Source organism: Plebeiibacterium marinum, from assembly GCF_026013615.1.
Taxonomy (GTDB): domain Bacteria; phylum Bacteroidota; class Bacteroidia; order Bacteroidales; family Marinilabiliaceae; genus Saccharicrinis; species Saccharicrinis marinus_A.
This window is the reverse complement of record NZ_JAPDPI010000018.1, coordinates 57,672-107,251: the sequence shown is the minus strand read 5'-3', so window position 1 is coordinate 107,251 and position 49,580 is coordinate 57,672. Positions and strand designations below refer to the sequence as shown.

Below are 49,580 nucleotides of genomic sequence, written 5' to 3'. Positions count from 1 at the left end.
ACATTGAAATACATTTGGGTCACCCAAGTTAAAAAAGAAACTCAGTAATAGCAAGGGATACAGAGGGTGACCCGAAAAAGTGCGGAAGTCAAGAAAAAAGCCGTCGTAACAGACGGCTTTTTCGTATTTCTTATTCTTCGCTTTTGCTGTATTTAAAAAACTGAAGATCATGTCCCATGCGTTCTTTTTTAGTGTGCATATAGAATTCGTTGAATTCGTTTGGCTCTACTTCAATGGGAATATTTTCAACAACCTCCAGCCCATAGCCTTCTAATCCGATCCTTTTAACAGGATTATTACTCATCAGTCGCATTTTACAAACACCGAGCTCTCTTAGTATTTGAGCACCTACTCCATAATCGCGTTCATCGGCATCAAAGCCTAATTCAATATTTGCATCAACTGTATCCAATCCTTCTTCCTGAAGTTTGTAGGCTTTGATTTTGTTCATAAGGCCAATGCCACGGCCTTCCTGATTCATATAAACAATAACGCCCTTGCCCTCTTTTTCAACTGCTTGCATGGCTTTATGCAGTTGTTCGCCACATTCGCATCTTTTTGAGCCAAAAATGTCTCCGGTGGCACATGATGAATGAACTCGTACCAATATGGGTTCATCAGCCTCCCATTCTCCTTTAATAAGGGCAACGTGTTCCAGTCCGTTTGATTTTTGCTTGAAAGGGATTAATTGAAAATTACCATGTTTGGTTGGCATGTTTACTTTTACCCCTTTTATTACAAGGCTTTCGTTTTTAAGCCTGTATGCAATTAAGTCCTTAATGGTAATAAGTTTCAGGTCGAATTTTTCAGCAATTTTTATCAGTTCTGGCAAACGGGCCATTGTTCCGTCTTCGTTCATTATCTCAACAAGGACTCCAACGGGAGATAATCCAGCCAGGCGTGCCAGGTCAACTGCTGCTTCTGTGTGTCCCGACCTGCGTAAAACACCCTTGTCTTTTGCTTTTAAAGGAAAAATATGTCCGGGGCGCCCAAGATCTTCAGGTTGTGTTTTGGGGTTGCAAAGGGACAAGATCGTCTTAGCCCTGTCGGAAGCGGAAATTCCGGTTGTACAACCCTGTCCGATTAAGTCTACCGAAACGGTAAACGGGGTTGCATGAAGAGCCGTGTTTTTCCCAACCATCAGTTCCAGGTCGAGCTCTTCACACCTTTTTTCTGTGATAGGTGTACAGATTAACCCACGTCCATGAGTAGCCATAAAATTCACCTTTTCAGGTGTTATAAGTTCTCCTGCTGCAATAAAATCACCCTCGTTCTCTCTGTCTTCATCGTCTATTACAATGATAAGCTCTCCATTTTTGATCGCTTCAATAGCCTCATCAATGGTATTTAATTTATATGATTGATCACTCATGACGTAAAACAATAATAATATGTGTGCAAATGAATAATTGGGTGGCAAAGGTAACTAAATATTTTGCCACCAACAATCAAAAGTGTTAACATGCTCGTATATGGTATGTTCCTTTACTGTTTGCTTTTCTTTTTTAATCGTTTAAAAAACTTTTGGAATGCTATTATATAGGCATCTGCGTTGAGTATAGCTGCATCAGTGGCAGCTTTATATGTTAAAAATACTCCAACAGGGAATAGTACCAAAGAAGACAGCCAAATTCCGAAATGGGGAGGCCACACTTCTTTTTTGCTCACATTTAATCCAAAAGTATCTATGATATAGTAGATGATAAAAAATAATACCGATATAACAACTGGCATTCCCAAACCTCCTTTTCTGATGATGGCTCCCAGTGGTGCTCCGATAAAAAAGAAAATCAGGCAAGCAAAGGAAAGGGTGAATTTGCGGTGCCATTCTATTTTATGTCGGACAATATGGTAATTTACCCTGTTCATAGAATTCATCTGGTCGTCAATCTTGGTTTTGGTATCCCGGGCCCTGCGCAAGGCGCTGCTTAGGATCATTACCTTTTTTTCTGCGTTAAACTCATTAAAGGTGCTGTCGATATCAACGCTTTTAAAGGATTCTATTTGTTTTACAGGCTCCTCTTTTTCTCCCGTTTGCAAGGTGGTTTCCCTGTTTTTGTGTCTTGGTTTATAAACAAAGTAGGAGTTTTCGATACGGGGTTTTAGTTTTTCAATGTGTTTTGCCCTTAGGTCTATTAACGAATCGGTATCGTGAGAAATTTGTTGCAGGTTTTTCATTTTGCCATGGCTGGAAAACAACCCTTCGTCCATACGGCTGAATTCCATGCCCTGCAATGAAATCATGGCAGTTTGTCTTTTGAAATGGTCTTCTCGGAATTGTAATTTTTCGTTGCGTTTTTTTCTTTGGTTGTTTACGTTTTCAGTATACTGAACACCGTTAAAAAGAGTTAGTTTTAAATAGGCATTATCCTTTGTGAACTGAAGTCTCCCGGAATCAGCAAGGGTAACGTTTGTATTCCCGGCCATTTCGTCTCTATGGTCGTAAATCATGATGTCATAAAGCATTTCACCATTTTTTGATTTGTGGTCAATCTTTATGCTAAAGTTCTCAAGCCCGTCGTAAAATACTTTTTCCTTGATGTCAAACTCCGGCCTGGATTGGCGTACCGACCACATTAAACTGGTGAACTTTAAATTGGCAACCGGAAGCACATTGTTCGAAAAAATAAATGCTCCTACCGAAACAAGGATTGAAAATATAATTAAGGGAGCCATTATGCGGGGCAAGGAGATGCCTGCAGATTTAAGTGCCGTTAATTCGTAATTCTCACCAAGGTTTCCGAATGACATGAGTGACGCCAAAAGGATTGCTAATGGTAGTGCCATTGGAATTACCTGAAGGGAGGCATAAAATAATAATTCAACAAGTACGGATACTTCCAGTCCTTTTCCAACCAGGTCGTCAACGTATCTCCATAAAATTTGCATCACCAGGATGAACAATGAGATAAAAAAAGTCATTACCAAAGGCCCTAAGTAGCTCTTTAATATGAATGTATGAAGTTTCTTCATTGTTGTTTTTGTAAGAATTTGCGTTTTGATAGAAAAAACTATGCCAAAAAAAATGCACTCAAAGTACATTTTTGTACTATCAGAGTGCAAAGTTATATTAATATTTTATTTGAGAAATAACTAAATCGAACCTAATCCATGTTTTAGTTGGTCGACTTGTTGATTCCATAGCTCTACTGAATCTTCTTTTTCGTCTTCTTCAGCAAAGTCAACAATCATCAAAGCTGTTTCACCAGTTAGCTCATCAACGTTAATGTTGAATTCAAAATAACTATCCTCATCCTCGTCATCGAGCCAATGAAATTTTACAGACTTGTTTTCTTTTTTGCTAAGAAGTTCAGCCTCTTGTTCAGCACCCTCCCAAATAAATGTAAATTTATTCCCTTTTACATTCACATCATCTGCAAACCATTCAGATAGCCCACTGGGAGTTGAAAGTCTGTTGTATAAAATTGAAGGTGAAGTTTTGATGATAAATTCAAGTTCAATTTTTTCTTTAAGATCTGACATTGTTTAAACTTATTAAGTTTTTATTCATAGATGTGCACAAGATAGCATTTTTTTAATAATTGAAAAATCCTATCAAGTGGACTTGTTTAGTATAATTAAATAATAAATTATGAATATGTCAAGTTTTCTATAACTACTTTTTTAGTGGCTTTGAAATAAATGTAATTTTGCAATGTTTTAAAAACTACTTTATGCAAAAAAATAAGTGGATTTGGATATGGGCTGTTGTAGCTGTTTTAATCGTGTTGTTCACCAATTTATATTCAGTGTATATGTTGGCAAATGCGGGCTCTTTTGTGTCGGGTTTGCTTTTGCTGATTACGCATTCCGGAGATGCTTTAAGTGTTGCGTTTCTGGTACTTTTGTTTGTGTTTTTTGTATCTAAAAGGGTTAAGAGTTATAAAAATAGGTTGTTTACCATTGTGGTTCTGTGGCTATTTTTGTTGATTGTTTTGGGTGGAGTTGCGCTGCTTAACGAACATCTGTTTAAAACAACATTTCATGTACACCGACCAAGTATTGAAATAATGAAGCAACAGGTTGGTTTTGATTCGGATAAAATGTATCAGTTAGATTCTAAGGAGTTAAGAAGGGGCTATTTGAAAGATTTTTTTGAGTCAAGAGATGATGTTAGACTTGAGTATGATGGTAAGCACGTGACAGAATCTGTGTTGAAATTGTGGAAATATGAAGTGGGTTATTCTTTTCCTTCGGGGCATGCTACAAATGCTTTTTTGCTGGCTATTGTTATATGTTATTTGTTAAGCTATTTATACAAGGGAAGTGGTGCTGTATTGTATGGGTGTATTTATTTGTGGGCTGTGTGGGTTGCCATGTCACGTGTAATGCTTGGTGTGCATAGTGCCCTGGATATTTCATTTGGTGCCCTGTGGGGAACCTTGCTCGGAGTTGCTTTTGTAAAGTCAGGTTCAATAAAAAGTGTTTTTTTAAACAAAACGCATAATTAATGAAAAAAGGACAGATAAAATATCTGTCCTTCCCCCTTAATTCAGCTAACTAAATCCAAGTTTTATGAAAAATCCCTGTTGCAAATATGATAATTAAATGCATAAATACTTAATTGAGCCAGTTAATAAATCCTAAATAGTGTTTTCTTTCTAAAAAAGCAAGAGGGGTTGCCATTTTTTATAATTGTATCAAGAGTGGAAGGTTAAGAGATTATTAATGTCAAAACATAAAAGATTATTAACATTTGTCTTATTTTTACAAGCCTGTATTGTCTGTTTTTCTGTATTAAACAGCTAATTAAGAATTATAAAGTAACGATATATTTAATGGAAAAAATGAGAATTGTATTAGGTTTAGTGGTGTTTGTTGCCCTTATGGGAAGTGTAACTGCACAAGAAAATTATAAAACAGTTGATACCAAGGAAGAATTTTACAATAATAATTTTCATGAAGTGAAATCCTATGATCTGGATGCTTCTTACTTTGCAGATAAGCCAAAGAATATTGTGTTGTTGATAGGAGATGGAATGGGAGTGGATCAGGTATTTTCCGGGTTTACAGCTAACAAAGGCAAGTTAAATATTCAGAATTTTAAGTGTATTGGCTTCTCGAAAACGCAAAGTGCCGATAATTACGTTACAGATTCTGCAGCAGGAGGAACAGCTTTGGCGTGCGGAAAAAAAACCTGTAATGGAGCTATTGGTGTGGATGAACAAGGTAAGGAGATTATAAGCATTTTGAAGGTGGCTGAAAACAATAAGCTCGCAACAGGTTTGGTGAGTACGTCTGCTATAACTCATGCAACGCCAGCATCTTTTATTGCTAACCAACCGCAAAGGAGTATGTATGAGGAAATAGCGGCAGATTTTTTAGATACAGATATTGATGTGTTTATTGGAGGGGGATCTGATTTTTTTACCAAAAGAAAAGATAAAAGGAATTTGGTTGAAGAGTTAAAGGGTAAAGGTTATAAGATGTTTACTTCGTTAGATGCTGCGGCCAAAGTAAAGAGAGGGAAAGTGGGGGTTTTAACAGCCCCGGCCCATAATCCTGCATATAAAGAAAGGGGAGATATGCTGGTAAAAGCTACAGATAAGGCACTTGAGATATTATCAAAGGATAAAGATGGCTTTTTTCTGATGGTTGAGGGATCTCAGATTGATTGGGCAGGTCATCAGAATAATACTGCATTTTTAGCAGGAGAGATGCTTGACTTTGACAGGGCAATAGGAAAAGTGTTGGACTTTGCTATTAAAGATAAAGAAACTTTGGTTATAGTTACTGCCGATCATGAAACCGGTGGATTGGCTGTTGTAGGTGGGGATATTCAAAAGGGCTACGTTAAAGGAGGATTTGTTACAGGTGGTCATACCGGAGTAATGGTTCCGGTTTTTGCCATTGGCCCGGGCGCAAAGGAATTTATGGGTATTTATGAAAATACAGCAATATTTGATAAAATGATGAAGCTTTTTGAGTTTTCAGAATAAATTACTCATGAGATAAGAGACCATCCATATAAGGATCTTTATAATCAGGAGTCTCTTATCTCATAACTTTCATTTCTTTTCTGATGGCTATTCCCTTTCAATTTTGCGTTGAAGCAAATAGTAGGCAAGTAATGCAGTTCCGGCAAATATAAAAATCATAGAAAGGTAGGCGGCCGGGTCTGCCAGGTCTGTTGATTTTGCAACAAAGTCCCCCACTACGATCCCTAAGCCAACCCCAATACTCAACATGCCAAATTTTAAAGCTTGTTGAATTGTTGATTTTTTTTCTCCTGTATTAAAAATACCTGCGTCTTTTCCTGAAGCAATCAGTGCGGTCCGTTCTATCCTTCTATTTTTAAAATAGATGAGTGCTACAATCATTCCCGGTATGGTTCCAAATACGATAGCAACTACAAAAATGGGTACTAAAATTTCTTCCATGATATCTTATTTTATTTGTTATTCGTTTCTGTTTATATGACAACAAGAGCTGAGTTTTGGTTACAGCATTCATGAAAAAAATAAGATGGAACACGAAAAAAAACATACTTTTGCACCATGATGTTGAATCGTGCAAAACAAACCTTAAAAGATGTTTTTGGTTATAGTAGTTTCAGACCGCTACAAGAAAAAGTGATAGCTTCGGTTTTGGAGGGTGATGATTGTTTGGTGTTGATGCCAACGGGAGGGGGGAAGTCCATTTGTTTTCAAGTTCCTGCATTAACAATAGAGGGAATAACAGTAGTTGTTTCCCCTTTGATTGCTTTAATGAAAGATCAGGTGGAATCATTAAAGCAAAACGGCGTAAATGCTGAGTTTTTAAATAGTTCAATATCGGAAGAGGATCAGGCGTACGTTGTAAAAAGAGCTTTGGCAGGAGATGTGAAGCTTTTATATGTTTCGCCTGAAAAAATGAATTCAGAGAGCTTTTATTATACATTGTTGCAGCTAAATGTTAATCTGATTGCAATTGATGAGGCACATTGTATTTCAAGCTGGGGACATGATTTCAGGCCTGATTATAAGCGTTTGGGATATTTAAAAAAACAGTTCCCAAAAATTCCGATAATGGCCCTTACGGCCACAGCAGACCCTTTAACGCAAAAAGATATTCTGGTACAGCTTAAGCTTGCCAGGGCAAAGGTTTTCAAAGATTCTTTTTCCCGTCCAAATATTTACATAGAAGCAAGGCCTGCGTACAAACGCAAGGAGGTGATCCTGGATTTTATTCAGAAACGGGGTGAGGAGTCCGGGATAATATATTGCTTAAGCAAAAAGAATACCGAGGATCTGTCCCGTTACCTTCGGAATAATGGGGTGCAGTCTGGTTTTTATCATGCAGGTATGAATAGTGACATCCGGAATAGGATTCAGAATGATTTTATCAATGACCGGATTAAAGTAGTGTGTGCCACTATAGCTTTTGGGATGGGGATTGATAAGTCTAATGTTCGATGGGTGATTCACCATAACCTTCCCAAAAATATAGAAGGCTATTACCAGGAAATAGGCAGGAGTGGAAGAGATGGTTTGCCAGCCCATGCCTTGTTGTTTTATGGGCAGCAGGACTATGGAATTCTGGAGTCCTTTAATGAAGAGTCGGAGAGGAAAGTTATTCTGAATGCCAGGCTGGAAAGGATGCTGCTTTTTGCCCAGTCGAACCATTGCAGGAGAAAGTTGTTGTTGAATTACTTTGGGGAGTGGAGTGTTGAGGATTGTGGGGAGTGCGATAATTGCAGGGGTAAGCAGCAGTTGTTTGATGGGACGGTAATGGCTCAAAAAGCACTGTCGGCAGTGGCCCGATTGCAGGGGAAGTTGCCTAAGGAATTATTGCCTAAAGTGATGGCAGGACATCGGTCGCCGGAGATATTGGCTGGCAGGTTTCATGAAATAAAAACATTTGGAGCAGGTAAGGATGTGAGTATTGCTGATTGGGAATTGATTGTTAGTCAATTAATAAACCTTGGGTATTTAAAAATTGAATATGAACAGGGAACCATTCTTGCCTTAACCCCGTTGAGCAATAAGGTTCTTTTTGAAGGAGAAGGAGTGCAGTTGCATCATCTTCATCAAAAAATTAAAAGAGAAAAACAAGTTGAGATTAAAAAGGCCAGGCCGGTTGTGTCTTTTACTCATGAGCAAGGATTGTTTGAGCGTTTGCGCAAATTGAGGCGGGATATGGCTGTTGAAAAAGGTGTTCCTCCGTATATATTGTTTTCGGATGCTACGCTGATGGAAATGGTGGCCCATCGACCAACAAACGAATGGGATATGAAAGAAATATCGGGTGTGGGAAATAAAAAGTGGGAACTGTACGGGCAGGCATTTGTTGATGAGATCTTAGCTTTTTTGAATGATAAAAAAAACAAAGCAAAACCGGCGTATCATAAAACATTTGAATTGTATAAAAAGAATTTGTCGCCAGAGGTTATCGCAGCTCGTACGGGCTTAAATATTATCACTGTTTACTCCCATTTAGCTACTCTTTTTGAAAAAGGTGAAAGTGTAGATATTGAGCAATATGTGTTACCATATGAAAAAAGGAGGGTGCAGGTAATACTTGATAAAAACCCGGGGATGCAATTGCAACAAGTGTATGAAGCTGCCAATAAACAGATTCCTCATCATATTATCCGGTTAGCCATGAGTTTGTTGAAGAATTAGCACAAGCATTAAGTATTGTCAGGTTAGTATATTGTAGGTGGGGTTTTTATTCCTGGAGGGTTTTAAAGTGTGACGATAAAAACTTATCAAGTAAAAAGACTAAGCCCACACCTAGTATAATCATGTACACTAAATCAGGTACGTACGTGAAGCTGTTAAAAATAGAATCAAATGCCTGGGTAAAAACCTGTCCGTTGTTTTTAAGGTTAAATGTTTCAGAGATAGTTCTGGTACCGGATGTGTTTTTTAAATCGATCTGATATACCAGAAGTAAGGAGCATGCAACTCCCAGGGCAATCCATATTTTATGCGAAAGTTTTACAGGAGCGGTTTGTCCCAATGGTTTTTGCGACCATTCATGAAGCACTTCGCTCATAGTATTTTTTACAAGGTTATTACCAGGTTGATCTAAGTCGTAATCATTAAAAAAATCACCTAATAGCTTATCCTCTGGTTCAATATGATGTTTTTTTTGTTTCATAATTCTAGTTTTGAATTAAAGTTCTAGCTTCCCCTTCCATAATAATCTGAAGCTTTTCATATAAGTTCTTTCTGGCCCGGAATAGTTTTACTTTAACATTGCTTTCTGAATATCCTGTTGCTATAGCTATTTCTTCAATATTCAACTCCTGATAATAGTATAGTATAATAATAAATCCCTCGTCTTCGTTAAGCTTTTTTATGGCCTCTTTTAAAATTCTTTTTTTATCTAAACGTTCTAAATTCCTGTTTTCCGATTCGCTTAATTTAATATTTCGGTCTTCTAAGAGGTTGTCGATTGGATGGGTGTGGTGCTTTTTAATTCTTATTTTACTTAAAGCTGTGTTGTGCACGATCTGGTATAACCAGGTGCTAAACTTTGATTTGCCTTTAAATGAAGCCAGATTTTTATAGGCTTTTACAAATGCATCCTGGGCAACCTCTTCAGCATCTTCACGGTTTTTTGTTATACTCAAAGCCAGAGTAAATGCCATGTTTTGGTATTTACTTACCAATGTTGCATATGCTGCAACATCGCCACCTTTAATCTGCTTTATTATTTTATTATCCGACTGACTCATCTACACGGTTTGACGCCTAAGGCAGCCTACAAGTTACAGATGAATTAAAAAAAAGACAAGGGGTAGTATTCGATATGTAATTGGGGTTGTTGTGTTCTGAAATTTTTTCTCTTCTTTTTTTGAAATGTAATTGAAAGATATTTAGGAGGTTGTGTTTATTTGGGTGATTTATTGTGAAAAATATTACAAAAATACTTGGTACTTCAAATGAAATGACATACATTTGCATCCGCAAAAACGAAATAAATGTTTTAAAGAAAACATCGTTTAGCAAAGAAATGGCGAGGTAGCTCAGCTGGTTAGAGCGCATGATTCATAATCATGAGGTCGGCGGTTCAAGCCCGCCTCTCGCTACTGAAAACAAAAGCCACTTACAATTTTGTAAGTGGCTTTTGTTTTTTATTGACTACACAAATGGCTGCAGAAAAAAATGAGATCAGTGACAAAAGTTGGGTCTGAAGAAAGAAAATGGATGGGGATCTGGAACGTAACTGCTAGGGGATTTCTCCATACCAAATATGCGATTACAGCACAAATTCTACACTATTCCTTCACTATTCCTTCACTATTCCTTCACTGATTGGTGTTTTATAGTGTAGGAATACTGCAGAATATATGAAGGATGTATGTGGGAATTACGAATCTGATAAGAAGAAGTCACATATAAGGTGCAAAGATAGTGTAGGCTATTTATGAGAACTAGTTAAGGTGACTGTATAATCAATTGGCAAGTATTCTATAGTTTTGTAATGGTAATTCAACTAAAAAAGTAGAGCCTTTTCCTTCTTCTGAAAGAAATGAAATATTACCATCCATCAGGTTTAGGAGTCCTTTGCATATGGATAAGCCTAGTCCTGTTCCTGAATATTTTGGATTGTTATGGGAGTAACCCTGGCTAAAACGATCAAAAATACTGTTTTTGTATTCATCAGGGATGCCGATGCCTGTATCAGAAATAGAAAAACATACCGTATCTTTTTCAAGAGAGCATGTGATTTTCACTTCACCCCTGTCGGTAAATTTAATAGCGTTGCTTATCAGGTTGCTAATAATTTGATAAAGCTTGGTAGCATCTTGATAATAAAGGAAGTTGTCGTTGTTGATCAGGAAATCTGCAGTGAAGCCTAGGTTTTTCTCTGATGCCTGTGGTTTATAAAAATCAGATATTTTGTTTAAAAGGGTTTTTAGGTTCACTTCCCTTTTGTTGAGGGTTACTTCACCAGATTCAATTTTTGAAATATCAATAATGTCATTTACAATGTCAAGCAGTTGCTGGCTGCTATCTGAAATAATTTTGATATAATGGTTTTTGTCCGATTCGGAGATGGAAGTTTCTTTAAGTAATTGGCTAAAACCAATGATGCCATTCATCGGGGTTCTTATTTCATGGCTCATATTGGCCAGGAAGGCACTTTTTAACCGGTCTGATTCTTCCGCTTTTTCTTTGGCGTAAATGAGTTCCTTTTCTTTTTCTGTTAATATTAAGTTGGTTTCGTTAATGTTTTCCAAGCTGACTGAAAGTTCCTCGTTTGTGGCCATCAGTTCCTCGTTTTGGGCCTGGATTTCATCATTTTGGTCACGGAACCTGTTTTGGTAGTAAATTTTTTTGCTTACATCCAATATTAAACAAGCAATGGTGTTGTCTTCTCCAGGGATGGTTTTTATATCATAATAAATATCGGTGCCAGTAATATGGACGTTGCTGTTTTGCTCCGTTTGTTCCTTGTTTGTTATATCAAGTTGCTTAATTAGCTTGCTTGCCAGTTGGGGAAGGATCTTTTTTGTTGTTTGACCGATAACAGTTCCTGAGCATTCAAACATCTTAAGGAAATATGGATTTGTATCTACGATCAAATAGTCTGAAGAGTAGCCTGTTGGAGAGATCAGGAGTAGTCCTGTGTGTAAGGCGTCGAGCAAAAAGTACTGTTGTTTTAGCATGGTTTGTATGAGTTTTGGGATAGCGAAAATACTATAATTATTTTATTTAAGAAACAAATAATAAAGCAATACAGTGCGTTAATTACTGCAAAAGGAGGGTGATTTATGGATTGTGTTATTTAAAGGAAATATGTATTTTATTATTTAATGGTTTATTTATCTACTTTTTTCTTCAAAAAATATAATTTTAGGAAGAATTTGAGGCAATGTTTTAAAATGTGTTTTGGTTTGAGGATGGGTGATTGTGTGAGAATTTACACATGTTTAACCCGGGCCTTTTTTATCTGTCAGCTCAAGTAACCGACAGTTCATTATAATAGAATTATTTTAAACTAAAACTACATTATAACAATGGATGTAACAATTCAACTTAGAGCCATTAAAAAAGGCGATGATGTGATTCTTCATTTAAAAGATAGTGAAGGGCACGAACATGACAAAACAATTACTACTCTTGTAAATCCCGGAAGTAAAGTAACCTGGACTTTAATGGAAAATAGTGACATTATTGAAATTACAGGTATTAGTCCTAAAAATGGCAGTGCTAATATTTTTTCTACGCCACCGCAGCCAGTAGATGGATCTAAGGATTGGCAAGCCATAGTTTGTGATGAGCAATCAGGTAAGGAATCTTATAACATAGATTTTAAATACAAGGATGGAAAGGATTACAGAGACGATCCGGATGCTGAAATAAATCCACCCGGGAAATAAACGTCATTAACTTATATAACAATCCATAAGCACGCTGTTATGTGGTATGGATTGTTTTTTATTGCAGAAATATGGTAAAGGTCTGTTTAATATTGATGATAGTAGCAATGTCTTCAGGAATATGTGCTGAAGAATTGGTTGCCGATAGTTTGAGGGCTTTATATAAGAATAAGTTAAGCACAGAGGATGATTCTTTACTGTATGAATTGTGTCATCAGATTTCATATACATCAAAAACTCCTGATGTTAAACTAAAGTATTCAAATTTAGCATATGCACATGCATTGAGCTATGGTGGAAAAACACAACAAGCCGCTGCAAAGTTTTTATCTGTAGCTCCCTATCTGAAGAAAATGGAACTGGATAGTGCCATTAATGCACTTTTTGTTGCAGAAGGGATATATCGGGAATGTGATAAAATGCAGGGGGTGGCATCATGTTATGTGGGTCTTGCAGATATTTACAAAAGAAATAATGAAATTGATAAGGCCGAATTGTATTATAAAAAATCAATTCATATTTTAAAAGAGTTCGAATTGGGAAGCAGAATAGCTGCAACTTATATGAATCTGGGAGAACTATACAGAAAAACAGAGCGGTATAGTCTTGCCGTTGAATATCTGAAAAAATCAGATTCCATATACCGGGGATTAAAAAATGAATGTTATAGCTCCTACTGTATTGGAAATATTGGTTTGGTCTACACTGCTCAAAACAAACTCGATAGTGCAGAAATCTTCCTTTATAATTCAATAGGGGTACTTGAGCCCTTAGGAGATAATTATGCCGTATCGTCATACCTTGACGGACTCGCAGAAGTTTACTTTAAAAGAAAGCAATGTGGTAAAGCAGAACAAACTTCCCTTAAAAGCCTTCGCCTGGCGCAGGATTACAAGTTGAAAGAACAGGTGCGGGATGCCAGTCTTCGATTATCAACCATCTATAACCAATCAAAAGAGTATGATAAAGCTTTTTTTTACCACAAGCAATATGTTGCATATCGCGATAGCATTAATAACGAAGAAATTATACGTAAAATTGCCAACCTGCGAACTAAGTACGAAGTAGCCCGGAAACAGGCTGAGGTTGATGAGGAAAAGGAACAAAAGGAAAGGTATTTAATTGTCGCCATAGCTGCCGTTTCGGTATTGATTGTATTAAGTGTTTTGGTGTTTATTGTATTGAAAATAAGTCGTTATCGTAAAAAAGTAAACCAAAAACTCAATGAACAACGACAAGAGTTGGCCAATGCAAACGCTACAAAAAACAAGTTTTTTTCAATACTGTCGCACGATTTACGCAGTCCTTTAGCAACTTTCCACAGCTATTCTGAGGTGATGGATTTATGTGCCAACCATGAGGATTTGGATAAGCTGAAAGAGATATCCCGTGAGATGAAATCTTCTTCAGCCAATATGCTCGACTTGTTGGATAACCTGTTGCAATGGGGAGTGAACCAGATGGGAACAAAAAAGTCAGTTCCTGCCAATGTTAGTCTGAGGGATGTGGTGTTAATGGAGGTCAGGCATCTCCAGCATGTTTCCGATAAAAAGAAGATTGAGGTTTGTTACAGCATCGAGAAGGATACTACATTATTTGTTGATAGGGTGAAACTGGCCATGACAATCCGAAACCTCCTGAATAATGCGATTAAGTTTACCCCTTCTGGAGGAAAGGTTACGTTATCTTCCCATCATGAAGGTGCAAGAACCATACTTAAAATATCAGATACCGGAGTGGGAATGACCCCCGAGCAGAGAGACCAGCTTTTTGATTTCTCAAAAATAAACAGCACCTATGGCACCCAAAACGAAAAAGGTGTTGGCCTGGGTATGCAGTTGGTTTGTGAGTTTGTAAAACAAAGCAAAGCCAGCATTAAAGTAGAAAGTGAATTGGGTGTTGGAACTACGTTTATATTGTTATTTGAAGACCAGGGTGGAGAAGGTGCCTGTGGGTAATTTGCAGGATTAGGATTTGTATTTATCTTAAAATAAAGACTTACCTAATATCTCGGGCATATTATAGATAAGTCTCATATTTTTAATAATTCATTACTAAATTGTTTATTCCGAAAACATAAATGCCAATTCTTCATAACCCTTTAAATGTTTGATTTTTGCAAAGAAAGCAGGTTCCATGTCAATGCCTCCTAAATCTTTTAACCTCATCCAATCCTGGCGGGCAGCATTTGTATTTCCAAGTTCATAATGACAAAGTCCTCGTAATAATAAAAGGCTTTTTTCATAAGGGGCGTATGTAATACCTTGGTTATAGGAGCGAAGTGCTCGTTTGGCATTGTTTTTAACAAATAGTTTTTATCATACCTTCCATTTAAACAAAAAGCAAGACCTGGGGTTTAAGTAATAAAAATTGTATTATGAGAACATTAGGATTAATTATTCTTGTTATTGTACTGGGTGGAACTTATAATAAAGCAACTGCTCACTGTGAAATTCCTTGCGGTATTTATGGCGATTCGGTTAGGATAGCTCTGATTTATGAGCACATAGCCACTATTGAGAAATCTATTGATCAAATTAGGGAACTGTCATCAAAAGATCCTGTGGATTATAATCAGCTGGTAAGGTGGGTAATGAATAAAGAAGAACATGCTGTAAAAATACAGGATATTGCGGCAAAATATTTTTTGCACCAAAGAATAAAAATTATAGATCCTTCAGATACTGAAGCTTATGGTGAGTACATAAAACAGTTGACCCTGATGCACAAAATTCAGGTTTATGCCATGAAGTTAAAGCAGGGGACTGAAGTTGGATTGGTTAGTGTAATACGTGATACGGTGCATGAGTTTGAGCATGCTTACTTTGGTAAGCATTGAAAATACTTTTATAAAGTAGATTTTAATATTGGTAACATACAACGAACTACATTTTTGTAGTTCGTTTTCTTTTGACACTACAAAAATGTAGTGTTTTCTCATTGTGATATAAATCATCACATCCCTCAACATGCTCTTTGTGACTAAGTTTTAAGTTTATCTCGTCTTTTTGTTTTTTATGTGGCACGTTATCTGTTTTTAGTACAACGGAATAACCTTCGATGGTTAGTTACTACATAAAAGAAGAAAATGATTACAGGTAAAGAAAACTTAGTTCAGATAGCGGAAATGGATGACCCGATCATGGAGTTTTTAAATAAAAACGGATTGGGGAAATATTTTATGCCTGACCACCTTAAAAAGATAGGCCGTTTTACCAGGCTTGAAACAGTATTGAAATCAAACAAGATTGATGTGGATTCGTTTGTAGAATCGTTAAACAGGTTTGAACAGGCCGGCAAGTCAGATCCGGAATTGTTACCTGCCGAAAGCCTTCATTTTGTTGCCATGTTGCCCTGTGGGTTAAGGAATCCATTTAAGGAACATTCAGAGTCTTTCTTTGAGCAAAAAGAGGATGAGTTTGGTTATCTGAATTATCTGATTGAGGGAAATGTAAATCATGAATTATCCTATTATCCATTGCTCGAAAGCATTAACGATGTCAGTGAGTTGCCGGATATCATTATGGCATCGGATATAAATAATTTTTTTCACCGTCCTTTTGTCGATAAGTTTATTTCTACTAATCATTTTGAGGCCTGCACACCATATATTTTCAATAGTTATTTAGAAAAGGAAGGATATTCAGATCCTGATAATAACTATACCATGTATACCGCTAATATGCTTGTAATGGTTGTGGATAAAGAGAAGTTGGGTGATAGAAAAGTGCCGGAGGTATGGAGTGATCTGCTAAAACCCGAGTTTGAGAATGATATCATCATGAGGGGCGAAGATGACTTTTTTTGCAATGCGGTAATGTTACCCTTTTATAAAGATAAAGGCATGGATGCCATTAAAATATTAGCCCGGAATATAAAAAGCGGAATGCACCCTGCCGAGATGGTAAAGTTGGTTGGGAGTGGCAAAAAAGAAGGTGCAGCGATATATATTATGCCCTGGTTTTTTTCAAAGCGGATTAAAGGTGATAAGGCTGATGTGGTTTGGCCACAGGATGGAGCAATTGCCAGTCCTGTGTTTTTGCTGATAAAAAGAGGAAAGGCCATGCAACATATGGCTTTGTTGGAGTATTTGTTTTCGAAGGAAACAGGCCAGTTGATTAATAGCAGGTTTTTCCCGGGAGTTCATCCTGACGTGGCGAATGATAGTTTTCCGGATATGGTTAAGTGGCTGGGATGGGACTTTTTAAAGAGCCATGATATCGGGAAGCTAAAAGACGAAATCAGAGAAGCGTTTTTAAAAGTGTGGGAAACAAAATCCCTTAATATATGATAAAGCTAATTACTGTTGCAGGACCGCCATCTTCTGGGAAAACTTCCGTAATTATCAAAACTATTGAAAGTATGGAAGGCCTCAATGAGGGCTGTGGTGTGATAAAGTTTGATTGCCTGAGTTCGTTAGATGAGGAGCAATATAAAAAGAATGGAATAATGGCTAATACCGGTTTGGCCGGAAACCTTTGTCCTGACCATTATTTTGTTTCAAATATTGAAGCTTGTTTTTCATGGGCCAACGAAAATCGGTTGTCAACACTTGTTACAGAGAGTGCTGGTTTGTGCAACCGTTGTGCTCCTCATTTGAAGGAGGTTTTTGCTGTTTGTGTCCTGGATAATTTGAGCGGGATAAACACACCTTTGAAAACCGGCCCCATGGTAAAGATGGCAGATGTGGTTGTAGTAACAAAGAGTGATCTCGTTTCCCAGGCTGAGCGCGAAGTGTTTCGATTTAAAATTCAGATGGTTAATCCCGGGTGTACGGTGTTGTTTGTTAATGGAATTACCGGTCAGGGAGCAGACAGGCTGGCTATGATGTGGCAAGGGGCAAAGGTGTTAAATACAACAGAAAACTTGAAGTTACGGTTTTCTATGCCAGCAGCACTATGTTCGTATTGTCTTGGAGAAACAAGGGTTGGAGAAGATTTTCAGATTGGACTGAACAGAAAGATAAAATTATAAGCATAATTGGTTTAGTACTCAAAATAAGGACTTATGGATGTAGATGTTTTGTTGAAGAAACCATTAAAAATATTGTTGTGCGATAATCCGGTAATAGAGGATTTCTTTTCTTCTTTTCAAATTGAAGCAGGTCGTGAGGAAAAATCTTTTGAAGGTTTGGTAAGGGAACTTACAGATGGGTTTTGGGAAGAGAATACAACCAATCCCCGGGAGTTTGTGTCAATGTTCAAGGATTTTGTTACAGGAGTCTATGCACTTGAAAATACTTTGAAGATAGAAAGCCTTGATGTGCTTTCTGGTTACGATAAATATAAGAAACAGGAAGTGTGTAATCTTCACCTGAAGCCGGGCGAAATTACTTGTGTTGTGGGACCAACGGGTTCCGGGAAAAGCAGGTTGCTGGAAGATATAGAATGGTTGGCCAATGAAGATACTCCAACAAAAAGAAAGGTTTTGATAAACGGGCAACAATGCGATAATAACATGTTGGCTCAATACGGGGGGAAGTTGATCGCCCAGATTACCCAGAATATGAACTTTGTATTGGATATGGATGTGGAAGGTTTCCTGATGTTGCATGCGCAAAGTCGTTTTTTGCCTAACGCAGAGCTTGTTGTGAAAGAGGTGATTGACCTTGCCAATGACCTTTCAGGCGAGTCATTTACAGCTGATACCCCGGTCACATTTTTGAGCGGAGGGCAGTCAAGGGCATTGATGATTGCAGATGTTGCCTGTATTGGTCAGGCCCCGGTTGTTTTGATTGATGAAATAGAGAATGCTGGTGTGAATAAGAAAAAAGCCTTGGATTTATTGGTGAGCAAAGAAAAGATTGTGCTGATGGCCACCCATGATCCTTTGTTAATTCTTTTAGCCCATAAGCGTGTGGTGATAAAAAATGGGGGTATGCATAAAATAATAAATACCAATGAGCATGAGCAAAAATTGTACTGTGAGTTGGAGCGGCTTGATCACATGCTTCAAACAGCAAAAGATTTTTTTAGGAATGGGAATGGATTAAAAGCAGGTGATTCACTTTTAAAATTTAATTATGATTGAACTTGTAATAAAAGGTGCATTTACAATGGAAACCCTGGATGGTTTTATTATTCATCCTAAAGTAATACGCATATTAAAAGAGGTGGAAGACACCGGTTCATTAAATGCTGCCGTTGAGAATATTGGTATGTCTTATTCTTATGCCTGGAACCTGATTAAAAGAACAAATTGCCAGCTGGATGTTCCTTTGGTCATAACAAAACGAGGCGGGAATGGTGGGGGAATAGCAAAACTGACCGATGCAGGAAAAGTGCTTCTAAACCATTATAATAAACTGCAAAAAGATTTTGTAAGCCTGATGGGTACGCATATTATTAAGCTGAAGTCATGAGCAGATTGCCTTATTCTTTAGCCAAAACTAATGTCAGAATTCTTCCTGCCAGGCATTAAAGACGATTTTGTTTTACAAAGTAGCCATTGCTCTGTCGGTTATGAACCTTTTGTTATCAATATTGGTTATTCTCTTAAAAACGAATGTTCGATAACATTAGTACATATGGCCTTAATAGTGATGGTGGAGTAACAAACGGTTTTGTTATAAAGAAAATTGAGGATATTTATGATTTTCTTAAAGGAATAGATGATAAACCGCATCGTCATGATTATTATACATTAATATTAGTTTCCAAGGGTACTGGTAAGCATATTATTGATTTCAATGAATTTGATGTTAAGGACAAGACTGTTCATTTTGTTTATCCAGGTCAGGTTCATCAAATATCTACTCCCGAGAGGCCACAGGGCTGGGTGATGAATTTTAGCCGAGAGTTCCTCGTTCAAAATGCAATTACGGATAAGCTTGTTAACCGGGTGTATTTATATAATACAACAGGGTATTCGCCTCCTTTGATGCTATCGGATGATGAATATGTAAATTTATTAGGTATAGTAAATCAGGTCATGCAATATTCGTCGAAAGATTTTTTATATAAATATGAAGCCTTGGGAGCTCTTCTAAAACTATTTTTTATTAATATAAACTCTTCTTGTATGGTACAGCATTCGCATGATATGGAGCAGGCTATAGGTAGGGATAGGCTATTTGTTTCATTTAAAAAAATGCTCGACCAAAAATTTCAGGAGTATCATAAAGTAACTCAGTATGCCGATGATTTAGCTGTGAGTAGCGATTATTTAAACAAGTTTGTAAAAACTCAATCCGGTAAATCTGCAAAAGAGTTTATACAAGATAAACTGCTTGTGGAGGCAAAGAGGTTGTTGTTATTTACTTCTCAAACAAATAAAGAACTGGCTTCTAATATTGGATTTGAAGAACCTTCGCATTTTAGTAATTTCTTTAAAAAGATGACTAGTCAAACACCTGGTCAATTTCGTAAAGAAAATATTGTTAGATAGATACATGGTGTTTTTGCGATAAAAGACTCTTTTGTCTGATTTTTACAACTTTCTTCCTGATTTTAGTAATCAAATACTTATTTAGCTATTCTATTTTTGTATTGTTGCAAATTTAGTAATACAAAAATGGAAAAGATATTATACAGAGCAGAGGAAAGGGGGCGCGCCGATCATGGCTGGTTAAGAGCTTGGCATTCTTTTAGTTTTGCCAACTATTATCACCCTGAGAAAATCAATTTTGGCGTTTTGAGGGTGCTCAATGATGATTTTATTGCTCCCGGAGGAGGTTTTGGTGAACATCCGCACGACAATATGGAAATTGTTACCATTCCACTTAGTGGTTCAATAAACCACAAAGATAGTATGGGTAATGACATATTGATCAGGGAAGGTGAGATACAGGTCATGAGTGCCGGTTCCGGAATATTTCATAGTGAGTTTAATCCCAGTCCAACTAAGGAGTTAAATCTTTTTCAAATATGGATAATTCCAGATAAAAGAAATGTCACGCCGCGGTACAGTCAGGTTTCAATTAAGCAATTGGAATGTAAAAATGATTTTTTTCAAATCGTTAGTCCTGAAGAACATGACCAGGGCGCCTGGATCCACCAAAATGCCTGGGTAAGCATGGGCGTTTTTGATGAAAATGTAACAGTTAACTATTCGGTTAAAGACAAGTGTAATGGAGTGTATTTAATGGTAGTTGAAGGAGAAATTGAATTGGATGGTGTAGTGCTGAAACGCCGGGATGCCATTGGGTTAAAGGGGAGTCAACGAATTAATCTGAAAAGTTTAGCAACATCGAAAGTTTTGTTATTGGATGTTCCAATGAATATTTAAGGTTTAATATTAATAAATAGAAAAGTTATGAAATCAATTAGAATTATTATCGTGGCCATGATAGCCATTTTAACCGCCGGGTTAAACGCTCAGGAAGTAAAAGTAGATGTAGTAAAATCAACACTTAAATGGGAAGGGAAAAAAGTAGGCGGAGCCCATGATGGGTACATTAAATTAAAGAAGGGACAATTGTCAATAAGTGGGGATAAGATTGTGTCGGGTTTATTTGTGATAGATATGACTACTATTACAAATGAAGATATTGAAAGCAAGGAGTATAAGGATAAATTAGTAGGGCATTTAAAGTCAGATGATTTTTTCGGAGTAGAAAAATATCCTACTTCAACCTTAAAAGTAAATTCAAGTACAAAGTTTGTGGATAATAAAGCAAAGGTGGTTGGTGAGCTTACCATAAAAGGGAAGTCGAATCCGATAGAGTTTGATGTTGTAAGAAAAGGGAAAGTATATACAGCAATATTAACTGTTGACAGATCTAAATACAACGTGAGGTACGGGTCCAAGTCTTTCTTTGATAATCTGGGAGATAAAGTGATTTATGATGAATTTACCTTAGAAGTTTCGTTGGTGTCGCTATAAGGATTTCTTCAAATATATTATTCATAACAGCAGGTTATCTATGGGTAGTCTGCTGTGTTGTGCTGATACAAATTGGAGATGCACTTGGTGTTTTATTTTGTTGAAAAACAGGGGAGTTAGTTCTTTGGATTTATTGAGATGTTGTATAAGTTGTTGAATTACATTAATGTATATTCTTTGCTGGCTTAAAAAAGTGGATAAATACTGTAATTCTTATTATATATTTAATAACTTTGTTTATCATCGTGATTAATCACTGTCTATCCCATATTTTAACCAGTTCCATAGACATATAATTATCTATTTAAATCACATCAACATGAAGTACAAAAAAATAAAGTACCCAGGAGTTAAAGAAGACATACTTGTGAGTGAAGATGGATCTGTAATTAAGTATAATGATGAAGAATTGCATCAATCTCTAATAAAATCACCAAAGAGTAGGCATGGTTATTATCAGGTATCTGTCAAAGGTGTGGTAATGTATGTACATAGGTTAGTAGCATTGGCTTATGTTGTAAATCCTAAACCAGTATCCTATAAAATGGTGCTGCACAAAAACTGTGTTAGTACGGATAACAGGCCTGATAACCTGGAGTGGGGAAACCAAAGTGGATTAACCAAAAACCGGATAAAGAATGGATTGGCAGGTGCAAAATCCTTGCATGTAAGGGGTAGTTCCACCATATCCTATGAAGAGGCAATTAAAATTGCAGATAGACTTGACAAAGGAGAATTGGCAAAAGTTATAGCCAAAGAATATAATGTTTCTGAAATGAGCATTGTTCGTATACGGAAACGTTATTGTAAGGCAAAAACAAAGGCCATTAGGTATCCTAAAGAGATAAAAGAGAACATTCTGAAGCTCTGTCAGCACCATGAACCTGTTAACATCGCAAAAATAACCAATATACCTTATCATACCGTTTGGAGGTGGTATAGGGAAAGTCAGCTTGATAAAAAATAAAAAAACATTTGTCGTTTATGTTTATTTGGTGAAATTTTTTTGTTGAACATGTTGGTAATATGAAAAGACGTGTGGGCGCACACAAAATTAAGTGTCTTTGGAGTATTTTAATTCGTTAGCTGATTAAAAGTAACTACTAACTACTTAACTATAAAAATTATATGTTTTGATTCGAGTTTGTATTTAATAAAATCAATAAGTATTTTTAAAAGAGGGTGGCAATACGTTATCCTCTTTTTTACTTTTTAATTAAATACTTACACACTATGAGATTAAGAAATTTTTCAATCAGGCACAGATTAATTCTAGGTTTTGGGATAATGGTTATTGGAGTAATGGCCATGGGTATTATAGGCGCTTCCAGCCTAAAAAAAACCGATGAGATTGTAAAGGTCACGCATTATCTTGAAGATGCGGATAGTGAGTTGTTAAAAGCCCGGTTAAGGGTTACTTATTTTATGACATTTCTTGGATTTGAAAATGTAGACATGGTAAAGCAGTATTCTGTTAATGCCATTGCTTATGTGGATTCTTCTCAAAGTCTGGATGTATTTAAAGATTCGCGAATAGATGGGTTAAAAGAAGATATTGCAAATTATAGTGCAGAGTTCACTACCTATGCAGATATAGAAAATAAAAAGCGTGAAGGTAGGGAAAGTTGGTCAGAAAAAGGAAAAGTGTTGGGGGAGTTATTAACAGCATCAAGTCAAAACAGTTCCCTGGCAAGGTTTTCTTCAAAAATGTACGAAGGCCATAGCCTTCTTCGTATTGCTGCCTGGGAGTTTGTTGCAAACCCGGTAAATAATAACGGTGATTTAAATACTAAAACAAAACAGAATGTGGATGCCCATCTGGAAAACTGTTTTAATATATTGAATTCAGCAAAGTCCAAGTATTCTTTTGGGGAAAGCAAAGTTATTATCAAAAATTTAATTCAGGGCTATGAGGAATATAAAGCAGCATTTGATGTATTTGTAAATCATATTGAGAAGCAGGGAGCAAGCATTCAACGCATGAAAGGCTATGGTTCCAGGGTGGCAGATGTAAGTGACAAATTGGTAGAACAAGCTTCAACAAAAGAAAAGAGTATTATAAAAAGAGCCCGGCGATTTGGATTGATTGCCTTATTTATGATTATTGCCATTGCGATAGTTATTAGCAGGTTAATTACAAGTAGCATAAACAAGCCATTGGAAAAAGCTGTTAAACTTGTTGAAAAACTGGCCAAAGGAGACCTTAACCAACATATTTCTGTAGATGGAAAAGATGAAGTGGCCCGCTTAATGACGGCTATGGATGTAATGAATGAAAAACTGAAGGAAGTAGTAGGGGAGATACAGAGTGGGTCGAATCAATTGTCGCAGGCTAGTGAACAGCTTAACCTTAACTCACAAACCATGTCGCAGGGAGCAAATGAACAAGCTGCTTCTATTGAAGAAGTGTCTACTACAATGGAAGAAATGGTGGCAAACATTCAGCAAAGCAGTGCAAATGCAGTTGGGGGCGAACAACAATCTAATTTGGCGATGGAAGCAATTGATAATGTAAGCTTAGAATCCAATAGGGCAGTTGAAGCAAACAGGCTGATTGCTGATAAAATTGCGGTGATTAATGACATTGCAAATCAAACCAATATTTTGGCTTTAAATGCTGCTGTTGAAGCAGCACGTGCAGGGGAGCAAGGTAAAGGATTTGCTGTAGTTGCCGCAGAGGTTCGTAAATTGGCAGAAAGGAGCAGTAAGGCATCACTTGAAATTGTGCAACTTGTTCAGGAAAGCAGTACCCTGTCGCAATCATCCAACAATAAACTTGTAGAAATGGTACCTGTTATCAAGGAATCGAATAGTTTAATGCGTGAGATAGCTGCTGCTGCCAAAGAACAATTGGAAGGAGTCAATCAGATCAATGCAGCTATCCAACAGTTGAATCAGGCAACCCAGGAAAACGCCTCCGGTAGCGAGGAAATGGCTGGAAATGCTGAAGAATTAAGTACTCAATCGGTACAGTTGAAGGCGCTGATTGGCTATTTTAATTTAAATGGTCATGGAAATAACAAGGGTGATGATGGGGTAAAGTTAAATGGTGGTTTTTCAGATACTTCAGCACCTGTGGTTGGTCTAAACATGGATTTAGAGGATCCTGTGTATGATCAATACGAAAAATTTTAGTTTTTTCATTGGAAATGAAACAATTATTGCCTGATTCCGTATTAAAGTATATTCATGCGCTACTTTGAATGAAACAGATGTTGTTATTGTGTGCTCTTTTACGGTATTTGTACCGGTGTTTATAAGCGTTGAAATTTAAAATCTCAGGCTATGAAAAAGGTATTGATTTTAACCGATTTTTCAAATACAGCCAGAAATGCCGCTCTTTATGCATTGAAAATGTTTGTTGAAGAAAATGCTCATTTTTCACTCCTTAACGCATATGATTTGGAGTTTAGCGGAAGTCCATATGTTATGCAGGTGAAAGAGGAGATGGCTTACGAGAGTGAAAAAGGATTAAAACAAGAAATCTCGGTTCTTAAACGTGTTTGTCCGGAGGCTGTAGTTGATGCTATTTCCAGTTTTGGATCTCTGATTGATGTTGTTCATGAACATATTGGCGAAAATCACCCCGATTTGGTTGTTTTAGGGTGTAGGGGCGAATCGGCCCTTGAAAATTTTCTGCTTGGATCAAATGCTTATGAAGTAATTAAAAACATCAAAGCCCCTATTCTTGTCGTTCCAAAGTCGGCCCAGTTTAAAAAACCTGGTAAAATTGTATTTGCAACCGATTTGCAGGATGTTAAAAAAGATGAGGTAATGAAACCCGTGAAGGATATTGTTGACCATTACAGGTCGGCATTGATGTTTGTTAATGTTTTGGATGATGAGTATGTAAATCGCTTAGATGCAGAAAGTAAGATTGAAGCCCATTTTCCTAATGTAAATGTGAGCTTTAATTTTATCGAGGGAGATGATGTAGTTAAAAGTATCAGTAAGTTTGTTAACGAAAATGATGCTGAAATGGTTGCTTTAGTGCGCCATGATATTTCATTCTTTGAAAGAATTTTCCATCCAAGCATCACCAAACAAATGGTATTGCATCCCGAACACCCAATGCTTATTCTTCATGATGAAATGGAATAGAAGAAATAGAAAAAGCCGGCTGTAAAAAGTAACAACCGGCTTTTTTCTTATATTGAGTTTTAGCTATTAACCAAAACCATTTTATTTAGTATCCTAGTATGCAAAAAGAGGAAATTCTTTCATCATTTTATTCACATTGCCTTTTACTTCGTTCAGCTTAGCTTCATTTTCAACATCAGATAATACTGTGTCAATAAACTCAACTATTGGAGCCATGTGTTCTTCTTTTAAGCCTCTGGTGGTTAAAGCAGCAGAACCAACTCTAATACCGGAAGTCTGGAATGGGCTGCGGCTATCATAAGGCACCATGTTTTTATTAATAGTAATGTCAGCCTTTACCAATGTATTTTCGGCAACCTTACCTGTTAAATCGGGAAATTTAGTCCTAAGGTCAATCAACATGGAGTGGTTGTCAGTACCTCCGGAAATCACATGGTATCCTTTTGCAATAAAGGCTTCGGCCATGGCTTTTGCATTTTTTTGAACCTGTGTTTGGTATTCAATATATTCAGGTTGCAATGCTTCAAGGAATGATACTGCTTTTGCAGCAATAACGTGCTCAAGTGGTCCTCCTTGTACTCCTGGGAAAACAGCAGAGTTTAGTAATGAAGACATTTTTCTGATCACTCCCTTTGGCGTTTTTTTACCCCATGGATTTTCAAAGTCTTTACCCATTAAGATAATACCTCCGCGAGGTCCTCTTAATGTTTTGTGTGTGGTAGAGGTAACAATGTGGGCATGTTTTACCGGATTTTCAAGCAATCCTGCTGCGATCAATCCTGCAGGGTGGGCCATGTCAATCATTAAAATCGCGCCAATTTCATCTGCAAGCCTTCTCATACGGGCATAATCCCATTCTCTGGAATATGCACTGGCTCCACCAATAATTAACTTTGGTTTATGTTCACGAGCTTTTGCTTCCATCATCTCGTAGTCAACTAAACCGGTATCTTCTTTTACACCATACGCAATAGGTTCATATAAAAGACCAGAACTGTTTACCGGAGAACCGTGAGATAGGTGGCCTCCCATTGATAAGTCTAATCCTAAAAACTTGTCACCAGGATTTAAAACAGTCATTAATACAGCCATGTTTGCTTGTGCACCACTATGTGGTTGTACGTTAGCATACTCTGCATCGTAAATTTTACAAAGACGCTCAATAGCTAAAGATTCACTTTGGTCAACTACCTCACATCCGCCATAATACCTGGCACCAGGATAGCCTTCAGCATATTTATTAGTCATGTACGAACCCATGGCTTCCATAACCTGTTCGCTAACAAAGTTTTCTGAAGCAATCAGCTCGATGCCGTTAAGTTGGCGCTGATGTTCTTTTTCAATTAGCTCAAATATTTTATCGTCGCGTTTCATAAAATAGATTATTTGAGGATGAGGGCTGCTTTAATAATTGCGGATCATCCTGTATGTGTAACATTTTGATAATTATCTTTTCAAAAAGAAAATGCAAATTTAATTGATACTCTTGGTTTCAGAAAATTATTCATCCGAAAAGTGAATCAGTACTCTACGGTATACCGAGAATATTTTTGATTTGGAAACAAATCCCATGTATTTATCATTTTCAATAACCGGTAAATTCCAGGCACCGGTCTCTTCAAATTTTTTCATAACAGAATCCATGCTCTCATTTATTTCAATGAAGGCCGGGGGGACCTGCATCAAGTCTTCAACAACAGTATCGTTATATCTATCGTGGTTAAACATGATTTCCCGTATATCGTCTAAAATAACGATCCCCTTTAGCTGACCTTTGGAACCAATCACAGGAAACAGGTTACGCTTTGCTTTGGCAATTGTCTTGACTAAAACACCCAGGGTGTCAGTTGATTTTACAGGTAAAAAGTCTGTTTCCAAAACTTTATTTAGTCGCATAAGAGTTAAAACCGCTTTGTCCTTGTGATGTGTAAGCAGTTCTCCTTTTCGGGCAAGTTGCTTGGTATATATCGAATGCGGTTCAAAGTACATTATAGTAAGGTATGAAATGGTAGAAGTAATCATTAAAGGAACAAACAGGTCGTACCCATGTGTAATCTCCGCTATTAGGAAAATGGCAGTCAGGGGGGCATGCAAAACCCCGGCCATAATGGCAGCCATTCCTACTAACGTAAAATGGCTTTCTGGGAGCAAGTATAGACCCGATGCATTTATTAGCCGGGCAAAAAAATAGCCCAATACCCCTCCTGTAAAAAGCGAAGGTGCAAATATACCACCAACTCCACCGCTTCCTGTTGTAGCTGCAGAAGCAAATACTTTAAAAACTATTAATAGGGCAAGTATTCCAATAAGTGACCATTCGTAGCCTCTTAAACTATAAAATATACTATTGTCAAAAACAATGTCTTTATTCCCGTTTAAAAATGCAGTAATGGTATTATATCCTTCACCATACAATTGGGGAAAAATAAAAATCAGGATGCTCAATACAATTCCTCCGGCAAGTAGTCTGAAGTATGGGTTGTCTATTTTTCTGAATTTGTTTTCAGTCCACATTAGCATTCTGGTAAAGTATAGCGAAATTAACCCACCCAAAATGCCTAATACAATGTAAAATGGGATGTTGTTTAATACAAATTGATTTTCCAGGTGCCATGAAAATTCAGCGCCATCACCCATAAAAAAATAGGCTACGGAGGCAGCGCTAAAAGCTGAAATTATCAATGGCACCAGCGAAGCCATACTTAGTCCGAGCATTAGTACTTCAAGGGTAAATACCAATCCTGCCATTGGGGCTTTGAAAATACCTGAAACAGCTCCTGCAGCGCCACAGCCAATTAACAATGAGATGGTTTTGTAGTTTTGATGGAATAACCTCCCAAGTGAAGAGCCTATTGATGCCCCCGTAAGAACAATGGGCGCCTCCGCTCCAACAGATCCTCCAAAACCAATAGTGAAAGTACTTGCAATAATGGATGAAAAATTATTGTGGTTTTTTATTTTGCCACCTCCTTTACTTAATGAATATAGGATTTTAGACACTCCGTGTCCCAGGCTGTCCTTGATAATCAATTTGGCAAATAATACTGTAATAAAAATACCAATCACAGGATATGCCAAATATAATAGATTGGTATTTTCAATGTGGAATTGCCCGGTCAATAAGTGATGTGTAAAATGAATTGTATTTTTAAGTAACACAGCAGCTAAACCACTCAAAATCCCTGTAAAAAGACTTAATATAAGGATAAACCTTTTTTGGCTAATGTTTTTGACACGCCAAATTAAAAAACGTCTGAAATAAATTGAAGCACTTTCCATAGCGGCACAAAAGTATATGAATTCAATGAATTGCGTATGTTAAATTAAGTCAAAAAAATGATAAGGGTCTGGCAGGCAGCTAAAAAACAGATGATTTGGGATAGTTATTGGGTTGTAATTGTGTTTACTAATGTTAAATAATATTGACAGAAAAGCTCTTAATATGCAGATTATCAATGCTTACTGGAGTGGGGTGGGTGTATTTATGTTTTTAAGCAAGTATTTTATATCAAATAAAGACTACCTTTGCGCACGATTTAATACAAAGGTATAAATCATTCACATTAAAAAGATTCGGCGGACTTCGCTTTAGGGCATTGTTTTTTCAAATAGAATAAAAGTGGGGCGGCTGAAAAAAAGGTAGTTTATGATAACATTTGAAGAAACCGGCTTGTCTCCGGAAGTTCTAAAGGCGATTAATGAGTTGGGATATGTAAATCCTACGCCAATTCAAGAAAGAACAATCCCAGAATTAAAAGATGGTACTAACGACGTTGTTGCATTAGCACAAACAGGAACCGGTAAAACCGCTGCGTTTGGTTTGCCGATAATTGAAAGTGTTGAGTGCAAAAATAAAAAAGTACAGGTGTTGGTGTTATGTCCAACGCGTGAATTGGCACTTCAGATTACCAAAGATTTAGTTGCGTATTCTAAGTATATCCAGGGATTGTATGTAACTGCGGTGTATGGCGGAGCTGATATTGGTAAGCAAATCAGGGAGCTTAAAAAAGGAAGCCAGATTGTAGTTGGAACACCAGGAAGGGTTAATGACCTTTGTAAAAGAGGTGTTTTGCAACTGGGAGGTCTTAGGTATCTGGTACTTGATGAAGCGGATGAAATGTTGAATATGGGTTTTAAAGATGAACTGGATTCAATTATTTCAAACACACCTGACGATAGACAGTCATTGTTGTTTTCTGCAACAATGCCAAAAGAGATTGAAAACATGTCTAACAGGTATCTTACAAATCCTGTTGAAATTAAGGTGGGAAAACAAAATGCGGGAGCAGTAACTGTGGATCATATTTATTATATGGTGCATGCAAGAGACCGGTATTTGGCGTTAAAGCGTATTGCAGATATTAACCCGGATATTTTTGGGATAGTTTTTTGTAGAACCCGTCATGAAACCAAAGAAGTTGCAGAAAAATTAATTGGAGATGGCTATAATGCAGATGCATTGCATGGGGATTTGTCGCAAGCGCAAAGGGATCAGGTAATGCATCGTTTCAGGAGCCGACATTTGCAAATTTTGGTTGCTACAGATGTGGCTGCCAGGGGAATTGATGTAAATGATTTGTCGCACGTTATAAATTATAACTTGCCTGATGATATAGAAGCTTATACACACAGGAGTGGAAGGACCGGTAGGGCCGGAAAAACGGGTACTAGTGTTGCCATTATCCATACCAAGGAAAATAGTAAAATCCGTGAAATTGAGCGTATTTCAGGAATAAAGTTTAAAAGGGAAATGATTCCTTCGGGTGATGAAATTTGTACCCGTCAATTGTTTCACTTAGTTGACAGGGTTGAAAAAGTGGATATAAATCATGAGCAAATAGAAGGATTTGTTCCCCAGATTATTGAAAAACTATCGGACTTTGATCGCGAGGAATTGATCAAACGTTTTGTTTCTGTTGAGTTTAATAGATTCATTGCCTATTATGAAGGTGCGAAAGATTTGAACGTTTATAAAAAGGATCTTGACAAGGATAAATCTTCAGGAAGAAGGGGTAATGGAAAATATAGTCGTTTATACATTAATGTTGGTAAGGCTCATGGAATGACAGCTCAGCGTTTAATGGGGATTGTAAACGAAAATACGGATCGAAATAAAGTTAGTTTTGGCAAAATAGAAATCTTAAGGAATTTTTCTTTCTTTGAAGTTGATGAATCAGGATATAAACCTGTTATCAGTGCTTTAAAAGGGGTGAATTTTGAAGGTGAAAAACTTCATGTAGAAGTGGCAACTGCAAAGCCGCCCAAAAGAAAGCAGAGAGGGAAATTTGATAATAAACGGGATGGGCGTAGATCCAGATAAAAGCATTAAACAAACAAAAAAGGGTTTCAAAATTTTGAAACCCTTTTTTGTTTGTATTGATAGTGCCGGTTAAGTATGATATTAAAATCACTGCACAATTAAAATAGGCGGCAGTTTGCCTCACTGATAGTGTAGAAAAATGGGTTAGGGGGGTACTTCTTAAATATTTTTATGTTATACTTTTATCTAAATCTGTCTTGTAGTTTGCCTTCTGCAAACTTGTGGTACAAAAATAGCTTAAATACATGAGAACTCCAATAAACAAAAGGGATTGAGGGCGTTGGAGAGGAGGAGCCCATTGTGGTTTGTGAGTGTTTTTACAAATGAATTTAGATGCTTTGTGTATGAAGTCCCTGTTTTTGTAAATAAAAGAAAAAGTTATTTTTTTTGAAAAAAATAATCCAATAGCCGTTGTATGGTAGTTCGTGTTGCTGTTTTTTATTTGGTTTTAAGGTTTGGAACTGCAATAAGCTTATTCTCTAAAAGTAAAGAGAGATTAAGAGCAGGGCAAACAAACCTGAAATGAAAAATACTCCACGGTGCTATCTTTTGGATGATGCTATTACCGTAAATTGAGAGTAATCCGGCTGTAAACCACCAATGATTAGAGAGGTTTGGCATTAATTCGTTTGTATTGGCGTTATTGGTATATATGCCTAATTTAGATAAAGAACTGTTGAGAATTAAAAGTTGGAATGCGTCTTTCGTTTGGTTTTTGAGTTTTATAATATCCCCAACCAGTTTGCTTCTGTATTTATTGAGGTAGTTTGTTTTTGCTATTAGCCTTGCAAGATGGTATAGTATGATGGAAGCATTAGGGTATTCTGGGGAAGAATGGAAAGGGGATTTAAAATATAAAGATTCACATATGGTTGTTTCCAGTAATTTTAAGCTGTCTAAATCATGTTGGTTTAAATCAAAATTATATTCGTTAATCCATAAAAACAGGTTGGATAAAACACATACGTCAAATTCTATTGGCATGTTGTTGCCAAACCAGGTAGAGTAGGCTTTAAGGTGTTGCAGGCTTTTGTGCCCGTTTTTTATTTTGAGCTTTACCGTGTTGGCATGGTTCGGTATGGCCTGCTTTGTTTTTAAGGCATATTTATATGGAGGTTTTTTGCATAATTGTATTAAGGACGTAGTGTCAATATCGTCAGGGAGTTTGAATTTGGCTAACTTTGAAAAAACAGGCCCGTTGGGAAAATGCTTGCCATTTTCTTTCCTCCAAAAGTTAAATGAATTTCTGTTTGGCTTGTTGGTGTAAAAATCAAAATTTTGGGTTACCTCTTTTTTTATATCACTATAAATTTTCAGCTCTTTTTCATTGTAAAGATGAGTATAGGAGTCTAAGATATAAAGTATTGAAGCAGAAAAGAATATGTTGTCGTCGGCAATCTTCCGCCTGGTTAATATATTTTGCCTGTAGGATGGAAAAATTCCCTGGTTAAAAAACTTCTTATCAGCATTTTTTTGTATTTCTCTTATTTTTAATAGTATTTCTGTGGTTTCCATGTTATGATGTTAGTAGTCGGAAGAGAATCGTTTTAGTTGATTGCGATATGCAGTAAACGCATTAGCCCTTGAGATAAAGCCAAGGTATTTACCTTTGTCGATAACTGCAATGTTAAACCTTCCGGATTTTCTGAAAATTTCTACAAGATCTTCCATGCCGTCATCCGGACTAATAAAGTACTCCGGCATATACATCAGGTCTTTTACTTTAATCTTTTCATATTTTTCCGGCTCAAATATTATTTCTCGTATGTCATCCATTTTTACCATTCCTTTGAGTATCCCATTTTTATCAACTGCCGGAAATAAATTGCGGTGGGCTTTAGAAATCACTCGTACTAAATCCCCAAGGTTTGCATCAGGTGAAATAATGGCAAAGTCTGTTTCAATTAATTTGTTAACATCCATCATTGTCATTATGTTTTGATCTTTATCGTGGGTTAACAATTCTTTTCGTTGCGCTAATTGGTGTGTGTAAACTGAATGTTTCTCAAATGTTTTGGCTGTAACAAAACTTATTGTAGCAGTTATCATTAAGGGTAAAAACATGGTATAACCACCGGACAAGTCTGCGATTAGAAAAAGGCCTGTCAGTGGAGCATGGAGTACTCCTGCAATGAGGCCGGCCATCCCTATTAATGCAAAATTTTTAACAGGAAGATCAATCCATCCCATCTTGTTGATAATGGTAGCAAATAATACACCTGTGTTGGCCCCCATAAACAATGTTGGGGCAAATATTCCTCCAACCCCACCACTACCAAAAGTTACTGAAGTGGCTATTACTTTTACCCCGATGGTTAAAAACATGATAATGATAAAATTGACAAAGCTGTCGTTCAAATGGCTAAATACTCCAACATCGTGCAAGTAGAACAAGTCTCCATTTAAAGCGCCGTTAATTACTTCGTAGCCTTCGCCAAATAAGTGAGGGAAGAATATCATTAAAATACCGAGGCAGAATGCTCCAAGTGCTAGTCTGCTCCATCCGTTATTTATTTTTTCGAAAAGAAATTCGATGTATTTGTACATACGGGTAAAATAGGTGGCCACAAAACCACAAGCCAGGCCCAGCAATACATAGAATACTAATTCGTGAAGGTTGTACGTGTGTTCAACAATAAAAGGATAAACAACTTCTTGTCCCAGAAAAAGGTAAGAGATAACAACTGCCGATGCAGAAGAAAGGAGCAAAGGGACTAGTGAGGTTAGAGTTAAATCTAGCATGATAACCTCCAATGCAAAAACAATTGCAGCAATAGGCGCTTTGAATATAGCCGACATGGCTCCTGCACAGGCACACCCGAGCAACAGGGTTATCTGACGATAGTTTAGGTGCAATAACTTTCCCAGGTTGGCCCCTATTGCTGCCCCGGTTGAAACAGTAGGGCCTTCCAGACCAACGGATCCACCAAAACCCACAGTAAAAGAACTTGCAATAACGGAGGATATCATATTGTGTCGGTTCATCTTTCCTTCGTTTTTTGAAATAGCGTATAAAACATTAGGAATGCCATGTCTGACAGGCCTCCTTACAACATATTTAATAAATAAAACAGTTAGCAGTACCCCTATCCCGGGAGCTATTAAAAACAACCACTCAAACCCGCTATGAGAAATTGTGTCGTGTACAAAGTGATGGATATAACCTACAGATTGTTTTATGATTACGGCTGCAAGGCCTGCGGCTACTCCGATGATGATACTCAGGATTATTAAGAACTGCCTGTTGCTGACATGTCTTAAGCGCCAGATGAGTAATCTTTTTAGTATTTTTTCTCCAGACATATTTTTCAATTTCAGATAAGAGGGTTTCACTTGTAAAGATTGTAAAAATATATGTCATTCTTTGTAAAATCTTCGATTTCACACAAAGACTGTTTGGGAGGATCGTTGTCCTATATAAAAACGAACCCCCTAAACTTGCTTTGTTTAGAGGGTCTGATTGCTGATTTTAAAGGAATTTCAAGGTTGTGGGATTCCAAGCTCTCTTTCAATGAGCTGAAAAAGTTCTAAGTGCGTTTTGTTTTCAATAGTTCCCAATGCACAGTTTCTTTTTAAAAAGCGTTTTACTTCCTCATCTTTTCCGTATAAGTGAGTAAAGTAGTTGATTTTGTGAGTTTCGCCACATTTAAAAATTAAGGTGTCGTCTTTTTTACTTCGTGCCATGATTTAAATTTAAGTTAAATGATTTATTGGTGTAAGAGAGGTTTGTTGCAATGTTATACTTGAATTTATGTGTTTAATACTGTAAGGTTTATTTTGTAATTAGGTTAATGCGTATTCTGTGTGCGTTAATAAGTGTTAATAATTATATACTGAAATTAATAAAAAAAGATTCAAAACATGATATATTTCAGCCATTTTCCACTAATTAAATTTTTGAGTCGATTTATTGGATTGAAAATCAGTGGGTATGGCAGGATGTGTTTGTTCCGGGGGTTATCGATGTTTGGTTTTAAGAAATATTCACAGTGTAACATGCTTTATTCATAACATGTGAAGGTGTAGCGCATTGATTATTTGATATATTTGCAAATTAAGTTTTTGGAAAACATATGGCAAATAGTATAACGAAGTTGTTTGGGATTAAATATCCGGTTGTGCAAGGCGGGATGGTATGGTGCAGTGGGTGGAAACTGGCTTCTGCAGTTAGTAATAACGGAGGATTGGGATTGCTTGGGGCAGGCTCTATGTATCCAGAGGTATTAAGAGAGCATATAGCAAAAATGAAGGAGGCTACAGCTAAGCCCTGGGGAATCAATGTGCCTCTATTGTATCCTAATGTGGAAGAACTCATTGATATTATTATTGAAGAAGGAGTCAAAGTTGTGTTTACTAGTGCCGGTAATCCTGCAAAATACACCCAGAGGTTGAAGGATAATGGTATTGTTGTGGCGCATGTGATTGCCAATAGTCGTTTTGCAAAAAAATGTGAAGACAGTGGTGTGGATGTTTTGGTTGCAGAAGGATTTGAGGCCGGGGGGCATAATAGCAAGGAGGAAACTACCACTATGGTGTTAGTTCCACAAATTAAAAAAGCAACCCATTTGCCACTCATTGCAGCAGGAGGCATTGGATCCGGAAGAGCGATGGCTGCAGCGATGGCGTTAGGGGCAGATGGCGTTCAGATAGGATCAAGGTTTGCTGTGAGTAAGGAATCTTCGGCACACCCCAATTTTATGAATAAAGTTTTAGAAGCCGGAGAAGGAGGGACGTTGCTGACCTTGAAACAATTGGGGCCAGTTAGGTTGATACATAATATGTTCTCCCGACAAGTAGAAGATGCAGAAAGAAGAGGAGCTTCTGTTGAGGAGCTAAAAGAATTGCTCGGTAAGGGACGTGCAAAAAAAGGAATCTTTTTGGGAGATCTGGATGAAGGGGAGCTCGAAATTGGTCAGGTTTCTTCTATGATAGAAAGGATTATGCCGGTAAAAGAGATAATGGAAGAAATAATAGCAGAATATAAAGAAGTGCTAGAACAGTTAACCAATAAGGATAAATATTGGTTTTAAGGATAATGTCTTGTTTTTGAAATAATGATAGAAATTAAAAAATATACACTCGAAAATGGGTTGAAGCTGATAGTGCATCAGGATAAAACCACTCCATTGGCTGCTATTAATGTTTTGTATGATGTGGGAGCTAAGGATGAGGATGAGGAGAAAACCGGTTTCGCTCATTTGTTTGAGCATTTAATGTTTGGAGGTAGTGCAAATATTCCTTCATACGATGAACCTTTACAAAAAGTGGGAGGAGATAATAATGCATGGACCAGTAATGATCTGACAAATTATTATTTAACCCTTCCGGCTGCCAACCTTGAAACAGGTCTTTGGCTGGAATCGGACAGGATGCTTGAGCTGGATTTTTCACAGGAGTCGCTTGATGTTCAAAAGAAAGTAGTGATAGAGGAATATAAGCAAAGGTACCTTAATCAACCTTATGGCGATGTGCCATTGTTGTTAAGGCCACTCGCATATAAGGTTCATCCATATAAATGGCCTACTATTGGAGCAGATATAAAACATATAGAAGAGGCAAATCTTGACGATGTTAAACAGTTTTTTTATTCGCATTATGCACCCAATAATGCAATTGTTTCTGTTACTGGAAATGTAGAGCCGGATGAAGTATATGGATTGGTTAAAAAGTGGTTTGGTGATATTCCGTCAAGGCAGGTTAAAAAGCGTCAGTTGCCAACAGAACCGGTTCAAAAAGAAATGCGGATAAAAAAAGTAGAGCGTGATGTGCCTTCCGATATGCTTCAAATGACATTTCATATGTGTGGCAGGAGAGATGCTGAATATCATACTTTAGATATGTTGTCGGATGTTTTGTCAAATGGGGCAAGCTCCAGGTTATATCAAAGGTTGGTAAAGGGTAAAAAATTATTTACAGACCTTCATGCCTATATTTCAGGAGATATAGAAAATGGCTTGTTCACTTTTGCCGGGAATATATCAGATCATGCTACCATTTATGAAGCAGAAGAGGCTATTTGGGAGGAAATTGCTGAAATTAAAAATGTTTTGGTAGAAGAATATGAATTGCAAAAGGTAAAAAACAAGGTTGAGTCTACATTAACTTTTTCAGAAATAAATTTCCTCAACAAAGCAATGAACCTGGCTCAGTTTGAGTTGTTAGGTAGGGCTGAGGATATTAATCACGAAGTGGATAAGTATAGGAGTGTGACTGCGGAAGATATAAAGGCTTGCGCTAATAGGGTGCTGGTGGAGAGTAATTGCTCTAAGCTATATTATCTGTCAATAAGTAAAAAAGAGAAAATATGTTAGCAAGAAATACTGCTCCGTCGTTTGTGTTGCCTGCCGGGTTATCTATTATAGATGGCAAAGAGTTTAAGTTAAATAATGGGATACCTGTTCATGTAATCAATGGAGGAACCCAGGATGTTGTGAAGATTGACTTTATTTTTCCTGCGGGTTCTGTTCAGGCACAAAAACCGTTGGTGGCTTCATTTACAAATCACCTGATGCAAGAGGGAACTGTTGGTATGACTTCTGCGGAAATTTCAGAGAAAATTGATTATTACGGGGCTTTTTTAGGGCAATCGGTAAATTATCACCATGCTCAGATTACCCTGTATGCCTTAACCAAATATTTGCCTGAATTATTGCCTGTTATCGAAGATATTATTAAGAAACCGACATTTTCAAAACATGAGTTTGATGTTTATTTGTCGAAAAAGCGACAGGATTTTCATGTGGATTCAGAAAAAGTAAAGGTGCTATCACACCGTGAATCTTTGGAGGTGTTGTTTGGAGAGGATCATCCTTATGGTAAGGTGGCGAAGTTGAAACATTATGATGCATTGAAAATCAGTGATCTGAAGGAGTTTCATAAAGCGCAATATTCTTCTGATTTGTGCAGGATAATTGTAGCAGGTAAAACCAATAGTGATTTTAACAACTTGTTAAATCAATATTTTGGTGGTGATGATTGGCATAACAATACTGAAGATGTTTCTGTTGTGCCAGATGTGCCCGCGATAAAGGGAGGCTTGCACATTGTTAAAAAAGACAACGCTATACAGTCGGCTTTGAGAATTGTAAGGCTTGGGGTAACAAAATCGCACCCTGATTTTTTGCCTTTGATGGTTCTGAATACATTGTTTGGTGGATATTTTGGTTCCAGATTAATGGCAAACCTAAGGGAAGAGAAAGGTCTTACTTATGGGATATCATCCTTTATAACTTCTTTTGTGAAGGCCGGGATGATTGGGGTTTCAACAGAGGTTTTGGCAGAAAAAAGAGAGCTGGCAGTTGAGGAAGTTTTTGCTGAAATGGAAAAGCTGCGTTCAGAGGTGGTTTCGGATGAGGAATTGACCCGTGTAAAAAATTATATGTTGGGCGATTTAATGAGGAACCTTGACGGACCTTTTGCCCTGTCTGAAGCCTATAGGGGACTGCTTGGATTTGATCTGACAATCGGTTTTTTTAATGAGCTGGAGCAGACAATTATTAATATAACAGCTGAAGAAATAAAAGAATTGGCAGTAAAATACTTAGTAAAAGATGATTTTCATGTAGTAGTTGCAGGAAAGTAGCTTTTTTTTACTAATATTGTTAGTTTTGAGAATTGAGTTTTAGGGTTTATAATCGTATGTTTTAGGTTAATGAGCAAAGTTCTATCGGAAATAGAGGAGAATGAAATCATCAAGAAAGAATACGAAGCTTTGCTTGATGAGTGCCCCCGTTGCAAAACGGGTAAGGGTGCTTTAATAGTAGACAAAGCCTTTGAGTTAGCCAGGAAAGCACATAAAGGGGTTCGGAGAAAATCTGGTGAGCCTTATATTTTGCATCCTTTGGCAGTAGCAAGGATTGTGGCAGAAGAAATTGGTCTGGGTACTACAGGTGTAGCTGCATCTTTGCTTCATGATGTTATCGAAGATACCGACTATACATATGAAGATTTAGAAGCCATATTTGGAAAAAAGATTGCTTCAATCGTTGATGGGCTTACCAAGTTATCTGGAGTTTTTGATAAAAACCAGTCTGCTCAGGCTGAGAACTTTCGAAAGTTATTGCTGACAATGGTTGAGGATGTGAGGGTGATCATCATTAAGTTGGCTGATAGGCTTCATAACATGCGAACCCTGGGATCAATGCCTGAGCACAAAAGGTTGAAAATAGCAGGAGAAACACTTTTTATGTATGCCCCGCTTGCACACCGCTTAGGTCTGTATTCTTTAAAAACCGAACTTGAAGACCTGAGTCTTAAATATGAACATCCCGTAGTTTACCAGGATATAGTAAGTCAGATTGAGCATAGTGAAAGCCGAAACAAAGATCTGTTAGAGAGGTTTGTATTACCAATAGAGGAATCACTTGGTAAAGCGGGTATTGAATTTGAAATTAAGGCACGCCCCAAATCGGTATACTCCATCTGGAATAAAATGCAAAAAAAGAATATTCCGGTTGATGAGATTTATGATGTGCTGGCAATCCGAATTGTATTTAAGCAAAATGAATTTTCTCCGGAGAAAGCACAATGCTGGAATATCTATTCCTTAATAACAGATATTTATAAACCAAAGCCTGATCGCCTGCGCGACTGGGTTAGTACCCCCAAGGCCAATGGATATGAGGCTTTACATGCCACTGTTATGGGGCCGAATGGGAAATGGGTAGAAATACAAATCCGCAGTGAAAGAATGGATGAGATTGCAGAACGAGGTTTTGCTGCTCATTACAAATACAAAGAAGTTCAGGAAAAGGATTCAGAGTTGGAGAACTGGCTTCAGCGTATTCGTGATATTCTCGAAAATCCACCGGCAGACTCGCTTGAGTTTCTGGATGATTTTAAATTGAATCTGTTTTCATCAGAGATTATGATCTTTACCCCAAAAGGGGAAGTGAAAGTTATGCCAAAGGGATCTACTGCTCTTGATTTTGCATTTGAAATTCATACAAAGCTAGGGTACAAGTGTATAGGGGCAAAAGTAAACTATAAGCTGGTTCCGGTTAGTTATGAGCTTAAAAGCGGGGATCAGGTAGAGATATTGACATCGGAAAAGCAAACCCCTAAATACGAATGGTTAAAGTCTGTGTTAACAGCAAAGGCAAAGAAGGCGATTAAGGACGTATTTAAAAAGGAGCGTAAAGAAATTATTGCCATAGGGGAAAAATTAGTTGAGGAGGCATTGAATAAAAAGAAGCTTACAACTAATAACCGGATTTTAAATAAACTCCTCAAATATCATAAAATTGAACGAAAAGAGGAGCTTTATTTTAAAATTGGCAGTAGCAAAATAACTCTGGATAATATTGATAAGATATTAAAAGAAAAATCCTCGAATAAGTGGATCAAGTATTGGACATTGTCGTTTGGAGGAGGTAAAAAGGAGAAAGCCCCAAACCCTAAAAAAGTAGATAAAAAGAAGCCCTTTGTATTGTCGGATGATACCGATGCAAATAATTACATTATAGCAAGTTGTTGTAATCCAATACCGGGTGATGATGTGGTAGGCTATGTGGATGACGATGAAAAAGTGATACTTCATAACAGAAAATGTCCGGTTGCTATTAAGCTTATGTCAAGCCAGGGCAATAAAATTGTATCTGCAGAATGGACTACGCATAAATTACTTTCCTTTTTGGCTATTATAAATCTTACCGGAATTGATCAGATTGGTATTGTAAGTAAAATAACCAAAGTGATCTCTGATGATCAGAACGTTAATATGCGATCCATTAACGTTGAGAGTCATGATGGTATTTTTGATGGGATTATTCATCTTTATATACACAATGTTGAAGATTTGAATAATTTGATATATAACATCATGAAAATAAAAGGGGTGCATACTGTAATCAGACAGGAAAGAATTCAAAAATAAATTTCTTGTTTTAATTTAGTCTAAACTATCGTTTTATTATTTAGTTAAAATATTTATCTTTAGCCAGCTATTTATAATTGGTTTATTTATGGATAAGGTGAAAACAAAGGAGGTGGTAAAAAGAATTTTCACTGAGTTTCTGCAAAAGAATGGCCACCGAAAAACGCCTGAAAGATTTGCAATATTAGAGGAGATATACACCAGAGACGGTCATTTTGACATTGAATCGCTTTATATTTTTATGAAAAATAAAAATTATAGGGTGAGTAGGGCTACCTTGTATAATACCATTGATTTGTTACTTGAGTGCAAATTGGTTATTAAGCATCAATTTGGAAAAAACATTGCTCAGTTTGAAAAATCTTTCGAGTCGAAACAGCATGATCATTTAATATGCACACACTGTGGCAGTGTGATTGAGTTTTGCGACCCTGGAATACAGTCGGTGTTAAATAATGCCAGTGGAACCTTGGATTTCAGTGTTTCGCATCATTCACTATATATTTATGGGGTGTGTAAAAACTGTCAGTAATACACTTGTTGGTATTTCTATGTAAAAATATTGGAATGTATGCAGCCCAATGTTTATAGGGGATTGTATGTTTGCTTTAAAAATATATCAAAAACCATGATATTATAACATTATTAATAGTTATTTTTGCTGGTCGAAAAAATTTAGCTAACAGTTTCTTGCTGGTACGTAAAAAAGTTTAAACAATTATATAATGAAAGTTGATGTTCTTCTTGGTCTTCAATGGGGAGACGAGGGTAAAGGAAAAGTTGTGGATGTACTTACTCCAAAGTATGATGTTATTACACGTTTTCAGGGCGGTCCTAATGCAGGCCATACACTGGAGTTTGATAACATTAAGCATGTGTTACACAATATTCCTTCAGGTATATTTCATGAATCAAAAATGAATATTATTGGTAATGGAGTAGTGCTTGATCCTATTAGTTTTAAACAAGAAATAGACGAATTGGAAGCAAGAGGTATGGATATGACCAAAAATCTTGTTATCTCAAAGAAGGCTCATCTTATTTTACCTACCCATAGAATTTTAGATGCAGCTTCAGAAGCATCTAAAGGAAAAACAAAGATTGGCTCTACGTTAAAAGGAATTGGTCCTACGTATATGGATAAAACCGGTAGAAATGGTCTAAGGGTAGGCGATATACTTAGTAATTTTGACGAAAAATATAGCGACCTGAAAAAGAAGCATGAGCAACTCCTTTCTATGTATAATTTTGAGTATAATATTGAGGAGTTTGAAAAGGGCTTAAAGGAAGGTATCGAGTGTTTAAAGAAATTTACCTTAATTGATAGTGAACATCAAATCAATGGTTACTTAAAAGACGGAAAGTCTGTTTTGGCCGAAGGTGCCCAGGGGACTTTGTTGGACATTGATTTTGGATCCTATCCTTATGTTACCTCATCAAATACTATTTGTGCGGGAGCTTGTACCGGTATGGGGGTGGCTCCAAACAAAATTGGTGAAGTGTTTGGTATCTTTAAGGCCTATTGTACAAGGGTTGGAAGTGGACCATTTCCAACAGAGCTGGAATGTGAAACAGGAGAAGAACTTCGTAAAGCAGGTCATGAGTTTGGAGCTACAACAGGAAGGCCTCGCAGATGCGGTTGGTTGGATTTGGTAGCGTTGAAGTATTCAGTTATGATTAATGGGGTTACTCAGTTGATTATGACTAAGGGAGATGTGTTAAGTTCTTTTAAAACCATTAAAGTAGCAACAGCCTATAAAATTGACGGTGAAGAGACTACAGAGTTTCCATTTGAATTACCTGATAATTTAGAGGTGGTTTATGATGAATTACCTGGTTGGAATGCAGATTTGACCGGGATGAAATCGGAGGATGAGTTCCCTGAAGAGTTAAATAACTATATTAGTTACCTTGAGGCTGAGCTTGAAGTGCCTATTACAATTGTTTCAGTAGGTCCGGATAGGGATCAGACTATTGTGAGGGCAGCAAAATAAGAAAAATTCAAATTCATATAGGAAGCCTGATTAACTTTTGTTAGTCAGGCTTTTGTTATTAAATTTGGCTGATAAAAATAATGTTATGGGTATTATTAGTGAGCCAACATTGCTTTTGAATCCGGATATCTGTAGGCGGAATATCAGGACAATGAATAACCGTATTAAAAAATGGGGAGGGGTGTTCCGACCTCATTTTAAAACACATCAGTCTGCAGTAATTGGGGAGTGGTTTAAGGAGGAAGGAGTTGGTTGTATTACTGTTTCGTCATTTAAAATGGCTGAGTACTTTGCCCGGAAGGGTTGGGAGGACATTACTGTTGCTATAACTGCTACCATTTTAAATGTTGATATAATTAATCAACTGGCTGCTAAAATTAACCTCAATATTGTTGTTGAAGATGGCTATACAATACAAGTTCTGGAAGAACAGTTAAAATATCCTGTGGGTGTTTTTATAAAAGCGGATACCGGTTATCACAGGACAGGTATGGATGCTGATGATTTAGTTGAGATAAAAGGTTTGCTGAATAAGTTGAGGGATACCCGGAAGCTTATATTTATCGGTTTTTTAACTCATGCCGGAAATACATATGAAGCAAGAGGTGTAGATTCGATTGTGAAAGAGACAGAATTGTCACTGCAAAAGTTTTTGGCATTAAAAGTTTTTCTAAAAGACAGTTTCCCATTGATGCAGTTGTCTTGGGGGGATACACCTGGCTGTTCGGTTTATGATGGTTTTCAGGGTGTAGATGAATTTCGTCCCGGGAATTTTGTTTTCTATGATTATATGCAATCAGAAATTGGTTGTTGCCAGCTTACAGATGTAGCTGTTTGCCTGGCTGCTCCTGTAATTGCAGTTCATCCGCAGAGAAATGAAATTGTTGTACATTCAGGGGCTGTTCATTTGTCAAAGGATAGAGTAACTAAAGGAGATGGTAGTTGTTCTTATGGAAAGGCTGTGAGTCTACGGGGGATGGAATGGGATGTGGAGTCAGAGATAGGGGAGGTAAAGACCCTGTCGCAGGAGCATGGGATTATCAAAGCGCATTATGATAAAATTATATCATTAAAGCCAGGTGATGTTATTGGGATACTGCCGGTGCATTCGTGCCTTACTGCCAACTTAATGAAGAAATTTTTAACGACAGAGGGTAACTTAATTCAAATGATGCAGTAAACAAATCTAAATATTTAAATGAATTGTATATAATGAGGAAATTTGTACTTCTTTTTTGTGTATTGGTCCTAGTGTTTGGTTGTGCCAGTAAACGTTATGTGAAAAAAGGGTTAGAGCTTGAAAATTCAGGGTTATACGCCGATGCGGCGAACCAATATTATAATTCTTTATTAAAGAATATCAACAATATTGATGCAAAAATAGCACTCCAGCGAACTGGCCAGTTGGTGCTTGATGATTATATTGAAAAGTTTAAAAGTCAGTACCAAAACGGCACTCCCAAAGAGGCGGTTTATTCTTTTCGTGAGGCTGATAATTATAATAATAAGCTAAAAGAGGTGGGGATGAATCTTATCTTTCCTGAAGATCAAAGGACATATTATAAAGAAGTTGAGGATACTTATTTAAGTTCATTGTATATGGAGGCAGTGAAAGCCCTTGATTTGGAGGAGTTTGTTGCGTCTGAACAAGTGTTTAGTGAGATATTATCTCTGAATAATAACTATAAAGATGCTCAGTCTAAATGGGTTGTGGCCAAATATGAGCCAATTTACAGAGCAGGTAAGGAGCAAATGGATAACAAGATGTTTCGTTCATCATATTTTACTTTTAAGCAGATTATAGATCATGTAAAAGCATATGAAAACAGTATTGAGCTGATGAACCAATCATTGAACGAGGCAAAGGTTACTATCTTTGTGGATCATATAAAAGTTCCTTATTCATCGTATCAAACTCTGGCTTCCAATCTCAAAAGTAAAATTGTTAATGGCATAACAGGGATGAACAATCCATTGTATGAAGTAAGTACAACTAAAACAAAAGAGAACAACCCCTTTGTGGAAGCAAATTCCGGAGCTATAGCAAAAGAGTATGATAGAAACAAGGATTTAGTTCAGGAATATATTGCTGCAAAGGCCGTGTTAAGTTGTAAGATTCAGGATTATAAAACCTACAATGGGAAACTGGTGAAAAATGAAAAGCGTGGATATTTAAAAAGAACAGTGGAATATAAAGACAAGGAAACCGGGTTGACAAAAAAGAAAACGGTATATGATAAGGTGACATACTATGAGTATGAAATGAGTCGTTATGTTCAAATTGCCCTGGAGTATTCAATGAAAAGAACGGATCGTGATGAGCTTGCTGTTAATAATGTTTTTAACCAACAGGAAAAGGACCAGTTGCATTATGCTGTTTACGAAGGGGATTATAAAAAACTAGTTCCGGGGTATTGGAAATATTTATCAAAGGACAGTAGTGAAGATTATATTAATACCAATAGTTCAGCTGTATCGGATCTTCAGTCGCTTTTGAAAAGTAAAAGGACAGCAAAGTCAAGTAGCGTTTTGGAAAAGGAGTTGGTGAGCAAATGTGTGAAAACAATTGTTTCGGAGATTGCTAATTATAAACCAGAGAATTAATTATGATTTTTAAAAATATTTCCTGCCTGTTTTTTGTGCTGGTATTGATGAACTGCTCATCAACTAAAAAGCAGGCAGAGTTGTTGGAGCAGACCAAGCCTGGCTGGTTAAAAGAAAGACCATCAAATGATTTGTATTACCATGGGATTGGTATTGTTCCTAAAGTAGGTTCGCCCATGCTTTATGAGGACAAAGCTAAAAATAAGGCTTTGGCAGATATTTCAGGACAGATAAATGCCAATATTAAAGCGGAGGCGGTGATGTATCAGGTGGAAGATAAAAATGGGGTGCATGATTATCTTCAAAACAGGATCAAGTCAACATCGACAGAGTTTTTAGAGGGATATGAGTATGAGGATAAGTGGGAAGATTTATCCAATACATATGTATATTATCGCTTGTCGAAGCAGGTTTATAAAGAGTTAAAGGCCAAAAGGAAAGCAGAAGCTATAGAAGCTGCCAAATCAAAATATGAGGAAGGGCAGACGCAGTTTGGCAACAATAACTTTGTTGTTGCCATACAACAGTTTGCTTCGTGCATAGATTTGTTAAGTGGTTATTTAAATGAAACAACATTTGCAAATGTTGAAGGACAACAAGTTGATCTGGTAGCCAAATCGGGTGCTATAATTGCTGATGTATTGCAAGATATTGAATTAACAAGCAATAATGCCGATGGGGTTGAAGTATCTTGTGATGGCCATATAGTTGCTAATTTCCCTATTAAGTTTGAATATAGCGGTGGTTATCTGGTAAATGATAAGATAAAGTCAAATGAAAAGGGGAGGGGCGCCTTACCCGCTTTGCCCAATGGTACAAATCCGTCGGGGAATACCCTAAAGGCTGCTGTTGATCTGGTGAGCCTGGGCAGGCAGGTAACACAAAACTTATATGTGCGCAAGATTATTGAAAACCAGAAGGCTGCAGAGATATTGATGAAGTTATAGCTGCGTAAAAAAAAAGGAGCACTAAGGCTCCTTTAATTATTTTGCAGGTACATTTTTAAGTGTTTCCAATAAAAACTTCCAGAATTTTCCAACGGTTTCAATATTTACCTTTTCATCAGGGGAGTGAGGGAAGCGTATAGTCGGGCCAAATGAGATCATATCCCAGTTTGGATATACAGCTCCTAAAATACCACATTCCAATCCTGCATGGATACCTTTAATTTCCGGTATTTTACCAAATTCATTATTGTAAACATCTTTCATTACCTGAAGTATTTCAGATTCCGGATTTGGTTTCCATCCCGGGTATTGACCGCTAAATTCTACTTTTGCTCCCGCTAATCGGAATAAACTCTCTAATGTGGATTCAACATCTTCTTTAGCTGTATCAACAGAACTCCGGATAAGGCATAATACTTTTGTTTTTCCACCCTCGGATTTAACAATGGCAAGATTTAATGAGGTTTCAACTAAGCCCGGCATGGCATCACTCATTCTGATAACGCCATTAGGACAAGCCTGGATGGAGTTAACCAGGTCGTCTTGCGCTATTTCATCCATTAATGAAGAAGGCATGTCGCATTGTTCTGCAACTAATAATAAATCCGGTTCAGTGGCTGCAAGTTCACTTTTGTATGTAGATGAAAATTCTTCAACAGTTTCTGAAAATTCAATCACATTGTTTGCAGGAACGGTAACAACAGCAAATGCTTCACGAGGAATGGCGTTTCTTAAGCTGCCTCCATCAATTGAAGCTAAACGCACCCCGTAAGCTGCTACAAGTTCTTTTAACAAGCGAAACATTAACTTGTTGGCATTGCCCCTGCCTAAGATGATGTCCATGCCGGAATGGCCACCTTTTAAACCTGTTAATGAGATTTTAAACGCTACCGTATTGGCTTCTGTTTGAACTTCGCTATAAGAGAATTCCATATTGGCATTCGACCCTCCTGCACACCCCACATATAGTTCTCCTTCGTCCTCCGAATCCATGTTGATTAGGATATCAGCATCCAGCATTCCGGCTTCCAGACCAAAAGCTCCTGTCATTCCGGTTTCTTCATCTATGGTAAACAGAGCTTCAATAGGGCCATGAGGAATGTCTTTTGATTGAAGAATGCCCATGGCAGCAGCAACTCCGATTCCGTTATCTGCTCCTAAAGTAGTGCCGTTAGCCTTTACCCAGCCATCTTCAATATATGTTTCAATGGGATCTTTTCCGAAATCATGTTGCTTATCACTATTTTTTTGAGGTACCATGTCGACATGGCCTTGCAGTAAAATAGTTTTTCTGTTTTCCATACCTGGCGTTGCCGGCTTTTTTATAATAACATTTCCGGTTTTGTCAACGATTGTTTCTAAGCCTAACTTTTTGCCAAATTCCTCCACATACTTAGCTGCTTGTTGTTCTTTTTTACTTGGGCGGGGAATCTGTGTTAAAGCGTAGAAATTCTCCCATAATGAAATAGGTTCTAATTTCGATATCTCGTTATTCATATAGTAAAGTTTTTTATTGGGAATAAGATTATGGAGCATCTTATTTCATGATTAAAAAATACGAACGATAAAATTAAGGAATTTGAAAGGAAAAGGTTCTGATAAGAATCAGTTAAATAAGAAAAGGCCTTACTGGTTTCTTTAAACAACAGAAGGCCTTAGTTTTTTGACTAATTGATTATGTTATTGGATGCTAATCAATGCACCTGTAACAGGACATATTTTTATTACAACTTTTTCTTGCTCCAAGATTGATGCAGGCATGGAAACAACCTGTCCATATTGGGCCAGAGAAACATTTTTTGAAGATATCTCTTTATTCTTGTCAATTATCTGGATTGACGCTGTTCCTGGAAGGCAATAAAAAAGTCCGTTTTTAATTGGATTTTTATTTGGTTCTGTTGCTTTGTTCTCCAACTTTTTAAAAGTGGCAGCATTCAATTTGAAATATATTGGAGTGCCAGTAATATCCATTGGGTCAACAATGCCTTTTTGTTTTGAAAATCTGCAAATTACATGGTTGTTGTATGAGCTGATTGGGTCGGGGATAACCAAAAAAGTTTCTTTTTTAGTGAATGATATTTTTTTTCCGCTGAACAGTGAAACAAAATCTTTTTCAAGTTTATTTAGTTCTTCTAAAACGGTTTTGTATGCTTTCCCATCTGGTGGCAGGTTTTCTAATTCACCAGACAATAGATCAATGCGGTTATTCCTGATTTTATAAATCATGTTTGCTGCTTCTTGTGCCATTGCTGCAGTGCTGGTTTTGTAAAGCAAGTCCTCGTGCAGTGGAATGTTGTCAAAATTGATGTCGCTTAACGATGGGTTATCACACTTTTTTTTCTTTTGGCAAATATTGCTTTTTGTGTTGACATCATTGTTGTTTATCCCGGCTAAGATTCCATCGTGGGTAAGGTTTACCATGGTAGCCGAAGTGTTGCCTGTTGAAAAAATACTATAGCGCTTGTTTTCGTCGGGCACACCTATGGCAGTGATTTTAATGCCTTTAATGGCCCACTCTTCACTGTCTTCAGTAATAACCTCGGCAAGGTTTAAAAAGCGCTGAGAATATCTGTAATAGGGGCCTGTTTTTTTTATGGTTTTTTCAGACTCGATTTCAACCCTGATTGCTGTTTTGGGTAGCAGGTAGGATAGAGATTCCTGAGTGGCATTGCTAATGTCACTGGTTTTCTTTACTTCTGCACTGATTGGATTTTTCTTTTGGCCTAAAGCTGCGACCGATAAAAATATGGTCAGGGATATGGTAAGAACTGTTTTGTTTATTAAATACATTTTATTTGTGTTTTATTTTGATTGTTTTCTTAATGATTTAAACGCATTGCCAAGGTTAGTTATTATATCCGAGGCAATCAAAGATTCTTCAGATTCATTTTTTAAGGCGTGGTCCCCTGCCATGCCATGAATATATACGCCAGCTAGAGCAGCATCCTTCTCCGAATAACCCTGAGCCAGCAAAGCTAATATAATTCCTGTTAAAACATCACCACTTCCGGCGGTGGCCATACCCGGATTTCCGGAACTGTTAAAATAGCAGTTGCCGTCGGGTAATGCAACCACAGTATGGGCTCCTTTTAAGATTGTAATTACATTGTACTGTTTGCAGAAATCTTTTAATATTTCAAGCCTGTGCATTTCGTTTTTCCATTTGCCTGCAAGACGTTCAAATTCTTTGGGATGGGGTGTTAGTATGGTGTGCTTGGGGAGTTTTACCAATAAAAATTTATTTTGACTTAAAATGTTTAAAGCATCAGCATCAACCACAAGCTTTTGGTCAGACAGTTGGTTTAGCAGTTCCTCAAAAGCTGTTGCGCTATTTCTTTTGGTATCCAGACCGGGGCCAATTCCTAATGCGTTATAATTGTTGAGTTGTGGGAATTCAGTAAAAAACATTTCCGACCTGTCGATGCTTGTCATGGCTTCAGCTACGGAGTTTTGGATGATTTGGTAGCCCCAGTGGGGGATGTGAGCAGTAAGTAAACCAACACCCGCTTTAAGGCAAGCCCTTGAAGCCAATACTGCAGCACCCATTTTTCCATAACTTCCCGCAATTAACAAGGCGTGACCAAAATTGCCTTTGTGGCTG

41 protein-coding genes and 1 tRNA gene (1 of these 42 only partly in view) are annotated in these 49,580 nt (G+C 37.2%); 27 read left to right on the top strand and 15 right to left on the bottom strand.

Going from position 1 to position 49,580, the window contains the following annotated elements; all coding sequences use genetic code 11:
* Positions 1-130 precede the first annotated feature (130 nt).
* The 3 genes from OM074_RS10360 to OM074_RS10350 form a co-directional block, all read right to left on the bottom strand.
* Positions 131-1,372: a bifunctional 3,4-dihydroxy-2-butanone-4-phosphate synthase/GTP cyclohydrolase II gene (locus OM074_RS10360; RefSeq protein WP_301199402.1), complete on the bottom strand. Its 1,242-nt coding sequence runs from the start codon at positions 1,370-1,372 to the stop codon at positions 131-133.
* 113 nt (positions 1,373-1,485) lie between these two features.
* Positions 1,486-2,973, bottom strand: a complete 1,488-nt coding sequence (locus OM074_RS10355; RefSeq protein WP_301199401.1) for an LptF/LptG family permease — start codon at positions 2,971-2,973, stop codon at positions 1,486-1,488.
* 120 nt (positions 2,974-3,093) lie between these two features.
* On the bottom strand, positions 3,094-3,483 hold the full coding sequence (locus OM074_RS10350; protein WP_301199400.1) for an START-like domain-containing protein: 390 nt from the start codon (positions 3,481-3,483) through the stop codon (positions 3,094-3,096).
* Between the two features lie 191 nt (positions 3,484-3,674).
* On the opposite strand from OM074_RS10350, the gene OM074_RS10345 reads away from it, so the two are divergent.
* Positions 3,675-4,451 carry a phosphatase PAP2 family protein gene (locus tag OM074_RS10345; protein ID WP_301199399.1) on the top strand — a complete coding sequence of 259 codons (777 nt, stop codon included), beginning with the start codon at positions 3,675-3,677 and terminating at the stop codon, positions 4,449-4,451.
* Positions 4,452-4,787: 336 nt separating this feature from the next.
* Positions 4,788-5,939 (top strand): alkaline phosphatase, encoded by a 1,152-nt coding sequence (locus OM074_RS10340; protein WP_301199398.1) that lies wholly within the window; start codon positions 4,788-4,790, stop codon positions 5,937-5,939.
* 87 nt (positions 5,940-6,026) lie between these two features.
* Here the strand turns inward: OM074_RS10340 and OM074_RS10335 are convergent, their stop codons facing one another.
* Entirely contained in the window at positions 6,027-6,380 is a 354-nt protein-coding gene (locus OM074_RS10335) for a DUF6249 domain-containing protein (RefSeq protein ID WP_301199397.1), read from the bottom strand.
* Positions 6,381-6,497: 117 nt separating this feature from the next.
* Here OM074_RS10335 and recQ point away from each other — a divergent pair, with 117 nt between their 5' ends.
* Positions 6,498-8,603: a DNA helicase RecQ gene (gene recQ / locus OM074_RS10330; protein ID WP_301199396.1), complete on the top strand. Its 2,106-nt coding sequence runs from the start codon at positions 6,498-6,500 to the stop codon at positions 8,601-8,603.
* A 46-nt stretch (positions 8,604-8,649) separates the two neighbouring features.
* Here recQ and OM074_RS10325 read toward each other — a convergent pair whose 3' ends face one another.
* Both OM074_RS10325 and OM074_RS10320 read right to left on the bottom strand, forming a co-directional pair.
* Positions 8,650-9,084, bottom strand: coding sequence for a hypothetical protein (locus OM074_RS10325; protein ID WP_301199395.1), 435 nt, complete (start codon positions 9,082-9,084; stop codon positions 8,650-8,652).
* A gap of 4 nt (positions 9,085-9,088) precedes the next feature.
* Entirely contained in the window at positions 9,089-9,664 is a 576-nt protein-coding gene (locus OM074_RS10320) for an RNA polymerase sigma factor (RefSeq protein WP_301199394.1), read from the bottom strand.
* A gap of 280 nt (positions 9,665-9,944) precedes the next feature.
* Between OM074_RS10320 and OM074_RS10315 the strand changes: the two genes are divergently transcribed.
* Positions 9,945-10,018: transfer RNA gene (locus OM074_RS10315), tRNA-Met, on the top strand.
* A gap of 366 nt (positions 10,019-10,384) precedes the next feature.
* Here OM074_RS10315 and OM074_RS10310 read toward each other — a convergent pair.
* Positions 10,385-11,602: a sensor histidine kinase gene (locus OM074_RS10310; RefSeq protein WP_301199393.1), complete on the bottom strand. Its 1,218-nt coding sequence runs from the start codon at positions 11,600-11,602 to the stop codon at positions 10,385-10,387.
* Positions 11,603-11,953: 351 nt separating this feature from the next.
* Between OM074_RS10310 and OM074_RS10305 the strand changes: the two genes are divergently transcribed.
* The 13 genes from OM074_RS10305 (at position 11,954) to OM074_RS10245 (ending at position 25,240) form a co-directional block, all read left to right on the top strand.
* Positions 11,954-12,316 carry a hypothetical protein gene (locus OM074_RS10305; RefSeq protein WP_301199392.1) on the top strand — a complete coding sequence of 121 codons (363 nt, stop codon included), beginning with the start codon at positions 11,954-11,956 and terminating at the stop codon, positions 12,314-12,316.
* Positions 12,317-12,411: 95 nt separating this feature from the next.
* Positions 12,412-14,274: an ATP-binding protein gene (locus OM074_RS10300; RefSeq protein ID WP_301199391.1), complete on the top strand. Its 1,863-nt coding sequence runs from the start codon at positions 12,412-12,414 to the stop codon at positions 14,272-14,274.
* 419 nt (positions 14,275-14,693) lie between these two features.
* A complete protein-coding gene (locus tag OM074_RS10295) occupies positions 14,694-15,155 on the top strand; it encodes a superoxide dismutase [Ni] (protein WP_301199390.1) in 462 nt (153 codons plus the stop codon).
* A gap of 249 nt (positions 15,156-15,404) precedes the next feature.
* Positions 15,405-16,607, top strand: coding sequence for an ABC transporter substrate-binding protein (locus tag OM074_RS10290; protein ID WP_301199389.1), 1,203 nt, complete (start codon positions 15,405-15,407; stop codon positions 16,605-16,607).
* Positions 16,604-17,290: a GTP-binding protein gene (locus OM074_RS10285; RefSeq protein WP_301199388.1), complete on the top strand. Its 687-nt coding sequence runs from the start codon at positions 16,604-16,606 to the stop codon at positions 17,288-17,290. Before OM074_RS10290 ends, OM074_RS10285 begins: the two co-directional genes overlap by 4 nt.
* A gap of 33 nt (positions 17,291-17,323) precedes the next feature.
* Positions 17,324-18,346 (top strand): ATP-binding cassette domain-containing protein, encoded by a 1,023-nt coding sequence (locus tag OM074_RS10280; RefSeq protein WP_301199387.1) that lies wholly within the window; start codon positions 17,324-17,326, stop codon positions 18,344-18,346.
* Positions 18,339-18,677 (top strand): winged helix-turn-helix domain-containing protein, encoded by a 339-nt coding sequence (locus OM074_RS10275; RefSeq protein WP_301199386.1) that lies wholly within the window; start codon positions 18,339-18,341, stop codon positions 18,675-18,677. The genes OM074_RS10280 and OM074_RS10275 overlap by 8 nt, the downstream gene beginning before the upstream one ends.
* A gap of 143 nt (positions 18,678-18,820) precedes the next feature.
* Positions 18,821-19,702 (top strand): AraC family transcriptional regulator, encoded by an 882-nt coding sequence (locus OM074_RS10270; RefSeq protein ID WP_301199385.1) that lies wholly within the window; start codon positions 18,821-18,823, stop codon positions 19,700-19,702.
* A 126-nt stretch (positions 19,703-19,828) separates the two neighbouring features.
* The gene (locus tag OM074_RS10265) at positions 19,829-20,542 is read left to right on the top strand and encodes a pirin family protein (protein ID WP_301199384.1); all 714 of its coding nucleotides are present in this window, start codon (positions 19,829-19,831) and stop codon (positions 20,540-20,542) included.
* A gap of 27 nt (positions 20,543-20,569) precedes the next feature.
* Positions 20,570-21,139, top strand: a complete 570-nt coding sequence (locus tag OM074_RS10260; RefSeq protein WP_301199383.1) for a YceI family protein — start codon at positions 20,570-20,572, stop codon at positions 21,137-21,139.
* Positions 21,140-21,458: 319 nt separating this feature from the next.
* Complete coding sequence (locus tag OM074_RS10255) at positions 21,459-22,106, top strand: HNH endonuclease family protein (protein WP_301199382.1); 648 nt, start codon at positions 21,459-21,461, stop codon at positions 22,104-22,106.
* A 266-nt stretch (positions 22,107-22,372) separates the two neighbouring features.
* Complete coding sequence (locus OM074_RS10250; protein WP_301199381.1) at positions 22,373-24,274, top strand: methyl-accepting chemotaxis protein; 1,902 nt, start codon at positions 22,373-22,375, stop codon at positions 24,272-24,274.
* Positions 24,275-24,424: 150 nt separating this feature from the next.
* Positions 24,425-25,240, top strand: a complete 816-nt coding sequence (locus OM074_RS10245) for a universal stress protein (protein ID WP_301199380.1) — start codon at positions 24,425-24,427, stop codon at positions 25,238-25,240.
* Between the two features lie 93 nt (positions 25,241-25,333).
* Here the strand turns inward: OM074_RS10245 and glyA are convergent, their stop codons facing one another.
* Entirely contained in the window at positions 25,334-26,614 is a 1,281-nt protein-coding gene (glyA, locus tag OM074_RS10240; protein ID WP_301199379.1) for a serine hydroxymethyltransferase, read from the bottom strand.
* A gap of 126 nt (positions 26,615-26,740) precedes the next feature.
* Positions 26,741-28,519 carry a chloride channel protein gene (locus tag OM074_RS10235; protein ID WP_301199378.1) on the bottom strand — a complete coding sequence of 593 codons (1,779 nt, stop codon included), beginning with the start codon at positions 28,517-28,519 and terminating at the stop codon, positions 26,741-26,743.
* Positions 28,520-28,886: 367 nt separating this feature from the next.
* Between OM074_RS10235 and OM074_RS10230 the strand changes: the two genes are divergently transcribed.
* Positions 28,887-30,560, top strand: a complete 1,674-nt coding sequence (locus OM074_RS10230; protein ID WP_301199377.1) for a DEAD/DEAH box helicase — start codon at positions 28,887-28,889, stop codon at positions 30,558-30,560.
* Positions 30,561-30,998: 438 nt separating this feature from the next.
* Here OM074_RS10230 and OM074_RS10225 read toward each other — a convergent pair whose 3' ends face one another.
* The 3 genes from OM074_RS10225 to OM074_RS10215 all read right to left on the bottom strand — a co-directional run bounded on the left by OM074_RS10225 (position 30,999) and on the right by OM074_RS10215 (position 34,244).
* Positions 30,999-32,075 (bottom strand): hypothetical protein, encoded by a 1,077-nt coding sequence (locus OM074_RS10225; protein ID WP_301199376.1) that lies wholly within the window; start codon positions 32,073-32,075, stop codon positions 30,999-31,001.
* A gap of 9 nt (positions 32,076-32,084) precedes the next feature.
* Positions 32,085-33,863 (bottom strand): chloride channel protein, encoded by a 1,779-nt coding sequence (locus OM074_RS10220; protein ID WP_301199375.1) that lies wholly within the window; start codon positions 33,861-33,863, stop codon positions 32,085-32,087.
* A gap of 177 nt (positions 33,864-34,040) precedes the next feature.
* Entirely contained in the window at positions 34,041-34,244 is a 204-nt protein-coding gene (locus tag OM074_RS10215; protein ID WP_301199374.1) for a hypothetical protein, read from the bottom strand.
* A 389-nt stretch (positions 34,245-34,633) separates the two neighbouring features.
* Between OM074_RS10215 and OM074_RS10210 the strand changes: the two genes are divergently transcribed.
* From OM074_RS10210 to OM074_RS10170, 9 genes are all read left to right on the top strand, one after another.
* The gene (locus OM074_RS10210) at positions 34,634-35,590 is read left to right on the top strand and encodes an NAD(P)H-dependent flavin oxidoreductase (protein ID WP_301199373.1); all 957 of its coding nucleotides are present in this window, start codon (positions 34,634-34,636) and stop codon (positions 35,588-35,590) included.
* 24 nt (positions 35,591-35,614) lie between these two features.
* A complete protein-coding gene (locus OM074_RS10205) occupies positions 35,615-36,871 on the top strand; it encodes a M16 family metallopeptidase (RefSeq protein ID WP_301199372.1) in 1,257 nt (418 codons plus the stop codon).
* Positions 36,865-38,142 carry a M16 family metallopeptidase gene (locus OM074_RS10200; RefSeq protein ID WP_301199371.1) on the top strand — a complete coding sequence of 426 codons (1,278 nt, stop codon included), beginning with the start codon at positions 36,865-36,867 and terminating at the stop codon, positions 38,140-38,142. Before OM074_RS10205 ends, OM074_RS10200 begins: the two co-directional genes overlap by 7 nt.
* Before the next feature lie 69 nt (positions 38,143-38,211).
* The gene (locus tag OM074_RS10195; protein ID WP_301199370.1) at positions 38,212-40,434 is read left to right on the top strand and encodes a RelA/SpoT family protein; all 2,223 of its coding nucleotides are present in this window, start codon (positions 38,212-38,214) and stop codon (positions 40,432-40,434) included.
* 88 nt (positions 40,435-40,522) lie between these two features.
* Positions 40,523-40,966: a Fur family transcriptional regulator gene (locus tag OM074_RS10190; RefSeq protein WP_301199369.1), complete on the top strand. Its 444-nt coding sequence runs from the start codon at positions 40,523-40,525 to the stop codon at positions 40,964-40,966.
* Between the two features lie 193 nt (positions 40,967-41,159).
* A complete protein-coding gene (locus OM074_RS10185) occupies positions 41,160-42,428 on the top strand; it encodes an adenylosuccinate synthase (protein ID WP_301199368.1) in 1,269 nt (422 codons plus the stop codon).
* 85 nt (positions 42,429-42,513) lie between these two features.
* Positions 42,514-43,608, top strand: a complete 1,095-nt coding sequence (locus OM074_RS10180) for an alanine racemase (RefSeq protein WP_301199367.1) — start codon at positions 42,514-42,516, stop codon at positions 43,606-43,608.
* Between the two features lie 32 nt (positions 43,609-43,640).
* The gene (locus OM074_RS10175; protein ID WP_301199366.1) at positions 43,641-45,032 is read left to right on the top strand and encodes a hypothetical protein; all 1,392 of its coding nucleotides are present in this window, start codon (positions 43,641-43,643) and stop codon (positions 45,030-45,032) included.
* A gap of 2 nt (positions 45,033-45,034) precedes the next feature.
* Entirely contained in the window at positions 45,035-45,979 is a 945-nt protein-coding gene (locus tag OM074_RS10170; RefSeq protein ID WP_301199365.1) for an LPP20 family lipoprotein, read from the top strand.
* Between the two features lie 36 nt (positions 45,980-46,015).
* Here the strand turns inward: OM074_RS10170 and OM074_RS10165 are convergent, their stop codons facing one another.
* The 3 genes from OM074_RS10165 to OM074_RS10155 form a co-directional block, all read right to left on the bottom strand.
* The gene (locus tag OM074_RS10165; RefSeq protein WP_301199364.1) at positions 46,016-47,476 is read right to left on the bottom strand and encodes an aminoacyl-histidine dipeptidase; all 1,461 of its coding nucleotides are present in this window, start codon (positions 47,474-47,476) and stop codon (positions 46,016-46,018) included.
* A gap of 183 nt (positions 47,477-47,659) precedes the next feature.
* Entirely contained in the window at positions 47,660-48,769 is a 1,110-nt protein-coding gene (locus OM074_RS10160) for a DUF4831 family protein (RefSeq protein ID WP_301199363.1), read from the bottom strand.
* A 12-nt stretch (positions 48,770-48,781) separates the two neighbouring features.
* On the bottom strand, positions 48,782-49,580 hold the 3' portion of the coding sequence (locus OM074_RS10155; protein WP_301199362.1) for an NAD(P)H-hydrate dehydratase. 731 nt of this gene lie beyond the right edge of the window; only the last 799 of its 1,530 coding nucleotides appear in the window; its start codon lies beyond the right edge, outside the window; its stop codon occupies positions 48,782-48,784.

Excerpts from the sequence above, each read along its gene's own strand:
- OM074_RS10360 (WP_301199402.1), bottom strand. The coding sequence starts at position 1,372 with ATGAGTGATCAATCATATAAATTAAATACCATTGATGAGGCTATTGAA.
- OM074_RS10355 (WP_301199401.1), bottom strand. The coding sequence starts at position 2,973 with ATGAAGAAACTTCATACATTCATATTAAAGAGCTACTTAGGGCCTTTG.
- OM074_RS10350 (WP_301199400.1), bottom strand. The coding sequence starts at position 3,483 with ATGTCAGATCTTAAAGAAAAAATTGAACTTGAATTTATCATCAAAACT.
- OM074_RS10345 (WP_301199399.1), top strand. The coding sequence starts at position 3,675 with ATGCAAAAAAATAAGTGGATTTGGATATGGGCTGTTGTAGCTGTTTTA.
- OM074_RS10340 (WP_301199398.1), top strand. The coding sequence starts at position 4,788 with ATGAGAATTGTATTAGGTTTAGTGGTGTTTGTTGCCCTTATGGGAAGT.
- OM074_RS10335 (WP_301199397.1), bottom strand. The coding sequence starts at position 6,380 with ATGGAAGAAATTTTAGTACCCATTTTTGTAGTTGCTATCGTATTTGGA.
- recQ (WP_301199396.1), top strand. The coding sequence starts at position 6,498 with ATGATGTTGAATCGTGCAAAACAAACCTTAAAAGATGTTTTTGGTTAT.
- OM074_RS10325 (WP_301199395.1), bottom strand. The coding sequence starts at position 9,084 with ATGAAACAAAAAAAACATCATATTGAACCAGAGGATAAGCTATTAGGT.
- OM074_RS10320 (WP_301199394.1), bottom strand. The coding sequence starts at position 9,664 with ATGAGTCAGTCGGATAATAAAATAATAAAGCAGATTAAAGGTGGCGAT.
- OM074_RS10310 (WP_301199393.1), bottom strand. The coding sequence starts at position 11,602 with ATGCTAAAACAACAGTACTTTTTGCTCGACGCCTTACACACAGGACTA.
- OM074_RS10305 (WP_301199392.1), top strand. The coding sequence starts at position 11,954 with ATGGATGTAACAATTCAACTTAGAGCCATTAAAAAAGGCGATGATGTG.
- OM074_RS10300 (WP_301199391.1), top strand. The coding sequence starts at position 12,412 with ATGATAGTAGCAATGTCTTCAGGAATATGTGCTGAAGAATTGGTTGCC.
- OM074_RS10295 (WP_301199390.1), top strand. The coding sequence starts at position 14,694 with ATGAGAACATTAGGATTAATTATTCTTGTTATTGTACTGGGTGGAACT.
- OM074_RS10290 (WP_301199389.1), top strand. The coding sequence starts at position 15,405 with ATGATTACAGGTAAAGAAAACTTAGTTCAGATAGCGGAAATGGATGAC.
- OM074_RS10285 (WP_301199388.1), top strand. The coding sequence starts at position 16,604 with ATGATAAAGCTAATTACTGTTGCAGGACCGCCATCTTCTGGGAAAACT.
- OM074_RS10280 (WP_301199387.1), top strand. The coding sequence starts at position 17,324 with ATGGATGTAGATGTTTTGTTGAAGAAACCATTAAAAATATTGTTGTGC.
- OM074_RS10275 (WP_301199386.1), top strand. The coding sequence starts at position 18,339 with ATGATTGAACTTGTAATAAAAGGTGCATTTACAATGGAAACCCTGGAT.
- OM074_RS10270 (WP_301199385.1), top strand. The coding sequence starts at position 18,821 with ATGTTCGATAACATTAGTACATATGGCCTTAATAGTGATGGTGGAGTA.
- OM074_RS10265 (WP_301199384.1), top strand. The coding sequence starts at position 19,829 with ATGGAAAAGATATTATACAGAGCAGAGGAAAGGGGGCGCGCCGATCAT.
- OM074_RS10260 (WP_301199383.1), top strand. The coding sequence starts at position 20,570 with ATGAAATCAATTAGAATTATTATCGTGGCCATGATAGCCATTTTAACC.
- OM074_RS10255 (WP_301199382.1), top strand. The coding sequence starts at position 21,459 with ATGAAGTACAAAAAAATAAAGTACCCAGGAGTTAAAGAAGACATACTT.
- OM074_RS10250 (WP_301199381.1), top strand. The coding sequence starts at position 22,373 with ATGAGATTAAGAAATTTTTCAATCAGGCACAGATTAATTCTAGGTTTT.
- OM074_RS10245 (WP_301199380.1), top strand. The coding sequence starts at position 24,425 with ATGAAAAAGGTATTGATTTTAACCGATTTTTCAAATACAGCCAGAAAT.
- glyA (WP_301199379.1), bottom strand. The coding sequence starts at position 26,614 with ATGAAACGCGACGATAAAATATTTGAGCTAATTGAAAAAGAACATCAG.
- OM074_RS10235 (WP_301199378.1), bottom strand. The coding sequence starts at position 28,519 with ATGGAAAGTGCTTCAATTTATTTCAGACGTTTTTTAATTTGGCGTGTC.
- OM074_RS10230 (WP_301199377.1), top strand. The coding sequence starts at position 28,887 with ATGATAACATTTGAAGAAACCGGCTTGTCTCCGGAAGTTCTAAAGGCG.
- OM074_RS10225 (WP_301199376.1), bottom strand. The coding sequence starts at position 32,075 with ATGGAAACCACAGAAATACTATTAAAAATAAGAGAAATACAAAAAAAT.
- OM074_RS10220 (WP_301199375.1), bottom strand. The coding sequence starts at position 33,863 with ATGTCTGGAGAAAAAATACTAAAAAGATTACTCATCTGGCGCTTAAGA.
- OM074_RS10215 (WP_301199374.1), bottom strand. The coding sequence starts at position 34,244 with ATGGCACGAAGTAAAAAAGACGACACCTTAATTTTTAAATGTGGCGAA.
- OM074_RS10210 (WP_301199373.1), top strand. The coding sequence starts at position 34,634 with ATGGCAAATAGTATAACGAAGTTGTTTGGGATTAAATATCCGGTTGTG.
- OM074_RS10205 (WP_301199372.1), top strand. The coding sequence starts at position 35,615 with ATGATAGAAATTAAAAAATATACACTCGAAAATGGGTTGAAGCTGATA.
- OM074_RS10200 (WP_301199371.1), top strand. The coding sequence starts at position 36,865 with ATGTTAGCAAGAAATACTGCTCCGTCGTTTGTGTTGCCTGCCGGGTTA.
- OM074_RS10195 (WP_301199370.1), top strand. The coding sequence starts at position 38,212 with ATGAGCAAAGTTCTATCGGAAATAGAGGAGAATGAAATCATCAAGAAA.
- OM074_RS10190 (WP_301199369.1), top strand. The coding sequence starts at position 40,523 with ATGGATAAGGTGAAAACAAAGGAGGTGGTAAAAAGAATTTTCACTGAG.
- OM074_RS10185 (WP_301199368.1), top strand. The coding sequence starts at position 41,160 with ATGAAAGTTGATGTTCTTCTTGGTCTTCAATGGGGAGACGAGGGTAAA.
- OM074_RS10180 (WP_301199367.1), top strand. The coding sequence starts at position 42,514 with ATGGGTATTATTAGTGAGCCAACATTGCTTTTGAATCCGGATATCTGT.
- OM074_RS10175 (WP_301199366.1), top strand. The coding sequence starts at position 43,641 with ATGAGGAAATTTGTACTTCTTTTTTGTGTATTGGTCCTAGTGTTTGGT.
- OM074_RS10170 (WP_301199365.1), top strand. The coding sequence starts at position 45,035 with ATGATTTTTAAAAATATTTCCTGCCTGTTTTTTGTGCTGGTATTGATG.
- OM074_RS10165 (WP_301199364.1), bottom strand. The coding sequence starts at position 47,476 with ATGAATAACGAGATATCGAAATTAGAACCTATTTCATTATGGGAGAAT.
- OM074_RS10160 (WP_301199363.1), bottom strand. The coding sequence starts at position 48,769 with ATGTATTTAATAAACAAAACAGTTCTTACCATATCCCTGACCATATTT.